Annotated in this window: 59 protein-coding genes, 1 tRNA gene and 1 riboswitch; of the genes, 27 read left to right on the top strand and 33 right to left on the bottom strand. The window is 43.8% G+C overall.

Annotated features, from left to right (window positions below):
• Nucleotides 1-138 precede the first annotated feature (138 nt).
• Nucleotides 139-837, bottom strand: a complete 699-nt coding sequence (locus ORJ00_RS18260; protein ID WP_027671114.1) for a DUF3581 family protein — start codon at nt 835-837, stop codon at nt 139-141.
• A 165-nt stretch (nt 838-1002) separates the two neighbouring features.
• On the opposite strand from ORJ00_RS18260, the gene ORJ00_RS18255 reads away from it, so the two are divergent.
• Nucleotides 1003-1449: a hypothetical protein gene (locus ORJ00_RS18255; protein ID WP_305975687.1), complete on the top strand. Its 447-nt coding sequence runs from the start codon at nt 1003-1005 to the stop codon at nt 1447-1449.
• A 71-nt stretch (nt 1450-1520) separates the two neighbouring features.
• Nucleotides 1521-2003: a YchJ family protein gene (locus ORJ00_RS18250; RefSeq protein WP_370304659.1), complete on the top strand. Its 483-nt coding sequence runs from the start codon at nt 1521-1523 to the stop codon at nt 2001-2003.
• Nucleotides 2004-2017: 14 nt separating this feature from the next.
• On the opposite strand, the gene ORJ00_RS18245 is transcribed toward ORJ00_RS18250, so the two are convergent.
• Nucleotides 2018-2485: a VC2046/SO_2500 family protein gene (locus ORJ00_RS18245; RefSeq protein WP_306140517.1), complete on the bottom strand. Its 468-nt coding sequence runs from the start codon at nt 2483-2485 to the stop codon at nt 2018-2020.
• Between the two features lie 124 nt (nt 2486-2609).
• On the opposite strand from ORJ00_RS18245, the gene ORJ00_RS18240 reads away from it, so the two are divergent.
• Both ORJ00_RS18240 and ORJ00_RS18235 read left to right on the top strand, forming a co-directional pair.
• Nucleotides 2610-2694, top strand: a tRNA-Tyr gene (locus ORJ00_RS18240).
• Nucleotides 2695-2810: 116 nt separating this feature from the next.
• A complete protein-coding gene (locus ORJ00_RS18235; protein ID WP_306140516.1) occupies nt 2811-4442 on the top strand; it encodes a tetratricopeptide repeat-containing response regulator in 1632 nt (543 codons plus the stop codon).
• Here the strand turns inward: ORJ00_RS18235 and deoC are convergent, their stop codons facing one another.
• Both deoC and ORJ00_RS18225 read right to left on the bottom strand, forming a co-directional pair.
• Nucleotides 4443-5168, bottom strand: a complete 726-nt coding sequence (gene deoC, locus ORJ00_RS18230; RefSeq protein ID WP_306140515.1) for a deoxyribose-phosphate aldolase — start codon at nt 5166-5168, stop codon at nt 4443-4445.
• A 242-nt stretch (nt 5169-5410) separates the two neighbouring features.
• Nucleotides 5411-6109, bottom strand: coding sequence for a M48 family metallopeptidase (locus ORJ00_RS18225; protein ID WP_306140514.1), 699 nt, complete (start codon nt 6107-6109; stop codon nt 5411-5413).
• A gap of 131 nt (nt 6110-6240) precedes the next feature.
• Between ORJ00_RS18225 and xthA the strand changes: the two genes are divergently transcribed.
• Entirely contained in the window at nt 6241-7047 is an 807-nt protein-coding gene (gene xthA, locus ORJ00_RS18220; RefSeq protein WP_027671120.1) for an exodeoxyribonuclease III, read from the top strand.
• 26 nt (nt 7048-7073) lie between these two features.
• On the opposite strand, the gene yfbV is transcribed toward xthA, so the two are convergent.
• Nucleotides 7074-7520 (bottom strand): terminus macrodomain insulation protein YfbV, encoded by a 447-nt coding sequence (yfbV, locus tag ORJ00_RS18215; protein WP_027671121.1) that lies wholly within the window; start codon nt 7518-7520, stop codon nt 7074-7076.
• A 581-nt stretch (nt 7521-8101) separates the two neighbouring features.
• Here yfbV and ORJ00_RS18210 point away from each other — a divergent pair.
• From ORJ00_RS18210 to ORJ00_RS18195, 4 genes are read left to right on the top strand one after another with little or no spacing between them, the layout of a single operon-like run.
• Nucleotides 8102-8602 (top strand): PTS glucose transporter subunit IIA, encoded by a 501-nt coding sequence (locus tag ORJ00_RS18210; protein ID WP_306140513.1) that lies wholly within the window; start codon nt 8102-8104, stop codon nt 8600-8602.
• Nucleotides 8599-8946, top strand: coding sequence for an ArsC family reductase (locus tag ORJ00_RS18205; protein WP_027671123.1), 348 nt, complete (start codon nt 8599-8601; stop codon nt 8944-8946). Before ORJ00_RS18210 ends, ORJ00_RS18205 begins: the two co-directional genes overlap by 4 nt.
• Nucleotides 8947-8948: 2 nt before the next feature.
• Entirely contained in the window at nt 8949-10091 is a 1143-nt protein-coding gene (gene dapE, locus ORJ00_RS18200; RefSeq protein ID WP_305975671.1) for a succinyl-diaminopimelate desuccinylase, read from the top strand.
• Nucleotides 10088-10765: a M15 family metallopeptidase gene (locus ORJ00_RS18195; protein ID WP_027671125.1), complete on the top strand. Its 678-nt coding sequence runs from the start codon at nt 10088-10090 to the stop codon at nt 10763-10765. Before dapE ends, ORJ00_RS18195 begins: the two co-directional genes overlap by 4 nt.
• A 3-nt stretch (nt 10766-10768) precedes the next feature.
• Here the strand turns inward: ORJ00_RS18195 and yejK are convergent, their stop codons facing one another.
• A complete protein-coding gene (gene yejK / locus ORJ00_RS18190) occupies nt 10769-11815 on the bottom strand; it encodes a nucleoid-associated protein YejK (RefSeq protein ID WP_027671126.1) in 1047 nt (348 codons plus the stop codon).
• Between the two features lie 70 nt (nt 11816-11885).
• On the opposite strand from yejK, the gene ORJ00_RS18185 reads away from it, so the two are divergent.
• Nucleotides 11886-12110: a YejL family protein gene (locus ORJ00_RS18185; RefSeq protein ID WP_027671127.1), complete on the top strand. Its 225-nt coding sequence runs from the start codon at nt 11886-11888 to the stop codon at nt 12108-12110.
• 6 nt (nt 12111-12116) lie between these two features.
• Nucleotides 12117-13634: a DUF3413 domain-containing protein gene (locus ORJ00_RS18180; protein WP_305975669.1), complete on the top strand. Its 1518-nt coding sequence runs from the start codon at nt 12117-12119 to the stop codon at nt 13632-13634.
• A 35-nt stretch (nt 13635-13669) separates the two neighbouring features.
• On the opposite strand, the gene ORJ00_RS18175 is transcribed toward ORJ00_RS18180, so the two are convergent.
• Together ORJ00_RS18175 and rlmF are read right to left on the bottom strand one after the other, a co-directional pair.
• Nucleotides 13670-13957 (bottom strand): hypothetical protein, encoded by a 288-nt coding sequence (locus tag ORJ00_RS18175; RefSeq protein ID WP_027671129.1) that lies wholly within the window; start codon nt 13955-13957, stop codon nt 13670-13672.
• A 191-nt stretch (nt 13958-14148) separates the two neighbouring features.
• Nucleotides 14149-15090 carry a 23S rRNA (adenine(1618)-N(6))-methyltransferase RlmF gene (gene rlmF, locus ORJ00_RS18170; RefSeq protein ID WP_306140512.1) on the bottom strand — a complete coding sequence of 314 codons (942 nt, stop codon included), beginning with the start codon at nt 15088-15090 and terminating at the stop codon, nt 14149-14151.
• A gap of 135 nt (nt 15091-15225) precedes the next feature.
• On the opposite strand from rlmF, the gene ORJ00_RS18165 reads away from it, so the two are divergent.
• A complete protein-coding gene (locus ORJ00_RS18165) occupies nt 15226-16062 on the top strand; it encodes a CvfB family protein (protein ID WP_306140510.1) in 837 nt (278 codons plus the stop codon).
• A 146-nt stretch (nt 16063-16208) separates the two neighbouring features.
• Here the strand turns inward: ORJ00_RS18165 and ORJ00_RS18160 are convergent, their stop codons facing one another.
• From ORJ00_RS18160 to dapA, 14 genes are all read right to left on the bottom strand, one after another.
• The gene (locus tag ORJ00_RS18160) at nt 16209-17453 is read right to left on the bottom strand and encodes an SAM-dependent methyltransferase (RefSeq protein ID WP_306140509.1); all 1245 of its coding nucleotides are present in this window, start codon (nt 17451-17453) and stop codon (nt 16209-16211) included.
• The gene (locus tag ORJ00_RS18155; protein ID WP_306140508.1) at nt 17450-18199 is read right to left on the bottom strand and encodes a DUF1365 domain-containing protein; all 750 of its coding nucleotides are present in this window, start codon (nt 18197-18199) and stop codon (nt 17450-17452) included. Before ORJ00_RS18155 ends, ORJ00_RS18160 begins: the two co-directional genes overlap by 4 nt.
• The gene (locus tag ORJ00_RS18150) at nt 18199-19455 is read right to left on the bottom strand and encodes an NAD(P)/FAD-dependent oxidoreductase (RefSeq protein WP_306140506.1); all 1257 of its coding nucleotides are present in this window, start codon (nt 19453-19455) and stop codon (nt 18199-18201) included. Before ORJ00_RS18150 ends, ORJ00_RS18155 begins: the two co-directional genes overlap by 1 nt.
• A gap of 28 nt (nt 19456-19483) precedes the next feature.
• On the bottom strand, nt 19484-19924 hold the full coding sequence (locus ORJ00_RS18145; protein WP_027671135.1) for a nuclear transport factor 2 family protein: 441 nt from the start codon (nt 19922-19924) through the stop codon (nt 19484-19486).
• A complete protein-coding gene (phrB, locus tag ORJ00_RS18140; protein ID WP_306140505.1) occupies nt 19921-21342 on the bottom strand; it encodes a deoxyribodipyrimidine photo-lyase in 1422 nt (473 codons plus the stop codon). The genes ORJ00_RS18145 and phrB overlap by 4 nt, the downstream gene beginning before the upstream one ends.
• Nucleotide 21343: 1 nt before the next feature.
• The gene (locus tag ORJ00_RS18135) at nt 21344-22285 is read right to left on the bottom strand and encodes a YbgA family protein (RefSeq protein WP_306140504.1); all 942 of its coding nucleotides are present in this window, start codon (nt 22283-22285) and stop codon (nt 21344-21346) included.
• A gap of 145 nt (nt 22286-22430) precedes the next feature.
• Nucleotides 22431-22727: an integration host factor subunit alpha gene (locus ORJ00_RS18130; RefSeq protein WP_305975657.1), complete on the bottom strand. Its 297-nt coding sequence runs from the start codon at nt 22725-22727 to the stop codon at nt 22431-22433.
• A gap of 2 nt (nt 22728-22729) precedes the next feature.
• The gene (gene pheT, locus ORJ00_RS18125; RefSeq protein WP_306140503.1) at nt 22730-25117 is read right to left on the bottom strand and encodes a phenylalanine--tRNA ligase subunit beta; all 2388 of its coding nucleotides are present in this window, start codon (nt 25115-25117) and stop codon (nt 22730-22732) included.
• A 15-nt stretch (nt 25118-25132) separates the two neighbouring features.
• Nucleotides 25133-26113 carry a phenylalanine--tRNA ligase subunit alpha gene (gene pheS / locus ORJ00_RS18120; RefSeq protein WP_037054404.1) on the bottom strand — a complete coding sequence of 327 codons (981 nt, stop codon included), beginning with the start codon at nt 26111-26113 and terminating at the stop codon, nt 25133-25135.
• A gap of 110 nt (nt 26114-26223) precedes the next feature.
• On the bottom strand, nt 26224-26919 hold the full coding sequence (gene hda / locus ORJ00_RS18115) for a DnaA regulatory inactivator Hda (RefSeq protein WP_027671141.1): 696 nt from the start codon (nt 26917-26919) through the stop codon (nt 26224-26226).
• Complete coding sequence (locus ORJ00_RS18110) at nt 26919-27989, bottom strand: DUF2066 domain-containing protein (RefSeq protein WP_306140502.1); 1071 nt, start codon at nt 27987-27989, stop codon at nt 26919-26921. Before ORJ00_RS18110 ends, hda begins: the two co-directional genes overlap by 1 nt.
• Before the next feature lie 8 nt (nt 27990-27997).
• The gene (locus ORJ00_RS18105; RefSeq protein WP_027671142.1) at nt 27998-28630 is read right to left on the bottom strand and encodes a YchE family NAAT transporter; all 633 of its coding nucleotides are present in this window, start codon (nt 28628-28630) and stop codon (nt 27998-28000) included.
• Between the two features lie 221 nt (nt 28631-28851).
• Nucleotides 28852-29907 (bottom strand): NlpB/DapX family lipoprotein, encoded by a 1056-nt coding sequence (gene bamC / locus ORJ00_RS18100; protein ID WP_027671143.1) that lies wholly within the window; start codon nt 29905-29907, stop codon nt 28852-28854.
• Between the two features lie 41 nt (nt 29908-29948).
• Nucleotides 29949-30830, bottom strand: a complete 882-nt coding sequence (gene dapA / locus ORJ00_RS18095; protein ID WP_306140501.1) for a 4-hydroxy-tetrahydrodipicolinate synthase — start codon at nt 30828-30830, stop codon at nt 29949-29951.
• 183 nt (nt 30831-31013) lie between these two features.
• Between dapA and ORJ00_RS18090 the strand changes: the two genes are divergently transcribed.
• The 3 genes from ORJ00_RS18090 (at nt 31014) to ORJ00_RS18080 (ending at nt 33233) form a co-directional block, all read left to right on the top strand.
• Complete coding sequence (locus tag ORJ00_RS18090; protein WP_306140500.1) at nt 31014-31538, top strand: glycine cleavage system transcriptional repressor; 525 nt, start codon at nt 31014-31016, stop codon at nt 31536-31538.
• 12 nt (nt 31539-31550) lie between these two features.
• Nucleotides 31551-32015, top strand: coding sequence for a thioredoxin-dependent thiol peroxidase (bcp, locus tag ORJ00_RS18085; protein ID WP_027671146.1), 465 nt, complete (start codon nt 31551-31553; stop codon nt 32013-32015).
• Nucleotides 32016-32123: 108 nt separating this feature from the next.
• Nucleotides 32124-33233 (top strand): PQQ-dependent sugar dehydrogenase, encoded by a 1110-nt coding sequence (locus ORJ00_RS18080; protein ID WP_306140499.1) that lies wholly within the window; start codon nt 32124-32126, stop codon nt 33231-33233.
• Between the two features lie 71 nt (nt 33234-33304).
• Here the strand turns inward: ORJ00_RS18080 and ORJ00_RS18075 are convergent, their stop codons facing one another.
• Nucleotides 33305-34378: an AI-2E family transporter gene (locus tag ORJ00_RS18075; RefSeq protein ID WP_305975647.1), complete on the bottom strand. Its 1074-nt coding sequence runs from the start codon at nt 34376-34378 to the stop codon at nt 33305-33307.
• A gap of 212 nt (nt 34379-34590) precedes the next feature.
• Here ORJ00_RS18075 and bepA point away from each other — a divergent pair, with 212 nt between their 5' ends.
• Genes bepA through ORJ00_RS18055 form a run of 4 tightly spaced genes read left to right on the top strand, consistent with a single transcriptional unit; the run spans nt 34591 to nt 37418 of the window.
• Nucleotides 34591-36039 (top strand): beta-barrel assembly-enhancing protease, encoded by a 1449-nt coding sequence (gene bepA / locus ORJ00_RS18070; protein ID WP_027671149.1) that lies wholly within the window; start codon nt 34591-34593, stop codon nt 36037-36039.
• Nucleotides 36040-36073: 34 nt separating this feature from the next.
• The gene (gene arsC / locus ORJ00_RS18065; protein WP_306140498.1) at nt 36074-36421 is read left to right on the top strand and encodes an arsenate reductase (glutaredoxin); all 348 of its coding nucleotides are present in this window, start codon (nt 36074-36076) and stop codon (nt 36419-36421) included.
• A complete protein-coding gene (gene wrbA / locus ORJ00_RS18060) occupies nt 36418-36996 on the top strand; it encodes an NAD(P)H:quinone oxidoreductase (protein ID WP_027671151.1) in 579 nt (192 codons plus the stop codon). The genes arsC and wrbA overlap by 4 nt, the downstream gene beginning before the upstream one ends.
• Nucleotides 36997-36998: 2 nt before the next feature.
• Nucleotides 36999-37418 carry a DUF2069 domain-containing protein gene (locus ORJ00_RS18055; RefSeq protein ID WP_027671152.1) on the top strand — a complete coding sequence of 140 codons (420 nt, stop codon included), beginning with the start codon at nt 36999-37001 and terminating at the stop codon, nt 37416-37418.
• Nucleotides 37419-37422: 4 nt separating this feature from the next.
• On the opposite strand, the gene ORJ00_RS18050 is transcribed toward ORJ00_RS18055, so the two are convergent.
• Together ORJ00_RS18050 and ORJ00_RS18045 are read right to left on the bottom strand one after the other, a co-directional pair.
• Nucleotides 37423-38187, bottom strand: a complete 765-nt coding sequence (locus ORJ00_RS18050) for a substrate-binding periplasmic protein (RefSeq protein WP_306140497.1) — start codon at nt 38185-38187, stop codon at nt 37423-37425.
• A gap of 44 nt (nt 38188-38231) precedes the next feature.
• Nucleotides 38232-39431 (bottom strand): DNA recombination protein RmuC, encoded by a 1200-nt coding sequence (locus ORJ00_RS18045; protein WP_306140496.1) that lies wholly within the window; start codon nt 39429-39431, stop codon nt 38232-38234.
• Between the two features lie 76 nt (nt 39432-39507).
• On the opposite strand from ORJ00_RS18045, the gene ORJ00_RS18040 reads away from it, so the two are divergent.
• Nucleotides 39508-40086 carry an LON peptidase substrate-binding domain-containing protein gene (locus ORJ00_RS18040; protein WP_027671155.1) on the top strand — a complete coding sequence of 193 codons (579 nt, stop codon included), beginning with the start codon at nt 39508-39510 and terminating at the stop codon, nt 40084-40086.
• On the opposite strand, the gene ORJ00_RS18035 is transcribed toward ORJ00_RS18040, so the two are convergent.
• Together ORJ00_RS18035 and queE are read right to left on the bottom strand one after the other, a co-directional pair.
• On the bottom strand, nt 40083-40490 hold the full coding sequence (locus ORJ00_RS18035) for a DUF6841 family protein (RefSeq protein ID WP_027671156.1): 408 nt from the start codon (nt 40488-40490) through the stop codon (nt 40083-40085). The genes ORJ00_RS18040 and ORJ00_RS18035 overlap by 4 nt on opposite strands.
• Nucleotides 40491-41156, bottom strand: a complete 666-nt coding sequence (gene queE / locus ORJ00_RS18030) for a 7-carboxy-7-deazaguanine synthase QueE (RefSeq protein WP_027671157.1) — start codon at nt 41154-41156, stop codon at nt 40491-40493. It abuts the gene before it with no gap.
• A gap of 115 nt (nt 41157-41271) precedes the next feature.
• On the opposite strand from queE, the gene queC reads away from it, so the two are divergent.
• A complete protein-coding gene (gene queC, locus ORJ00_RS18025) occupies nt 41272-41928 on the top strand; it encodes a 7-cyano-7-deazaguanine synthase QueC (protein WP_306126775.1) in 657 nt (218 codons plus the stop codon).
• A 173-nt stretch (nt 41929-42101) separates the two neighbouring features.
• Here the strand turns inward: queC and lysC are convergent, their stop codons facing one another.
• Nucleotides 42102-43454: a lysine-sensitive aspartokinase 3 gene (lysC, locus tag ORJ00_RS18020; RefSeq protein ID WP_306140495.1), complete on the bottom strand. Its 1353-nt coding sequence runs from the start codon at nt 43452-43454 to the stop codon at nt 42102-42104.
• Nucleotides 43455-43560: 106 nt separating this feature from the next.
• Nucleotides 43561-43733, bottom strand: a riboswitch (Lysine riboswitch).
• Nucleotides 43734-43910: 177 nt separating this feature from the next.
• Entirely contained in the window at nt 43911-44180 is a 270-nt protein-coding gene (locus ORJ00_RS18015; RefSeq protein ID WP_305975641.1) for a DUF3081 family protein, read from the bottom strand.
• 97 nt (nt 44181-44277) lie between these two features.
• Between ORJ00_RS18015 and ORJ00_RS18010 the strand changes: the two genes are divergently transcribed.
• From ORJ00_RS18010 to ORJ00_RS17985, 6 genes are all read left to right on the top strand, one after another.
• Nucleotides 44278-44880, top strand: a complete 603-nt coding sequence (locus tag ORJ00_RS18010) for a hypothetical protein (protein ID WP_305975639.1) — start codon at nt 44278-44280, stop codon at nt 44878-44880.
• 121 nt (nt 44881-45001) lie between these two features.
• Nucleotides 45002-46720, top strand: coding sequence for a M28 family metallopeptidase (locus ORJ00_RS18005; RefSeq protein ID WP_306140494.1), 1719 nt, complete (start codon nt 45002-45004; stop codon nt 46718-46720).
• 159 nt (nt 46721-46879) lie between these two features.
• A complete protein-coding gene (locus tag ORJ00_RS18000) occupies nt 46880-49438 on the top strand; it encodes an intermembrane phospholipid transport YdbH family protein (RefSeq protein ID WP_306140493.1) in 2559 nt (852 codons plus the stop codon).
• Nucleotides 49435-49623, top strand: coding sequence for a YnbE family lipoprotein (locus ORJ00_RS17995; RefSeq protein WP_305975633.1), 189 nt, complete (start codon nt 49435-49437; stop codon nt 49621-49623). The genes ORJ00_RS18000 and ORJ00_RS17995 overlap by 4 nt, the downstream gene beginning before the upstream one ends.
• A gap of 10 nt (nt 49624-49633) precedes the next feature.
• Nucleotides 49634-49987, top strand: coding sequence for a YdbL family probable chaperone protein (locus ORJ00_RS17990; protein WP_305975631.1), 354 nt, complete (start codon nt 49634-49636; stop codon nt 49985-49987).
• Nucleotides 49988-50068: 81 nt separating this feature from the next.
• A complete protein-coding gene (locus ORJ00_RS17985) occupies nt 50069-51946 on the top strand; it encodes a tetratricopeptide repeat-containing diguanylate cyclase (RefSeq protein WP_306140492.1) in 1878 nt (625 codons plus the stop codon).
• Nucleotides 51947-52015: 69 nt separating this feature from the next.
• Here ORJ00_RS17985 and ORJ00_RS17980 read toward each other — a convergent pair whose 3' ends face one another.
• The 4 genes from ORJ00_RS17980 to ORJ00_RS17965 all read right to left on the bottom strand — a co-directional run bounded on the left by ORJ00_RS17980 (nt 52016) and on the right by ORJ00_RS17965 (nt 56132).
• Nucleotides 52016-53476, bottom strand: coding sequence for a carbon starvation CstA family protein (locus tag ORJ00_RS17980; protein WP_306126769.1), 1461 nt, complete (start codon nt 53474-53476; stop codon nt 52016-52018).
• 392 nt (nt 53477-53868) lie between these two features.
• Nucleotides 53869-54099: an RNA polymerase sigma factor gene (locus ORJ00_RS17975; protein WP_306140491.1), complete on the bottom strand. Its 231-nt coding sequence runs from the start codon at nt 54097-54099 to the stop codon at nt 53869-53871.
• A 162-nt stretch (nt 54100-54261) separates the two neighbouring features.
• Complete coding sequence (locus tag ORJ00_RS17970) at nt 54262-55632, bottom strand: serine hydrolase domain-containing protein (protein WP_306140490.1); 1371 nt, start codon at nt 55630-55632, stop codon at nt 54262-54264.
• Nucleotides 55633-55739: 107 nt separating this feature from the next.
• Entirely contained in the window at nt 55740-56132 is a 393-nt protein-coding gene (locus ORJ00_RS17965) for a glyoxalase superfamily protein (protein WP_306140489.1), read from the bottom strand.
• Between the last annotated feature and the right edge of the window lie 67 nt (nt 56133-56199).

The following is a 56199-nucleotide window of genomic DNA, read 5'->3' as shown; positions in this document are numbered from 1 at the left end:
TCACCCGAAGCACCCTTACTGCAGCACCCCGTGGCATGGCGCGCATTATAGGGCGTTTTGAAACTCGTGCAAGGGGTAAAATGAATAAAAGCGCCTAACTGCTGATAGTTTGAACAATTAAGCATTTATGTATGCCGCTTAAGCAAATTCTTTGCGTCTATTATATTCCGCAATCATCTGCTGCATACCTTCTTCTTCATATGTCATTAAATTGCTCAGGATCATACGCTTCTCTCCTGTGCCAATAGCTTTGCCATTTTGAGTTAATGAGAACGCTAAAATTACATTGCCTCTTTTGCCTTCTACTTGCAAGGAGGACTTCGTCAACACTAGCTCCACTTTATCTGTTGGTAAGCATTCAAAACTTAGGGCCATGCTTTGATATATCACTAAAGGCCGCTGAGGATTAATCATCACTTGATGTTGTTGCATTAATGGTTGCAAAATATGAGGGAAATTTTGACCTGAAAAACTTACATAGTCCCGAATCAGCGGTTCTATTACTGTTAAGTCATGTTGACATTTACCATTATGCTTTAACGACAAATACACTTTGCCCTGACTATCACTAATAGTTATGACATTGTCTTGCTCATTACACTGCAGAACAACATCAGCTCCAACCATACCTGCAAATTCACAGCTTAGCTGTTCAAAAATGCCATACCGGGTAAGTAAGTGAGAAAACAGCAAATCACCCGGTACACAAAAACGCTTAGCATCTTCGTCATGAATTGGATTAAAATCCGTTGCCACTTGTTTAGCGAACTCACTAGCTTGTTTGCGACTAAACGAGAAACCTTCACTACTTTGTTGAACATACTTTTCTAACAACATTGACTACTAACTCTTATCTATAATTACGCACTATTCTACCGGACTATAACACACTGAATGGTCTAGCCAGTCTCGGGACATAAATTTACAAAACACGCTTGCTTTTTGACCTATCCAACTATACTGTATATCCATACACTGTATATATAAACATATAGGGCTGCTATGTATAATCGCTCAATGAATCTTCTTACGTCAAAACGTTCAAATACCGTTCTAAACGATACTAGGTTATTTAGGCCCCATCCGATTAACAATGACGGAAATAACGTACAAGATGCCACAAAACAAAGTTTGCTTCAGTTAATACATCAGCATCAAGATAAACTGGGGTGGATTCTATTAATTGCTCCTACTTGCATACCAAATAAGTTATGGGCTGAGCAGTATCAATTATCGATGCAACACGTGTTAATCATTCACGAAAAACAAATAAAGAGTTTGACTCAAACTGTTCAGCGAGCTCTTGAATCTACTAGTTGCAAAGTTGTCATTAACTTTGCCCCACATTTAGACAAGCAGCAGCTAGAAAATTTCAGTTTGCTGGCAATTAAAAATAATACCTGTTTTTATCAGTATGAGCATATTGAAGCTAATCAACTTACGCATTGACCACTAACTTCTTTAAGACAACTAAGTTAAGGTACGTTAAAATCGTGGCTCTATTAAACAGGCATCTGACTATGCGATGTTATTGCGGTTCTGAAAAAGAGTTTAGTGTGTGCTGCCAACCATATTTATCTGGCAACTTACTAGCGCGAAATTGTGAGCAATTAATGCGATCTCGTTATAGCGCTTATTGCCATAAAGACATTAACTACGTCTATCAAACATACCATTCATCAGTACTCCCTAATAATACTATCCAGGAAATAGAAGCTTTTGCTAATAGTGTGCATTTTGTCCGACTTGATGTGATATTAACAGAGCAAAGCGTTGATGAAGGTTATGTCACTTTTGAGCTCATTTACATTCAGGATAATTTTTTGTGCGGATTTATGGAGCGATCTCGATTTGTATTTGATAAAGGTTGGTATTATGTCGATGGTGTTTTAAAAGATAGTACGCCAAATAAGATAAGTCGTAACGACCTTTGTCCATGTAATAGTGGTAAAAAGTTTAAACAATGCATTATACACGTACCATCTGGTAGTGGCATAAGCTAGATGCAAACCCGCAATTAGGCAGCTACGTTGTTTAACTGTTGCAAAACTTCATAAAGTGCGGCGGGATTAGTCTCTTGTCTTGTCATGTTTTGTTGCTGCAGACGTCTGCGGCTATGTAAACTAAGATTCAGCCAAATATCTGAGTTAAGTCTATTTTTGTCGTCAAACTGAGATAACGGAGGAGGATTTAAGTAAATAGCAAGTTTAAGCTGCACCAAGCCATCTGTTTGTATTGCCTGGCAATGCCTGTTTAACAAGCCTATATCCGCCTCATTAAGCGCATAGTGTCGCTCTTTTTCAACACTAAACTGTTTATATATGTCTGTAACAGTTTTGTTTGTATCAGCTGATGGAGTATTAAACTCTGCAGACTCTTCAATTGCAGTTGAAAGCAGAGATAAATAGAGAGAAAAATCTGCTCTGTGTGAATGCTGTAATGCTGTATTCAGTTCTGAGTTTAGTTGCCATTCATTAATAATCATGTTGTGCTACCGTTAAATTTTGAGCAATTTTGCCCTTATTGTTTCATTTATCGGCAGTCAGCAAAAAAAATTGAGTAAATGACTTTACATAAAAAGTGTTTTTGATACTATGCGGTCCACTCGTGGAGGGGTTCCCGAGTGGCCAAAGGGATCAGACTGTAAATCTGCCGGCACTGCCTTCGAAGGTTCGAATCCTTCCCCCTCCACCATTTTCCTATATTTTGTAATTCTACAGCCTAATTACCTCATTTTTATAAATCTTCTTGCTTAATCTTATGTAATTTCCGACACTTAAAACTTATTTATTTTCTCTATAGTGGTGTCGATGAATAATAAAACGCTTGAGAATCAACGAGTATTAATTGTTGATGATCAACGAGCCTTTCAGCTTATGTTTAAGGGTATATTGTATTCTATGGGCGCAACAAATGTGGCTTTTGCCCCCACCGGAGAACAAGCGTTAGCTAAGTGTGCGAATGGAAGTTATGACATCCTATTCGTCGATTACCATTTAGGCGTAGGCAAAAATGGCAAACAACTATTGGAAGATTTACGAGAGAAAAAATTACTCGCACCGCATAGTATTTTTATGCTCGTTACTGGCGAAAATACAGTCCCCATGGTAATGAGCGCAGTTGAGCTTGAACCTGACGACTACGTTGTTAAACCATTTTCACAAAGTGTTCTACGCAGCCGTATTCAACGAATACAAAGAAAAAAAACGCAATTAGCTACACTTTATCAAGCATTGTTTGATGAGCAACCTGAATTAGTTATAGACTTGTGCCAGCAAGAAATATTGAAAGAAGGACGATACCAACAGTTTTGTAAGCGCGTTCTGGTAGAAAACCTACTAGCAACTGAACGCTATGATGAAGCAGCGCTAATACTTGAAAACACCCTTTCGCAACGACGGAACGGTTGGGCCGTGTTACTTATGGCTAAACTGAGCTTCTTGAAACAGAACTACGCTGAAAGTTTGGTATTATGCAAAGAAGCGATTGAAGATAATCGTTATTTTGCAGAAGCTTACGACATTCAAGCTAAATCTTTCCTCGCAATTGGAGAAATAGATGAGGCTTTTAGTAGCATTCAGGCTGCGGCCGAAATTGCCCCTTTTAATATGCCAAGACAATATTTACTGATCGAAATCGCACGTGAACTCGATAACATTCCACAACAAGTACAAGCCAGCAAGCAGCTATATGAGATAACCCGCCGTTCGATAAAACAAGATGTTGTCCATCTGCTTAATTATATTCGCACCATAATAGACGCAGCCGTAAGAGCAGATGATCCGCAACAACGTAATCGTTATCTACAAGAAGTTTCGCTAGCACTGCAACGGGTTAAGCGTGATGAAGGCATGATGCGCGACATAGATTTTGGTTTGTTTGAACTTTTATGCCAAGCCAGGCTTGAATCTCTAAGTGGCGCACAATATCAAGCAAAAAAAGTGTATGCATCGGTAGCTGAACAGCTAGTCGAGCAGCATCAAATATTGCCTGATGCCGTGTTTTTACTGAACCAAATCGGTGAATTTGAACAAGCAAGCAGTCTAACAAAGCTCGTACCGGAAGAGCTGATGAGCAACCCGTTATTGAAAACACTGTTTAGTGATCAACAACACCACGTTGATCATAAACAAATGCAGTTTGGTGAGTTGAATAAAGCCGGTATAAAAAGTTACAAGCAAGGTAATTTTACTCAGGCGGTTCAGCAATTTGAATCAGCATTAGACTTGGCGCCAATGAACACTGGCGCTGCACTTAACCTTATTCAAGCATCTATTCAATTACTTAACCGTCAGCAAAAAAGAAAATCTACCGAGTTGTTTGAACGTTGTAAAAAAACCTTTAGGGTTGTAGACAATATGCCACTCCCTGATCACCATCGTTCACGCTATACAGATCTTTTACAACAGTTTGAAAAGCTGCGAGAAGAATTTCGTCGGTAATCAGCTGGCTTTGAGTTGGTTGGCAACATCATAAGCTAATGCACTTGCACCAATTCGCATGTTTGAATTGAGTGCAGTTTTCCCAGTAATATCTTCAAAGAGTTGTACTAAACCGACGGCTTGCTCTACACTTCGAACCCCACCTGAGGCTTTAAAACCAACATTTTTTCCTGAAGCAGCAATTACTGTTAGCATAATACGGGCAGCTTCTTCGGTAACACCTACAGCTACTTTACCCGTAGAGGTTTTAACAAAATCTGCACCACCTTCGATGGCTAACTCACTGGCCTTAGCCACTTGTTGCGCAGTCACTAGCTCACCAGACTCAATAATAATTTTTAGTACGGTGTTTTTACTTGCCTGGCGAACATCATATAGAAAATGCTTAACCGCACCATATTCCCCCCTTAACAACGCTTTATATGGCAAGACACAATCAATTTCAGTCGCACCGCCTAAAATACTGCGTTGAATTTGTTCACAAACGATATCAGCATTCGCCTCACCTTTTGGAAAATTAACTACGGTAGCAATAGCCATGGTTAGCTGACGCTCTGACCAATTTATTAGTGACGCCATAAACTCTGGATAAACGCAGTAAGCAGCAGCGGGCATAGTTGGTAAATCTTTAAGCCATTGCAAAAACGTAGCCGGCGTTTCGTTATCTTGTAATCGGGTGATGTCCAATAATTTTGCGAGTTGCTGAAGGCGTAATCGATTTGTCATAGTGGTTTTTCCAATAACATTGCTGCCGTTGAGGCAATCTACTAATAAACACTCTATTGATGGCGTGGAGCTTAAACCAAGTGTTGGCGAAATTGCAAAAATAGTGACGTAAAAAAAAGCTAAAAATATTTTGAATTATTTCCAATAAGCGGCGTCTTAGTAATTAGTAGTTGTTAAGTAGTATCCGTTCTCTCCTGTTTTCATGTCCTAGTATTTTCGCCGGCCTAACCGCCGGCGTTTTTTTATAGGTCTAAGGTATGTTGATAACGTTTCAGCCAATTTTTAGCCTCTTCCATTTGTGGGTAATAATCGCTAACCAACGACCAAAAGTCACTAGAATGATTCAAATGTATAAGATGAGCGAGTTCATGAACGACCACGTAATCAGCTACCCAATCTGGCGCCATCATTAGACGCCAGTTAAAGCCAAGTTCACAGTTTTGCTTACAATATCCCCAGCGAGTCTTCCAATTACCTATAACAATCTGCCCAGGCTGCACCTTCATCTCTTTATGCCAATAATTAACCCGTTCACTAAACCAGATAAAAGCTTGCTGTTTATACCAATCTTGCAACAAAGCTATCACTTTGGCATTGAAACTATCAGGCTTGACCCTATTGGATACAGTAATATTCAACACGCCGTCAACGCTGATAATTGATGATTTTGTCATGCGTTTAAATGTTAGTGGCAACTTAACATTCTGCAGGGGAAGCAGCCCAAGCTCCAAGTAATCAGGCTTATTCACTAATACTTTAGATTGTTGGAGATGTTTAACAACCCAAAGTCTCTGCTCAGCAACAACGCGTTTTATGTCGGCTAAATTAGTCGTCAAAGGGGCTCTGACAACAAGGTGTCCTTGTCTAACTTGCAAAGCAATACTTCGTCTTTTTGCACTAAAAACCACATGATAACTAAAGCTTTCAGTATCAATTTTCAAATGCGACAACACAAACCCCAGTAATGTATTAATCATGACTTGTCATTACTGCATTGTGCCATAGCAGAATGTAAAGTGTTATCATAGGTCATGTTTATATGTTTTTAAGTAATGTAAGGCTAAGCAAATTAATGAAAATTATCTCTTTTAACATCAATGGGATCAGAGCTCGATTACATCAACTTAAAGCTCTACTAGATAAACATCAGCCTGACATTGTCGGCTTACAGGAAATTAAAGTTCATGATGATGAGTTTCCTTTAGCCGATGTCCAGGCAATGGGCTATCACGTCTATCACTACGGACAGAAAGGACACTATGGCGTAGCCATACTTAGTAAGTTGCCAGCCATCCATATGCAGTATGGTTTTCCTACCGATCAAGCTGACGCCCAACGCCGTATGCTAATTGGACAATTTCAAATGGATGATGGTAAACCACTCACAGTTCTAAATGGGTATTTTCCACAGGGAGAAAACCGTGAACATCCGACCAAGTTTCCGGCAAAAACTAAGTTTTATGCTGATCTACAACATTATTTGGTAACTCATCATTCACCGGAAGAAAATCTTGCCGTTATTGGTGATATCAATATTTCACCAACAGACTTAGATATTGGCATTGGAGAAAGTAATGCCAAGCGCTGGTTACGCGAAGGAAAAACATCTTTTCTTCCGGAAGAACGTCTTTGGCTTAAGCAGCTAAAGGATTGGGGCTTAATTGACACATTTAGAGCATTGCACCCAACAGCAGATGCGCAATACAGTTGGTTTGACTACCGTTCAAAGGGGTTTAATGACAACCGGGGTTTGCGAATAGATGTTATTTTGGCAACAGCAACACTTTCTGCGCGCTGCATAGAAAGCAGCATTGACTATGAATTGCGCGGCATTGAACGGCCATCAGATCATGCGCCAGTTTGGTCAGTTTTTAAATAACTAAATACAATGGCTGTAACACACTGTTACAGCCATTGTTTAACAAAGGTTCTGTCCAACTGCTGATACGCTTGTTGGAGCAATACGGCAAGATCTTTGTAACATCCTGGCTGTTTTGCCGGCGCCAACGAAATACCACACTGCTGCATTTTCTCTCTAATCTGCTGATACCAGCTCGCGATTGATGGGGGTAATGGTGTAGCGGCCCGCACCCCTAGCCAATACCAACCTTGCAAAGGCAAAGTAGCAAGAAACAAAGACATGGTAAGGATTTGAGGCAAAAACGTTGCGCCTAAAAAATGATATTGTACCCCCGCACACACGAGTGCAAGCAACGGTAAAAAGCGACCTGCAATTGACGTTAGCAAGATTACTTTATTTTCAACAAATAAACTATTTAGCTCTGCTTTTGCAGGCCACTGCTTACTGTACTCTCGACCAGCCAGCATTGTCGTATATAGCGGATACTGCATTGCGTGCTCCCACTGATAAAGTCACTATGCAACGATAGCATAAAAGACTTACCTTTACCTTAATAGCTAGCTCGTCTACAAACAGCCGGCACTTGCTTGTTCAGTATCTCCTGCAAAATAATAAAGAAGAGTGAATAATTTCACGTTAAAACTTACACAAAACTGAATTTAACATCGTCAAATTGCATAAAAACACTACAAAAGTGACTTTTTAACCAGCTTAACTGAAGATTATGTGCTAATTAAAACTAACAAAAAATATGCCAACATATAATACTGTTAATTTACAATAACATAATCCAGTTAAACACCGTTACACACAAAGTTATCCACAAAATCTGTGGACAACAATAAGCCATTAAACATAAGCGTAAGGTGCTTTAATCACGAAATTAAAGCTATAAATTAGCAGCTTTTGCGACGATTCCATGATTAAACTCAAAAAAGCCATAAATTTAAATTATCTTATATACGTTATCCTATCTTTAACGCAATAATGTAACGTCATCAGTAAGAACGTATTGAGTCGGGCTACTGGATTGCAGTAGCATATATACCCAAACTTATTCGGTACTAAGCATATGATCCAGTGGCTTCCATACCTTGATGCAACGTTAGGTTTAGCGATTAAAAGCCCTGCAACCGGCCAAATTAAGCCAGTTACAACACATTCGGATCTGTTATATAACGCAAATGTCTTACCACAAGCTTTGTGCATCGACCTTCAGCACGGTACACTTGTTTCACCATTTTCAGGTCATTTTACGAACAGCTTGCATGGCGGTAGAAGACTAACCTTTAAACATAAAAGCGGACTAACATTACAGATAGATTTAATGGTAAGTCAGAATATATCTCCAAGTATGGCAATTAAACAATTGGTGGGATCCGGACAAGCTGTGCAGCAAGGCCAAACCGTTTTGAGACTCGATCTTCAACTTTTACAAAATAGTGATGAATGTAAGGCAGTACTGTCCGTTTTGCCACATCCTGCCATAGCAGCGGTTTATAGCTCAGAATATTTCGTTGAAGCCTCCAACGACAACGCTTTCGTTATTCAATTAAAGAACACTAAAATATGACTACACTTTACGGCATAAAAAATTGCGATACGATAAAAAAAGCGCGCAACTGGCTAAGCCAGAATGATGTGCCATATCAGTTTGTCGATTATCGTACTGACGGCATTAGCCATGAACAACTTGCTACTTTTGCCAAAGCCTGCGGCTGGCAAAATTTACTCAATACCCGGGGAACCACATACCGCCAGCTCAATGAGGCTGATAAAGCAGATTTAACTGAAGAAAAAGCGTTAATACTGATGTTAGCCCAACCAGCAATGATTAAACGGCCATTGCTTGAACACGAAGGGCATTGCCATTTAGCGTTTACCCCAGATCAGTATCAACGTATTTTTGGATTATAGAAATGACTATAACAAGTGCTGTAGTTGAGTTAACAAAAGCGCTCATCTCTCTCCCCTCTGTTACACCTGAAGATGCTGGCTGCCAGGAGCTAATGGCAAAGCGTTTATTAGCATGTGGTTTTAATATTGAAGTATTGCACTATGACGATACGTTAAATATGTGGGCAAGACGAGGTAATGGTAAGCCTGTTTTTTGTTTTGCAGGTCATACAGATGTTGTACCAACTGGCCCGGTTGAGCAATGGCATACACCGCCATTTGAACCCACCGTAATTGGCGACACTTTATATGGCCGCGGCGCTGCCGATATGAAAGGCAGTTTGGCAGCAATGATTGTTGCTACCGAACGCTTTTTAAGCCGCTTCCCTGAGCCTAAGTTTGATCTTGCTTATTTAATTACCAGTGACGAGGAAGGGCCTTTCATCAATGGCACCAAAAGGGTCATTGAAACATTGGAAGCACGAAACGAAAAAATACAATGGTGTATTGTCGGCGAGCCATCCAGCAGCCAAAAAGCCGGTGATGTGGTCAAAAATGGCCGTCGGGGTTCGTTAACAGGGCATTTATTAGTCAAGGGAATTCAAGGCCATGTTGCCTATCCGCATTTAGCAGACAATCCAGTACACCGCGCTGCAGCAGCGTTAGCTGAGCTTGCAGCTGAGCAATGGGATGATGGCAATGCGTACTTTCCTGCTACCAGTTTTCAAATAGCTAACATCCATGCAGGTACAGGCGCTTCTAATGTGATCCCTGGTGAGCTAAATGTAATGTTTAACTTCCGTTACAGCACGCAAAGCACTGCAAATGAACTCCAGCAACGCGTTATTGCATTGCTAGATAAACATGGTCTGAATTATCAGCTAGATTGGATACTAAATGGCCTGCCTTTTTTAACAGAACAAGGTAACTTAGTCGAAGCCACAGTGAAAGCCATCAATCAGGTTCAGGGCTTTTCGCCACGTCTTGAAACAACTGGAGGAACTTCAGATGGGCGTTTTATAGCGCCAACTGGAGCGCAAGTTGTCGAGCTAGGTCCTTGTAACGCAACCATTCATAAAATCAATGAATGTGTTTCTGTTACCGATCTTGAACAACTGACAAAAATGTATGAAGCGATACTGGAGCAGCTTGAGCTAAGTCTATGACTGCCTTTAACAGCGAGATGCTCACCGGATTAACGGATAAACACCTGTTTAAACGTGACGACGGTTTTATGCTGCACCAACAAGCTCTGCAACCGTTTAACAGGTTGCAACAAGCAGCTGCTGGTGATGGAATAGACATTAAAATTGTCTCGGCATTTCGCTCATATCAACGACAGGCCTCTATCTGGCAGGCAAAACTCTCTGGCGCGCGACCAGTATACAATCCGCTTGGCCAACAAGTGAACATGGATTCATTAAGCCCAATGGCAAGACTAGATGCTATTTTGCTTTATTCTGCGTTACCAGGTGGCAGCCGTCATCATTGGGGAACCGAACTCGACGTGTATGATGCCGCGGCGGTAGGCGCTGACTATCAACCTCGGTTAGAACCAGCAGAGTATCTAACCGGAGGGCCGTTTTACAAGTTACAGCAATGGTTAATTCAACATGCTGCTGATTACAATTTCTTTTTACCTTACCAAACATATAACGGCGGCGTTGCTCATGAGCCTTGGCATATTAGCTACAAGCCAATATCTAGCTTATTTCTCGCCAAATTAACGCCCGACATTCTGCGTGAAACTTTGATAAAACACCCTATTGCGGAACAAGAGCTTGTTTTACAGCACTTGCCCCGCATTTTCAGTAAGTATGTCAGTAATATTTGTCAGTAAATGCTATTCGGTTGAGCTTTCGTTACGGTCAAACGCGGAATAGCCCTGAATAAAACGCTGTAGCTGATCACGTAAGTTAGGCGGTGTACCTTTAATCAAAATTGTATCGCTGTGTGGATCATACTGCACTCTATCGCCAAGTAATTTCTGTTCAAAACTGAGTGAAAGCCCTGCCCCCTGACCACTAAATTTAATGAGTTTTTTCAACTCTTTAACCTCAACAGGAAACTGCGAATCCACCCCCAGTTGCTGCTCCTGGCAGTAGCGTAAAAAGCCTTGCTGTTCTTGTTCGTCGATCACTGCAGACAATTCGGTCAACACTACATCTTGTCCGGCCTTGGCGCGTTCTTCGCAGTAACTGTACACTTGTTTTCGTGCGTCGTTTTTTTCCGTGCTGTCAAAGTCAGCTGCCGTAAAGTATTCCTCAACAGAAGACAACACCACTTTACTATTGGCTTTAGCATCAGTGCCTTCTTCACAACCTAAGAAATCTAAAAAGAAATCGGCAACTTTACGACCTGCACGCCCGCGAATAAAGCTAATATATTTACCATGCTCTGGCGAACTTTGATATTCAGTAAGGTCAAGCCTTGCAGCAAGTTGCATTCGCGCAATGTCAAGATGGCGTGAAGTGGACAATTCAAGATCTTCAGTTAATGAAAAATGATCTTTACTACCCAGTAAGCAAAACAATAAATAATCACTCGCTAAATAGCGGTAATGGCACACTAACAGATAGCCACTTTCCGGCATCTGATGCGCTAATAACTGCTGCTCAAGTACTGACGTTGCAGTATTAGCCAAAACAATGAAGTCACTATTTTGTTTTTGCCAATCCTGTAGCACTGTAACAACCTGCTGATCTTTTGCTGTATTGAAGGCTGCGTAGCCTTTAGCGGGCTTACCATTATACGCCAGATGTAACTGTTCAACTAAATGTGCTACCGACGCAGTAGGCGTAACCAATGCGGGACGATAATGCGCTTTGCTGCGGGCTTGCTCATCCAGTTCAAGATAATTTATTGCCAACTGCTGTACATCTACTGACATAACTTTTCCTGTTTAAAATGAATTCTGTTACTATTCTACCTGTTTAAACCACATGACTTGCGGATAATTCATGCCAATTGTATCAAAGTATTCCACTGCACAAATTGAAAAACTGGTAAATCAATTACTGGACGTATTACATACTGAAAGTGCTACGACTGAGTTAAGTCTAATGTGTCTTGGCAATGCCATTAGTCACGTTGTAAATAGCAGCGTGCCTGCCGCTCAACGTGAAGCTGTCGTCGCACATTTTAATCAGGCATTAGCTGATGCCGTAAATAGCAAAGTTAGCTAGGCAATTATGGTGCTTGAAAATAGCCTGTCGCTGGTAAAAAAAGTGAATCGCTTACTTAACTGGGGGCATTGGTTTAGCTTTTTTAATATTTTATTAGCACTGGCCGTAACGTCGGTGTATTGGCTATCAGAACCGGCTCCTATCACAGCAATTGGCTGGCTATATTTACTGGTCAACTGGGTTGGACATACTGCATTTTTATGTTTTATGTTTTTTATCCTGACGATATTTCCGATATCGTTAATTTTCCCTTATCAACGCCATGTGCGCGGTTTAGCTGCAATACTTGCCAGTACCGCATTTGTGGTGCTGATATTCGACGCCTATGTATACGCAAATTTAGGCTATCACATTGGCAGTGCATCTATTGATCAGGCCACAGAGCTGCTTAGACAACAAATTGTGACTAATTTACGCAATTTTGTGTTAATTGTCCTTACTGTTGGCGCATTGCTGTTTGCCCTGGAACTGACGGTGAGCAATTACTGCTGGAAGAAAATCGAACGTCTCAAAAAGTCTTCCATGACAACGCCACTTTTTATGGGGTTTATTGGTAGTTTTATGTTAAGCCATTTGCTACACATCTATGCTGATGCGAATTTGCAACTGGATATAACTAAACAAGATAATGTCTTACCACTGTCCTACCCTGCCACCGCAAAAACCTTTCTTGCCCGCTACCAATTAGTGGATTTGAATAGCCGGGCTCAACTACAGTTAGACAAACTAAGCTATCCCAGCAAGCTTTCCAGTGGCCAAACACTTGTGTGCAATGACGACGATGCAGGTAAGCCAACCTTACTGCTCGTTAGTGACACACTGCCGGCTGCGACATCAAATTTATTAGCCGCAAAAGGGTTACACCCCCTGGAGCAGCACTTTGCTCCACGCAATACAAATGAAGCGTTGTTACATCTTTTGTATGGTAAGTTCAGCGTTGATGATAATGCGCAACAGTGGCTGGAAAATGCACCAGGCTGGCTAAACCAACTCGGTAACGGACGGGTTAGCATCAGCCGGCATGAAGATACTAAAATTACGGGTGTACCTTGGTTAGAACATACTAATAATAGCGCTTTCGCTATAGTATTCGATAATAAACCGCTACAACACTGGGCGCTGTATCAACAATATAGCAATATTGTGTTACTGAGTTTAACCGGGCAGCATGACAATTTTAATCTGGCTCCTGCAGAGGTTTGGTCCAACTGGGCTGCGTTGCGTAAACTTCAGCCGCATCAAGTGACTCAGCAGCTAGACTGGCTACCGACACTGTTAGCACAGGCCGGTTGTAGCTCGCACATGAGCTGGTTAGGTGACAACTTGTTAAAGCCAAGAGCATTACCCAAATTGACAATCAGTGGGCAGGAAATTATTAGCTTCAAAAAAGACAAGATGGTGATCCTTCGTGCCGATGGTAGCTATGGCGTTTGGTCAGCAGGAACTTTGCTACCGTTGAATGATAAGCTTGATCTTGCCATGCTAACAGACGCATTAAAGCGAATTGAGCAGTCACAAAAATAGTGTGTCTGCTTTAGTGCATGATCTTATAACATGCTTCAATGCACACTCCGAACCGGTGCTTTATGCGGACGTCCAGATAATTCAAGCTCAGCTAAATGCAGCATATTTGTCAGTGCAATGGGTGCAACTGTTTGAGAGAAGCGTTCAATATAAGCGATTTCGGCCTCCTTCAACATTTGCTGGCAAAGTTGATCATAAAGACTAAAGCCATCATAAGCTAACGGTTCATTTAACTCCGCCAGTTTAAGCTCACGCTGACGCCGCATAAACCAGTGTAATAAAAACTCATATTGTTTTACGTCAAGCCACTGTCGCCAGTCCATCCTCGCCTCCTGAACAGCATCGTATCAAGATGATAATTAATAATCACGATGACGCTAAACATCATGTATTGCCCTTGGCAGTCTTATTACCATAATAGATCCGGCAGTAAAAACTTTCGGTTACATTGTGGATGAAAAGATTTGGGCAAAAATAATAGCAGCGAAATTAACTATCCAAAGTGATGGGTATGTTAGCTATCATTATCAGTGGCACCAAAACGTTGCCGTTGTTGTTCTACAGTTAAAAAACTCCAAGCGAGAATCCGACTAATTTTGTTGCCCTGCCGCATTTCAATCACTTCAGATTGTACCACGCCAACTGATCGCAACAATTTTTGCAATGGTGGCAAATGCTTTTGCTGTGAAACCAAGCTACTAAACCAACACACCTGTGGTTTAAATAGCTGACTTTCTGTAATCATTTGTCGAATAAAGGCTAGCTCGCCGCCATCACACCATAACTCGTGCTGTTTACCAGCAAAGTTACGCCCTTTGCCTTCCGCCGCCTTACCAAGGTTGGCCCATTTACGCTCATTTGCGGCGTCAGCTTCGGCTTGCGAAGCAAAAAATGGCGGATTACACATTGTTAAATGAAATTGCTGACCTTCGCCAATCACGCCACTGAAAATAGCATTAGTATCTGGCTGCTCAATAATTTGAATTGATGATTTAAGAGCCGTGTTAGCCGCAACAATAGTTGCTGCAGCTCTCACTGCCACAACATCAATATCTGATCCTGTTACGTGCCAGCCATAACTTTGGTTTGCAATAATAGGGTAAATACAATTTGCTCCGGTGCCTATATCCAGCAATTTAATCTGTTTTCCTTTAGGTAGCTGTGAAAAAATTCTACCTAGCAAGTCGGCTAAATAATGCACGTAGTCAGCCCGGCCTGGGATTGGCGGACAAAGATAGCCTGCGGGTAATAACCAAAATTTCACATGATAGTATTTAGCCAACAACGCTTGGTTTAGCAGTAATACAGCCTCTTTATCAGCAAAATCTATTGTTGCTTCGCCGTTTGGGTTCTTGGAAACAAAGGCTGCCAACTTGGGTACAGCTGCGCATAGTGCGTTAAAATCATATCGTCCCTGATGCACGTTGCGTGGGTGAAGTAACTGCGGTATAGACACCTAAGCATAAGCCTATATAAATTAAAATGACGCTTAGTTTATCATGCTCAGGCTAATATACAGCAGCGTGACAAAAAAACCGCTACAATAGCCGGCATTATACTTCGCCTTAACGGGCTAACTTTTGGAATCTGCATGCTGGCACTTGGAAAAATTAACCGTTTGACGGTAAAAAAACAGGTTAAATTTGGCTTTTATCTCGATGGATTAAGTTGGGGAGAAATTTTACTGCCTAATAACGTCAGTCCCGCTGGGCTGGAGATTGGCAGTGAGCTTGATGTATTTCTCTATCTGGATTCAGAAGACCAACTTATCGCGACGACTGAACGGCCTAAAATCAAAGTAGGCGAAGTGGCACAACTAGATGTTGTTGCTACAACAAAAGTAGGTGCTTTTGTAAATTGGGGCTTAAAGAAAGACTTACTTGTTCCTTTCAGTGAGCAACAAATCCCATTAAAAGAAGGCCAAAAGTACTTATTGTATTGCTATGTTGATAATAGTAATCGCATAGTCGCGTCAACTAAACTAGACCGTCACCTGCATAAAACGCCTCCCTCTTATAATGCCGGCGACAAGGTTAGCATTATGATCAGTGAACAAACTGACATTGGCTACAAAGCAGTAGTGAATCATCAACACTGGGGTGTCTTGTATAAAAACGAAGTGTTTAAACCGCTAAGACGTGGCGACAAAATGCAGGCTTACATTGTTAAAGTGCGTGATGATGGCAAAATTGATATAAGACTCAATGCATCAACGTTTAAACAAGCACAAGAGCTGAGCGACCGTATCTTATACAAGCTGCAACAAAATGACGGCAAACTGGCACTAACGGATAAAAGTTCACCAGAACTTATCTATGCAGCCTTCGGTGTGAGCAAAAAAGCCTACAAACAGGCGATTGGCAGTTTATACAAAGATAAGAAAATTGTTATTGCTGAACATGGTATTATTTTGGTTCCAACGACCTAACGCTTGGCTAGATATCTTCTTAAGCAAAAGTAACGTTAACTTCTTACCCTCCTAAACTAACAAAATTTGGAGGGTAAGTGTGAAAGTGAAAACGTGTTAAGGCAACGCATAACTCACAGCACTACCTTATCGTGCAAATAGTACGCTTAAATAACGTTACGATTCTGTGGTTTCGACAGGACAACATGTACCGCACTGGTCGCACGCTCCAGAAACCCGCCCTCGCAATAACACAAATAAAAATGCCATAAACGAACAAAGTTATCATCGTAACCCAGATGATGTACCTTATCGCGGGCATGCATAAAATTATCACACCAATCTTTTAGTGTTCTGGCATAATCAAACCCAATGTCCTGCAGGTGCCTTACTACGAGGTCTGTCTTTCTGCCAATGGCGTCAGTCATTCGGCTAACAGATGGCAAACATCCACCGGGAAAGACATAGCGTTTGATGAAGTCGACTTCGCGAACATATTGCTGATACCGTTGATCTACTATGGTTATGGCTTGCAATACCATTATGCCATCAGGTTTTAGCAAGTTTGCGCATTTCTCAAAATAGGTATCTAAGTAATCCTCTCCGACCGCTTCTATCATCTCAATCGACACTAATTTATCGAATTGGCCACTCAGGTCACGATAATCATTAAACAATATGGTAATACTATCTTGTAAGCCTAACTGTTCTACACGGGCTTTTGCATAATCAAACTGCTGTTGCGAAATAGTCGTAGTGGTTACCTTACAGCCAAAATGTTGTGCGGCGTAAATTGCCATGCTGCCCCAACCCGTGCCAATTTCCAATAAATGATCTGACGATTTCAGCTGTAGCTTTTCACAAATTAGTTGCAGCTTATGCTGCTGTGCTTTTGCCAGATCGGTATTAGCGTCAGGGTAGACAGCACTGGAATACATCATGCTGTCATCCAAAAACAACCGATACATGTCATTACCTAAATCGTAGTGCGCCGCAATATTTTTCTTTGCCTGAGCCTTAGAATTACGATTGCGCCAATCCATCATTTTAAGCAATGGTCGTCCCAACCGGGTAATCGCAGAATCAAGCTTGTCTAATGTCTCCAGGTTTAATGCAAAAATGCGTACCAACGCCGTAAGATTATCACATCGCCACCAGCCCATAATGTATGCTTCACCGCCCCCAACCGAACCTGCCATAACAAGCTTCTTATAAAAACCAGGATCTACAACAGTGATCACTGTTTTTAAGGTAGCGTGTTCATCACCAAATCTAAGCCGTTGATTACCTTCGATTACGGTGATATCACCAAACTTAAGTTTACTAAAAAAGTCCAACGCAAACTTACGACACAATCGATCAAACCAGGTAAGGTTCGTAAATTGAGGGGCTTCTGTCAGGCTTATTGTCATGCATTGGTATCCTTTGTCTTTGGGTGGGCATGCACTGGTATACGTTTTACCAATAGTCTAAGTGCGTGCCAATATATACGTAATAAAACCTGTACGTTTTGCCATGGTTGCCGGATCAACCAACGTTTACGCCATTGCTTAGTCAAACTGTGTCTTTTTAACGTGATCCAAGCACTAAAAATGTGCTTATCCGCTTGGGTATTACGAATACTGCAGAGCAAACTATCGTCAGGCGATGAAATTTGCCAATGATACTGCATGTCCATTGGATTAAATGGCGACACATGAAATGCTTTTTGATGCTGGTAATGCTGCTGTTCAGGTTGAATTTTTTGCAAATAGTAGTGACGCTCATTCCAAGGCGTATTTGTTACTTCAGCGAGTAAGTAACAAAAGTTATTTTGTGCGTCATAACAGTAGTACAGTGTTATAGGGCTAAAATAAAGCCCCCAGTTAGCCAATGGGGTCAGTAAATAAATCTGGCTTATAAGTTTCTCACCACCAAGCAGTTTTACTTTGTCCCTAACAGCGTCTGCAATATTGCTAGCGCCGGTAAGATAGTCTTTTCGCCGATAACTTAATGCACCAAATCGCTCCAACTGAATGCCATTGTGCGCTAAGGCAGTACGCGTTAATGCCGCACTATCCAACCAATAGTAGGCTAAAGGATAGGAAAAGCCGTGCTCGCGAGGTAACAATCGAAGATGACCTACCTCGCCTTGATACACTGCATGGCCAGACTGCATTAAAATTGAACTCCTAACTGCGCTGCTACATCAACAGCGCTTTTTGCACCATCCTCATGAAAACCGTTATACCAGTAAGCGCCGGCAAAAAAGGTATTATTTTGCCCACTGATGCTATTGCGCTTGGCCTGAGCTGCTAATGTCGTGTCGTTATATACAGGATGTGCGTAATGGTAAACACCTAAAATTTTATCTTTCGCAATAGCTTCACTGTGGTTTAACGTTATACAAAACGTAACGGGTGCGGTAATACCTTGCAATAAATTCATATTGTAAGTCAGGGTTGCCCGCTGCGTTTCACTGGCATCCAAGTTATAATTCCAAGCCGCCCAAGCGCGCTTACGTTTTGGTAACAGGCGAGTATCCGTATGCAAAACCACCTCATTTTGTTGGTAAGCAATATCGCCCAATACTGCACGTTCTTCGTTGGTTGCATTATCACCTAGTAACGCTAATGCTTCGTCACTATGGCATGCTAATACCACTTTGTCATACTGCTCTTCACGACCATCGTCAAAACGAATGGTAACACCGTTTTGGCTTCGCTCAATTGCAATGATATGTTGATTGAGTTTAACGCTGTCGCTGCCCAGTTTCGCTAACAACGCATCAACATAAGTTTTTGAACCGCCTTTAATTACTGCCCACTGCGGCCTGTCTGTTACATTAAGCAAACCATGGTTTTGGAAAAAACGTAGAAAAAACCGTACTGGAAATGCCGGCATATCAACCAAACCTGCCGACCAAATAGCAGCGCCCATGGGTAGAAGATAATTCTCTTTTATCGCTTTGCCAAAACGGTGCTTTTGCAGAAACTCCCCTAAAGAAAGTTCAAGATCAGCTGCATCTTCTTGCAACAATCGTTTACCTAGTGCATTAAAGCGCACAATGTCACGCAACATTAACCAAAACGAGGGACGAAGTAAATTACGGCGCTGAGCAAACAAACTTGTTAAAGTATTGCCATTGTATTCTAAGTTTTTAGCCGGATTCTTTACCGAGAAACTCATTGTGGTGTGCTTGAATTCTACACCCAACTCGGCAATAAAACGGTTAAAAATAGGGTATGTCCAATTGTTAAACACAATAAAGCCAGTATCCACAGCATAGCGTTTACCTTCTACTTCAACGTCCTTTGTTGCGGTATGGCCACCAAGATAATTATTCGCTTCGAGCAATGTTACATCATATTTTTGTTGCAACAAATACCATGACATCATGCCTGAAATGCCACCACCAACTACTGCTATTCGCATACTGCTTCCTTTTACTGACCTCTAATCATTAAGAACTGGCCATTCGTTGTTTAACTTTATTGGTAACCCAACCTAACCCCGGTAAATGTTGGTACACCATTTCATCTAAATCATAATAATCACGATGATAAATAATAACGCCGTCTTGCCAACGCAGCACTGAACAACCGTCTACTTCAATAATTTTGCCTTTACCAATAGCCGGATGTGAAAAGCGCATTTTCCAACTTAAAAAACCCTGCTCACCCTGCTCCATTTTATCCAGCCCAACAAACTCACTGTATTTTAATCTTGCATAAGCATGCTCAAAATAGTGACTTAATGAGTGCAAGCCATGTATTTCATGCACAGGGTCGATAAACACCACGTCAGGGTGATACACCTCAGTCAAACGCTGCATATTTTGACTGGATAACCCGTTATAAAAGGACAAAAAATTTTCAATGCGTGGTGCCGCTACTATATTCATGCGTTTTTCTTGACCTCTGCAAAAATCTCTAAAGTGTGCTTGCGTGCAGTTGCATGGTCGACAACAGGCGAGAAATAACTTTTTACCCCACCTAACGAATGCGGCCAGTGTATAGCCTTACCTTGCAGTTTGCTTAGCTCTGGCACATACAAACGAATAAACTCGCCTTGCGGATCAAACTTTTCACTTTGGCTTACTGGGTTAAAAATACGAAAATATGGCGCAGCATCAGTACCGGTAGAGGCCGCCCATTGCCAGCCACCGTTGTTTGCAGCAAAGTCGCCATCAATTAACTTTGACATAAAATATCGCTCGCCCCAGCGCCAATCTATATGCAGGTCTTTAACAAGGAAACTTGCGGTAATCATCCTTAAACGGTTATGCATCCAGCCGGTTTTATTAAGTTGTCTCATCGCGGCGTCAACAATAGGGAAGCCGGTTTGACCTTCACACCACGCTTTAAACAATGCTTCGTTATTGCTCCAGCGAATGCCGTCAGTTTCTGACTGAAAAGGTTTGTGCTTTATCAGGTTTGGGTAAGCCACTAATATGTGTTTATAAAATTCACGCCAAATAAGCTCTGAAAGCCATATTTCAGCACCCGATTTATCGCTTTTCCAGCTATCTTTGGCCTCTATTTGCAAACGGGCAACACATTGTGCTGGTGAAATAACGCCAATGGCGAGATAAGCTGATAATAGTGAAGTGCCATCTATAGCAGGAAAATCACGAGCGGTGTGATAAGCTCCGACCTTTTCCTGACAAAACTGCCGCATCTTACCCAACACCTCCACTTCATCTACAGACCATGCAGCTGAGCTGTTATCACCTGACTGCATTTCATCAAACTCAGGTAGCACAATGGTATTAATAGCTAATGGCTTAGGCTTTGGGTAACAACGCACGCCATGCTGTTTGAGGGCCGCCAGCCAATTTCGCTTAAAAGGGGTAAATACTTTGTATATGTCGCCTTGCTGAGTTCTTACGGAGCCTGGCGGCATGATGCACTGGGTGTCAAACTCAATATACTGACCGCCACTGTCGACCAGAATTGTCTCGACTTGCTTGTCACGAAGCTGCTCACGAAGTTCATATTCACGCTGAACAAATACAGACAGCTTATAATGCTTAACAAGCTGGACAAACACTTCGCCTACCTGTTTATAATCATTGCCTTCAACTGCAATTAACGGAATATTAAGAACCGCTAACTCTGTTTTTAGTTGCATAACACGCCGACGAATTAAATCCTGCTTAATTAATGCCATATCATGCTGCTGCCAGCTATCAGGAGTGGCAATAAAAAGTGCAACAAGCGGGGAGCCGTTTCGGGTTGAATGCTCTACTGCGCTATCTAACACTGCATTATCATAGGCACGCAAATCATTACGAAACCACACTACGTTAAGTTGCTGCATATCAGGCTCTCAATCCCAGGTTTTCAGGGTAAGGTGAAAAATAACGTTGCGCACTTACATACTCGTTGGGATGCTCAGACAAATGGTGTTGCAGTAACGTAATTGGCGCTAAAAGTGGCACAAACCCCTGCCGATATCGATGAATTAGCTCAGATAATTCTTGTTTTGCTTTTGCCGTTAGCAGATTTTTCATAAATCCCTGCAAATGCTGCAGTACATTACTGTGCAGTTTGCGACTGGCGATATTTTTTAGCGCCTGCATTAGCTCAAGCAAGTAGCGTTGTTGCAGTTCTTCCGGTGAAAACAATTTTGCTTGCGCTACCAAACGACCAAGTTGACGATATGCTACAGGGCTATGCGCCATTACTAAAAACTTATAGCGACTGTGAAAAGCAACGAGCTTGCCTACGCTAAAACCATCACACATAGCCTGTTGAAAATCATGGCAACTGAACACCCGACAAATAAAATTCTCTTTTAACGCCGGATCAAATAACCGGCCATCTTCTTCTACCGGTAACCATGGATACACTTGCATTAATTGTCGCGTAAATATACCCACACCAACTTTGCCAAGACTATCGCCATTAGCATTAAACATTTTTACCCTTTCCATACCGCAACTGGGCGACTTTGCGCAAACGACATATCCGGAGAGATGAGCCAACTGAGGTAATTTTTTCTGGCTAAAGGAAAGCATCTTGTCAGTATGATCGATAGAAGTATTATTGCTTTGTACCAAGTGAACGTTATGTTCATCATCTAGTTGTAAGCGTATTGCCGGGCGTGGCGCGGTCATACCAATCGCCATTTCCGGACATACCGGCACATACTCTACAAGCGGAGCGAGCTGCTGCAGACAAAAAGTTGATGCCTTGTGTCCACCATCATAACGAACTTTTTCACCTAAAACACAAGCACTGATACCTACTTTAACTGACATAACCAACTCATATCCTATTTATTGATATTGTATACTTATCTTAGCGCCTTTCAGATCGGAAAAATGTAGCGCTGCCAAATCAAATGCATAAAAAAACGGCAAGATGCCTTCGCAACTTGCCGTTTATATATTTGATAGCAACAACTTATTTTTTGCTAGTGCCTACTTCTACACGAGACTTTAACTTTTGTCCCGGTCGAAACGTCACAACACAGCGAGCTGATATTGGAATATCCTCTCCGGTTTTTGGATTACGGCCTGGACGTTCATTTTTCACCCGCAGGTCAAAATTGCCAAAGCCCGATAACTTTACCTGATCGCCCGCCTCCAGAGCTGTGCGGATCTCTTCAAAAAAAGCTTCCACTATGAGTTTGGCATCGCGTTTACTAACGCCAAACTTTGTAAACAGACGTTCTGCTAAATCGGCTTTGGTAAGCGCCATTCTTAATCCCTCAACGTTGCGTTGAACTCTTTCCCAAGCGCGCTAACTACTTGATTTACCAACTGTTGGATATCTTTATCTTCCAGGGTACGCGCTAAATCCTGCAGGGTCAAAGCAATGGCCAGTGATTTATAACCCTCTGCCACACCTGCCCCTGTGTATACGTCAAACAATTTTAGGTCAACTAATTGATTTCCGCCAACTTTTTTTATAGTAGCAGCAATATCAGCAAAACGCACCTCTGATTTTACAACTACAGCTAAATCGCGCCGGTTAGCCGGGTACTTTGATAGCTCGCTCGCTTGCACAATATCACGCAACCCAAGCGCGGTAACATCAAGTTCAAACAAGTACGCTTTGCCTTTAATACCCAACTTACGCTCAGCTTCCGGATGAAGTGCTCCCAGATGCCCCACTTGCACGTCATCACGATAAATGACTGCAGTTTGGCCAGGGTGCAGTGCGCTATGCTCACCTGTCTTAAAGTGAAATTGTTCCACCGCTGACGTTTGTGCCAACAACGCTTCAACATCACCTTTTATATCATAGAAGTCGGCGGCCCGGTTTTCCATATTCCAATGCTCATTATGCATGGAACCGACAATAACACCGCCAATTACTGGCACCTGACGTACACCACCTTCAGCAGTTGTATCAGGAACAAACTTTAGTCCATATTCAAACAAACGTATTCTACTTTGCTGCCTGTTTTGATTGTACTGCACCGTTTGTAGCAAACCAGGCCACAAATTTAACCGCATAGCAGACATGTCTGTTGAAATTGGGTTTGGTAGCACCAACGCCTGCTGCTCTGGAAACAATTGCTGTTGTACTTTTGGGTCAACAAAACTATAGGTAATCGCTTCTTGGTAGCCACGATCGACTAACACAGTACGCAAACGCTGTATGTTCAACTCAGCTTCACGGAAAGTACGCATTTTCAAACTGGCCTGTGGTGCAATATTCGGAATATTGTTGTAGCCGTGAACCCGTGCAACTTCTTCAATTAAATCTTCTGCGATACGGATATCAAAACGATATCCGGGTACCGAAACCTGCCAGCCATCATTAGTCTCTAACACGGTTAAACCTAACCGATTAAATATAGCGGTAACATCGGCTTTTATCAGGCTAACACCTAAAATTCGCGCTAATTTACCCTCGGTCAACGTAATATCGGGTACCGTCGGCAAATGCGTTTCTGATACCGCCTCAACCACAGGGCCAGCCTCGCCACCACAAATTTCAATAAGCAATGCTGTCGCACGTTCCATAGCGCTATGTTGCAGCTGAGGATCAACACCGCGCTCATAACGATGTGATGCATCGGTATGCAAACCATATTGGCGCGCCTTGCCCGCTATGGCCAGCGGTGAGAAAAATGCACTTTCTAAAAACACATCAGTTGTTTCTGCGGTAACACCGCTGTACAAACCACCAAAAATACCGGCCATAGCTAAGGGTTTGTTGTTGTCAGCAATAAGCAAAGTATTCGCTTTTAATTCCACTTCAGTTTCATCAAGCAACACCAACTTTTCGCCTTCATTGGCAAAACGCACATTGATATCGCCATCAAGTTTCGCTAAATCAAAGGCATGCATTGGGTGGCCCATTTCCAGCAATACATAATTGGTAATATCAACCACAGCATCAATACTGCGTACGCCGCAACGACGTAATTTTTCAGTAAGCCACAATGGACTAGCAGCTTTTACATTAATATTGCGTACTACCCTGCCTAAATAACGCGGGCAAGCATCAGGTGCACTTAACGTAATGCCTTTGGTATCGGCAATAACCGGACTAACTGGCGAAATAACGGGCTCACAAACTTGCAATTTATTAAGCACGCCGACTTCACGCGCCAGCCCTTTGATACCAAGGCAATCAGCCCGATTAGGCGTTAAATCGACTTCAATGATCCGATCATCAAGCTGCAAATAGTCACGCACATTTTGGCCAATAGGGGCGTCTTTTGGTAGCTCAAGAATGCCGTCAGAATCATCTGCCATACCCAACTCAGAAAAAGAGCACAACATGCCATGAGACGGTTGACCGCGAAGTTTAGCTTTCTTAATAACAAAATCACCAGGCAACACTGCGCCAACTGTCGCTACAGCGACTTTTAGTCCAACCCGGCAGTTTTTTGCACCACAGACAATATCTAACAGCGCCTCACCACCAACGTCAACTTTGGTTACCTGTAACTTGTCTGCATCAGGGTGTGGTCCACACTCAACAACTTCACCTACAACAACACCAGTAAACTCGCCTGCAACTGGCTCTATACCATCGACTTCAAGGCCAGCCATAGACAATTGTTCAGATAAGGTGTTGGTGTCAATGGCTGGGTTTACCCACTCGCGTAACCAGGCTTCACTGAATTTCATTTAAATTAACTCCGCTTATCTGAACTGTTTTAAGAAACGTAAATCATTTTCGAAGAAGGCACGTAAATCGGTTACACCATATCGCAGCATGGTAAGACGCTCGACGCCCATACCAAAAGCAAAACCACTGTAGACTTCAGGATCGATACCAACGGAACGCAACACATTAGGATGCACCATACCGCAACCTAACACTTCCAACCATTTGCCGTTTTTACCCATTACATCAACTTCGGCTGAAGGCTCAGTGAACGGGAAAAACGATGGCCGAAAGCGAATTTGCAAGTCTTCTTCAAAAAAGTTATGCAGAAAATCGTGCAGTATGCCTTTCAGTTCGGTAAAACTTACATCAGTATCAACCATCAACCCTTCCACCTGATGAAACATCGGTGTATGTGTTTGGTCGTAGTCATTACGATAAACCCGCCCAGGCGAAATAATACGCAAAGGGGGTTGTTGCTGCTCCATCGTGCGAATTTGCACACCAGACGTCTGAGTACGCAGCATTAACTTAGGATTAAAATAGAAGGTGTCGTGATCTGCCCGTGCCGGGTGATGTTCAGGTATGTTCAATGCATCGAAGTTATGGAAGTCATCTTCAATTTCAGGGCCGTGTTTTACCTCAAAACCCAGTTCAGCAAAAAATGCTGAAATACGTTCAATGGTGCGGGTTACCGGATGCAAACCACCCTGCTCTAAAGACCGACCTGGCAAGGTAACATCAATTTGTTCCTGCGCCAGTTTTGCCGCTAATTGAGCATGTTGCAACAAGTCACGACGGGTATTTAGCGCGTCTTGTACCTTTTGCTTTAATTCATTAATTTCAGCACCGGCCTGCTTACGCTGCTCAGGATCCATCGCGCCCAAAGATTTCAGTAGTTCAGTAATACTGCCTTTTTTGCCAAGAAACTCGACCCGGATAGTCTCCAGAGCCGGAATATCTGCGGCGGCGGCAACGGCCTGCAAGGCGTTTTCCAATATTGCTGTTAGGTTCATGCGTGTCCTCAAAGCAGCTAGGGTTTAGTCGTGTCAAAGCCGCCAATGATACACCAGAATTGCAACTAAACGCAGGCTGTTAAGGCAATTTTTCTACTAAGTTAGTGGTATTAATTAAGAATATCTTTAACAAATGGAATGGTAAGCTTTCGTTGATGCACCAAAGTAGCTTTATCGAGTTTGTCTAGCATAGCTACTAATGCTCGGATATCACGGTCTTGGTGATTCAATAAATAACGCGCAACCTCATCAGGCAAATCGATACCACGCAAGCGGGCTTTTTGTTGCAGTAGTTTTTGTTTATCATCGTCAGTTAGCAAACGCAGCTGAAATGCCGTACACGCCTGTAGCCGGGACACCAAGTCTGCCAACTGAAACCCCAGTTTATGAGGTGCTTCGTTGCCAACAATAATCAATGCTTTGCCTTGTTCCAACATCCGGTTGTACAAATCAAATACCGCAGTCTGCCAGCTAAGTTCACCCGCTATAGCCTGAATGTTATCCAGACACACTAAATCGAGTTGTTCTAAATCATCCAGCAAGCGCGGGCTTAACAGGCGACATTCATCCATCGTCAGCAATTGACTGACTAAACCTTGCTCTTGAGCTTGCACACAAGCGGCATAGAGTAAATGTGATTTACCACTACCACTGGCGCCAAACAAATACACCGGATTTTGCTGCACAGGCTGGTGTAAATAAGTCTTTAAAAACGACACAGCTGCCGTTTGACCCGCAGCGTAGAAACTATCAAGTGTTTCATCTTCTGGTAGTGTAACTGCCAGGGTATATTGCAGCGGCTGCATCAGGGTTTTATATACTCAAATGAAGCCAGCACAGGTTGCAAGGCCGTATTAAGCGCTGCATTATCCAGCATCGTTGTCATATCTTTGAGCTTAAATTGCGGATTAAACTTTAGTGCGTTCATCAGCCCTTCTGCACCAATATTGGTTTGCAGACGATAATAAGCTTGATCCGTTTCAAAACGGGAAATGGTGACATTTGTTACTCCAACCATTTGCTGCAAAAGCTGTTGCACTCTAACTAAATCAGTTAAATTTGTTACGTTTTGTATGACTAACTCAATATCTGCACTGTGTTGCTCAGACATAAGCGTTGCATAACGCTCTGCTAACTGAGACGCCAATACCGATGCAAAGTTATGCATTAAACTCTGTTCATCAGCTGCGGTAACTGTATCTCGGAAGGTTCTGCCGCTATCCTGACGTTGCCAACTTAGGCGCAATAACGTTTTATCATTTTCGCTAACTTCATCAACTGTAACGGCTAATATAACATCGGCACCATAGCGAACACTTGCTTGATTAATTTGCTGCCAAAAACCAGCCCATACGTCCGTTTCAGATAAATTAAGCAAATCATCCATGTCATATAATGGCTGCAGCAACGGCAAGCCAGCAAACAAAAAAGCTCGATGCAAAGCGACATTCAGCGGCTGATCCGCCCGGCGAACAAAGGTACGCTCACCATCTTTTTGCTTTATCTGCCAGACAAGTATATCTGGACGTAATGCCCCCCAAACGGCAATGTTATGTTGTTGTAGTAGCTGATTAACCTTTGAAGCATCAAGTAACACACGCATTCTATTGCCATCAGCTGTCCGTACTGACTTAAACTGTTTTATGTATACGGATGCACGCTTTGATTCTTCTTTTATTTCAGGGACTAAATCTATATCAGCTTTACCACTTACCCGAATAAGTACTTGAATTAATGCTTGCTGTTGCCAAACATCATTGCCGCCCTCTGCAGCTACATCAGCTTGATACAAATCATTTATTTGTCCAGCACTTACCGACTGCAATAAACAAAGGCTAACGAGCACACTACAAAAAAAGACTATCTTCATCATCATCTAATACCTCAGGCCAATACCGGAAAGATCCCTTTTAACCCCGCACTGATAAACTCTACCGCAATAGCAGCCAGAATCAGCCCCATTACACGAGTAATAATGTTCATACCTGTCTGGCCCAAACGGGCAGATATTTTATCAGCCAGACGCATCAACCCCCAAAGCACCAAACCAATAACGATTAATTCGGCAGACATAATAGCGTAATGTTGCCACCCGTCGCTGCGATTGGCATAAAGAATTATCGAGCTAATTGCGCCCGGCCCTGCCAACATCGGCATTGCAAGAGGAACAACCGCAATAGATTTTCGATGCTCCGCTTCTTCGCGTTCTGCATCTGTATTTTTTGCATTACTCGTTTGGGCATATAGCATTGATATCGCCATTAGCAGGATCAGAATGCCACCACCGACACGAAATGAATTAACTGAAATACCGAAAAAGCTCAGAATAAACTCACCAAAAAACAGAGTAATAAGTAATATGATTGTTGCAGCTTTAGCTGCGCTAGCGGCTGTTTGCCTACGTTCAGATTTGCTATGGCCTTGAGTTAGAGACAAGTAAAGCGGTAAAGCCCCAAGTGGATTCAGAATGGCAAAAATACCAATCAAAATTTTCAAATAGTCCTGAATTTCAAGCATAGATTATCTCCGTAATTGCCAGCGCAGTGTAATGACAAAAGCGGCTTTGTTTCAATGCACAACGATAAAATAAAGCCACCTATGGGTGGCTCTGTAAAAAAGACAGTGTTAAACGCGCAGCAATCGACGTCAAATTAATGCTAATTTAGCGCGAAATAGTTAACTGTAGTCTTCGACGACGCTTCATTAACGTCGTCAGGTTTGTTAGAGCTGAAAAACGTTTACAGCTCAACTCTGGCCAAACGTGCAGCTTGCGCAAATGGTTCATACAAAGACAACACAGTTTCAGCATCCAGCTGAGCCCCATCTTTGTCTCTCAAGCTAATAGCAGTCTGTTTATCTACACGGCTTAGAACCAATTGGTAGGCACCATTAGATACTGGCAGCACAGGTTTACTTTCACTTCCCCATAATTTTGACCATAGACCTTGTTGCGGTTTCTCATAGTCAACGTAATAGGTATATATCGAACGATTTTTATCTGTAACAGTAAAGTTAAGCGCGGTGAACAATGTTTCAAGCTGTGACCAGGTGACCTCTATTGGCTGCGGTGTTAGCAATGCTGGATTTCCAGCTGCATCCATACCGGGCTCCATAGCCACATCAGGAATTTTAGATTTATTTGCCGTTGCAATGGTCACTTCCTCTTTACCAATACGGTCAATTATTTGGTTAAGTAGTGCAATTTCCTGACGTTGCTTATCATTACTAGCAAGCTCGCCAGACGGGGTAAAATACTGATGTTCAAGCATCTGAACAGTGACACTGGCAGAGCGGCCATGTGAGCGAGGCTCGATGACAAGACTAAAGCGGGATTGTTCCTGTTTTTGTTCCGACGCCCAAAACCAAAAACCGTCTTCTTCTGACCGTGCGATCCAACCAGTTGTGTAGGTTAACCCACTGCTATCCTGTTGTAACTCAATGCCTTGCTCTGAAAATTGCGTTTGCAGCATTTTATGTAAAAATGGCACAAGATCGCCGGTATAATCGGTGCGATCAAACCAAACCCGAGATAATTTATCACCTTCTTCTACCCGGCTACTCACTGCCGTTGCTAACACTAACGCCGGCGAGCGAATATCAGTTAGCGTGCTAGTTGTTGCAATTTCCGGAACATCAAACTGACCAGGTGCAGCGGGTTTGCGTAAATTATCAGGAACCTTGATAGACGTAAGACTTGCTGACTGACTCGACGTTTCTGTTTGATCAGTTTGTAATAAAGAACAGCCTGTCAGCAACACGCTGGCAACTACACTACCTTTAATCCAATCTTGCACTTTACTACTCCTAAATGTGGTACCGCGAGGTAAATATGCGGTTAAAGCTGAATACCAGCCTGCGTTAATGCTTGTTTGATTACAGTGCCATGAATTGGTTCAAGTTGGGTTAATGGCAATCGCATAAAATCTGATGTTATCAATCCCATTCTACGCAGCGCCCACTTAGTCGGTATCGGATTAGCTTCAATGAATAAGTCATGATGTAACGCCTGCAGTGTGCCATCAATCTGCTCTGCCTGCCTGCGCTCATTAATCAACGCCGAGTGACATAATTGTGCCATGGCTTTAGGCGCGACATTGCTCGTCACCGAAATTACGCCATGGCCACCTTGCAGCATAAACTCGCAAGCCGACGCATCGTCGCCACTTAGTAGCATAAAATCGTCAGGACAAAACTGTTTAAGTTCAACAAGCCTTGGCATGGAGCCTGTCGCTTCTTTAATGCCAACAATATTTACCGTGTTGGCCAGCTCTGCTACAGTTTCAGGCAGCAAATCCACTCCGGTGCGGCCGGGCACATTGTAAAGCAATACAGGTTTATCTGTCGCAGAAGCAACAGCATTAAAGTGCAATATCATGCCTTTTTGCATCGGTTTGTTGTAAAACGGTGTTACCGTAAGAAAACCATCAATTGGCAGCTGACTTAACATCTGTGTACGTTCAACGGCTTCAGCTGTTGAATTAGCTCCGTTCCCAGCAATAACGGGGATACGTCCATTTACTTGAGTGCAAACTCTAGCAATAACATCCAGTTGCTCTTTAAAGCTGATCGTTGCGGCTTCACCTGTAGTGCCCATTATGACCAAACCCTGAGTACCATTTTGTAGATGAAATTCGACCAGACGTGCCAAGCTAACATAATCAATGTCACCCGCGTCCGTCATAGGGGTAATCAACGCAACCCAACTTCCTCTGAACATGTCGTTTATTGCCTCAATAATTGCTAAGGGCGCCTATGTTAAAGAGACAATGCGCTAAACACAAGAATCCTTCTGACCTTAACGCTATTCAAGACAAACGGATGACATAATCTGGCGGTATGGTAAACTTATAGCCAGCTTTTTTACTCACAATTTTTCGGTTTGCCATCAGGGTTTTATTCTATGCCACAACAACTTGTAGTAACCGCCATCGGCACGGATCGTACCGGCATTGTCAGCAAACTGGCGCGTTTGGTTACCGACTGTAATTGCAACATCATCGACAGTCGAATGGCTATTTTTGGTGGCGAGTTTACATTTATTATGCTTCTTTCAGGCGACTTAGCGGCAATTAGCCGTATTGAACATTTGTTACCTGGCTTAGGGCTGGAACTTGATCTGACCACAATGACCAAACGTACCAGTGCCCATCAACGCAAAGCCGTTGCTGCGCATTATGTTCTTGAATACAAAGGCGCCGACCGAGTGGGCACATTAGGTACTATTACCGGTTTATTAGCAAGCAGGCAGGTTTACATTGGTTCTTTACAATCTGAAAACAAACTAGATGAGTATGGTCAGAGTGTCATGCATACCATGATGACACTTGAGTTGCCAGAAGGTGAACCGGCACAACAAATTGAATCTGATGTTATGGCTTTAGTTCACAGCATGAATTTAACGGGCAGTTTCCATGCCCAAACTTAACAGGAGTTCGCAATGTCTTACTTAGCAGCTGGTGAAATAGTACCAGACTTTACCTTACAAGATCAGCACAATAGCCCGGTTAAATTAAGTAACTTACTGCAACAAGGCCAAGTTCTAGTTTATTTTTATCCCAAAGCCATGACGCCTGGTTGTACCGTCCAGGCATGTGCCCTACGTGATGTTAAAGCGGATTTAACCGCGAAAGGGATTACCATTATTGGCATTAGTACTGATGCACCGGCTAAACTCGCTAAATTTACACAACGGGATGAACTTAACTTTACCTTACTCTCTGATGAAGATCATAAAGTTGCAGACACTTTTGGTGTCTGGGGTGAAAAAAAGTTTATGGGCAAAGTATATGATGGTTTGCACCGCATTAGTTTTCTCATTAACCAAGATAGTACTGTTGCAAAAGTATTTGATAACTTCAAAACTAAAGATCACCATCAGGTCGTGCTTGATTATCTTAGTTAAGTGTTCACCAAAATAGAAAAAACCCTCCTTTGGCAGCAGTTTGTAAACTAAGCTGCATAATTACTGAGATAGCACATCAGGTCTAATTGTTAAGTTATGGAGTTTTACATGTTAAAGCCTCTCCTTTTAACCAGCTTAGTAGCGTCATTGACGCTATCAGCACACGCCGACCCACTGTTGACAGAAAAAACATCAGTGCAAATTGAAACCATGGCCACGGGTTTAAACCACCCTTGGGGCATGACATTTTTACCCAATGGCTCAATACTCGTTACAGAGCGTAATGGTACACTGCAGCATATCAGCGCTGACGGTAAAACCCGACAAGCCATTAATGGCTTACCGCAAATTGATGCCAGAGGTCAAGGCGGCTTGTTAGATGTCATTATTGCTGCCGACTTTTCCACAAGCAAAACACTGTATTTCAGCTTTAGTGAACCCGGTACTGGTGGTAATAGCACAGCCGTAGCGCGAGCTAAATTAATTGACGATACCCTAACGGACGTCAGTATTATTTTCAGTCAACAGCCTAAGTATGATAGCCGCCATCATTTCGGCAGCCGATTAGTAATGGACAATAACGGTAAATTGTTTATTACAACAGGCGATCGAGGCAGTGAAAGAACACAAGCGCAAAAGCTTGATAACCACATTGGCAAAGTCATTCACATTAATACCGACGGAACACCAAGCACTGATAACCCTTATGTCAGTCAGGCGAACGCAAAAAAAGAAATCTGGTCTTATGGTCATCGCAATATACAAGGGGCAGCATTGCACCCTCAAACCGGGCAATTGTGGACACATGAACATGGCCCGCAAGGTGGTGATGAGATTAACATTGTGCTACCCGGTAAAAATTATGGCTGGCCATTGATTACTTATGGTGAGGAATACGGTGGTGGTGCTATCGGTAAAACCGCTCAGGAGGGTTTAGAGCAACCGCTGCATTATTGGGTGCCATCAATTGCTCCCAGCGGTATGATTTTTTATAACGCTGAACTATTTCCAGAATGGCAGAACAATCTCTTCGTTGGTTCACTTAAGTTTGGACAACTTGTACGGCTAGAGCTCACTGGCGATAAGGTAAGCCATGAAGAACGTATTATGATTGGTCAACGTGTTCGTGACGTAGAACAAGGACCCGATGGCGCAGTGTATCTTCTTACAGACAGCTCCGACGGCCAACTACTGCGCATAATGCCAGCAACGGAGTAAACACTATTCAGCTAGTGTAAATTATGTGATGCACAGCACCTCGCTTTGCATCACATTAATATTATTTTAGATTAGTCTACAGCCCCGCTCTGCGGATGTGTTCTTGCTGACCAGGCTTTTACCGTTGCTTTTACCAACGATGCCAATGGAATGGCAAAAAATATCCCCCAAAATCCAAATAACCCACCAAAAAACAATACAGCAATAATAATAAAAACCGGATTTAAATCAACCGCTTCCGAAAATAACAATGGGACAAGCAAATTACCGTCCAAGGCCTGTATCACGCCATAAGCTAACATCAGATAACCAAAGTCTGCGGTAGGCCCCCATTGAAAAAACGCGACCAGTGCCACAGGCAGTGTTACTACCGCCGCCCCAATGTAAGGTATCAATACAGATAAACCCACCAAAACCCCTAATAACAGCGGATAATTCAAGCCGAAAATGGCAAAAACGGCATAACTTAAGGCACCAACAATTAAAATTTCAAGAATTTTGCCACGAATATAATTCATGATCTGCGCATTCATTTCATGCCAAACCTGGCTAATAAGCCGCCGTTCTGCAGGCAATATTTGTACAAAGCTGGATGTTAGCTGAGCTTTGTCTTTCAACATAAAAAACACCATCAGTGGCACCAGTACCAAATAAATCAGCAGCGCGACTAAATCAACAATAGAAGCCAGTGACATCTGTAACATATCACGGCCAAATGCCATCAGTCTTTCATCTACCGAGTGCATCAAAATGGTAATTTGCTCAACACTCACGACGCCGGGAAATGACTCAGGAAGGGCCAGTAAGTAGTTTTTTCCCTGGTCGATCATCTGCGGCAAATCACGTAATAAATTTCGCCCCTGGTACCACACTATAGGAATAATCCACATTAATGTTAGCGTGGCCAGGCCAACAAAACCGGCAACCACCATCACCGTACTCGCACTTCGGGATAAACCCAGTCGACTAAGATGAATTACCGGCCACTCCAGCAAGTAAGCAAAAACAATCGCCACCATCACTGGCGCTAAAATGCCACTCAGCCAATAAATGGCCATAAAGCCAAATAATAACAACAAGAATAATGTCACAACCTGAGGATCTGAGAACTTATTGGCATACCATTTTTTCAACCAATCCAGCATATTAAGACTCCAACATCTGACATACGGGCAAAAGTGCCGAAACTCGTAGCAGTATACCGAAGATAATGTAAAATTTGGCGCTTAACTGCCAGATGAATACAAATATATGGTAAATTAACAACCTGTCTGATTTGAACTTAACGCTATTTCACCAGACAAAGCCAACATCATCCTTAGAACAACATGACCTAACAGGGGCAGGTGTTTTTCCAATGAATTTCTCCGTCGTAACCAAACCTGTTTTTATCTGTGTGCTGGTAGCATTAGCGCAAGTTGTGACAATTGATGCTCAAGCAAACTTACCTGATTTAGGCGGTAATGCCTTTAGTACTATAACGCCCGATAAAGAAAAACAATTGGGCGATGTTATGATGCGGCAAACACGTGGTAGCTTGCCTATGGTGTATGATCCGCTGCTGGACGAGTATATTAATTCGCTTGGCAATCGCCTCGTGGCCCGTGCGAACGATGTAAATTTTCCGTTTAAGTTTTATTGGGTAGACAACAAAAACATCAATGCTTTTGCCACACTTGGCGGTAATATCACGTCTCACACCGCCACCTTAGCGGTTGCAGAAAGCGAAAGTGAGTTTGCATCGGTGCTAGCACATGAAATTGCTCACGTTACACAGCGCCACATCGCCCGTTTCTTTGAAGCACAAAGCCAAAAAGCGCCGTTGACGCTAGCGGGGATACTTGGTGCTATTGTTCTGGCTACTGTTAACCCAGAAGCAGGTATGGCCGCAATGATGGCCACACAGGGGGCATCACAACAAGCGGCGATAAATTTTACGCGTAAAAATGAGCAAGAGTCAGACCGCATTGGCATGCAAATATTGGCGGATGCAGGTTTTGATCCGTACGCGGTTCCTAATTTTTTTCGTAAATTAACCGAGCAAAGCCGCTTTTTAAACCAGCAGTTGTCTTTTTTACAAACTCACCCTTTATCACAAAGCAGAGTCAGCGACACCCGACTGCGAGCTGAGCAATATCCCATGCGTTTCGTCGCAGATAGCCAGGACTTTACGCTAAGTCAGGCACGCGTTTTAGCTAGATATCAGTATGGCAAAGACGATGCAGAAACCGTTTTCAGAAAAAAACTAAGTGATCCAGGCGGCAATACCAAAGCCAATCAGTACGGTCTTGCCATCGCATTATTAGATAATGCAAAACTGGATGCCGCACGAAAGGTCATTGAGAACTTACTGGAAAATGACGAACACAACCTGTATTACATTGACGTTTACACCGATATACTTTTGGCACAAAAAGAATACCAGCTTTGCCTAAACATGCTTGAGCAACAATATTTGCTACGCCCAAATAATCAGGTTGTTACACTCAATTATGCCAATGTGGCACTTTCATCTGGCGCTCATCGGCTGGCTATTCACCTTTTAAAAAGTCTGTTGTTTTATAAAAATGACAATATTTTAGCCTATGGCATGTTGGCAGATGCTTACAAAGCTAGTGGTGATTTTGCTAAATACTATGAAGCGCGAGCAGATCTAAGATATCAGCAAGCGGACTATCCGCGTGCTATAGATGATTTAAATGAGGCGTTAAACTATCTGAAATCGGAAGAGAAACTTGAAAACCGACGCCTTGAAGCTAAGAAAAACCAATTACAAACCGAGTTTGACCGGGTACGTCGCATGTAACTTGCGGTCAAATTTACCGTTAACAGGACCTTTAATGTTAAAAATTTACCATAATCCACGCTGTTCCAAGAGCCGTGAAACCCTGAGTTTATTAGAACAACACACTGACAAAATAGACATTATTGAATACCTTAAAACACCGCCAACAGCTGAGGAACTGGCACATTTATTAAAACTGTTGGGACTTAGTGCACGTCAATTATTGCGCAATAAAGAAGATGAGTACAAACAACTTGGCTTGGCAGACAGTTCGATAACCGACCAACAGTTAATAGAAGCGATGGCTATACACCCCAAACTCATCGAACGCCCTATCGTTGTTCATGGTGATAAAGCGGCAATTGGCCGGCCACCTAGCAACGTGCTGAATTTGCTATCATGACGACTCGTATTTTGGTGCTGTATTATTCACGCCATGGCGCTGTTGCCGCATTAGCTGACAAAATTGCTATTGGTGTAGCACAAGGTGGCTCTGAAGCCATAGTGCGCTGCATACCACCACTGGATCCAGATACTGCAAGCCGTCACGCCATTGTCAGCCAAGATGAACTACGCCAGTGTGACGGGCTGGCATTTGGTAGTCCCGTACGCTTTGGTAATATGGTGGCCGATGCAAAGGCGTTTTGGGATACAACAACCAGTATTTGGCTTAAAGGCGAACTCATCGATAAACCTGCAGGAGTATTTACGTCCTCCGGCAGTATGCATGGCGGAAACGAAGCAACCCTGTTAAGTATGAGCCTGCCGTTATTACATCATGGTATGCTGCTCACCGGCATTCCTTACAGTGAACCAGAGCTGCATCAAACTCAAACTGGTGGGACACCCTATGGCCCATCTCACGTCAGTGGTCACCATGGTGGATCCAAGCTTAGTGTCGATGAGCAACGGCTTGCCCAAGCATTTGGTAAACGTCTGGCTAAGTTGAGCCAGAAACTTAAATCAAACAGGTGTTAACTATGCAACAAACCAGTTTTGTGCCGATGTCTGACAAAACATCGCGTTATTTATTATTGGGAAGATTGGGTTTTGCCGGGCTTTGGTTACTGCAACCGCTTTGGATTTTATTATTAGCACCGCCGCAACTTGGTAATCGCTATGTCTTACTGGCACTGCTTTGGTTACCTTTGTGGTTACCGTTTTACGGCATAGTTAAGGGGCATGCGTACACGTTGGCATGGGCTAATTTTATTGTCATGATATATTTTCTTCACAGCCTGACGAATATGTGGGTAAGCACAGGCTTACATCAATTTTTGTCATTTGTAGAGTTTGCTCTTGCTACGATGATGTTTATAGGTTGCACTTACTATGCACGTTACCGGGGACAGGAACTAGGGTTAAAGATACCGAAACTAAAAGACGACCCACGCAGATAAGGGATTAGTGCTGTAGTTTGGTATAAAACTTCAGTCTCTGTTGAATAAATCCACTGTTCACTATCTCGTTTAGCGCCGTTTTAATCTGTTGCGCCCGGCGTGGCGAGAAACGGCTCAAACCGCAATATACGCCTGGTGGTTCTGACCAAAGCGGATCAGCTGAAAAACTCTGATCTGCTGACGTCTGAACATAGAAGTGATAGGACAAATCTACAGTCATCACCACATCTAATCGGCCTTGCTTTAACCGCAGCAAATTACTCTCCAGCGAATGAGCATCGTCACGAATAACATCGCCTGAACGAAAAACTTGCTCTAGCTCTGGATAAGTAAAGCCACGGCTAGTGCCTACCCGCTTGCCTGCTAAATGTTGGATGCCGGTAACCGGCTTCGCCTCGCGTCGGCGCACTAACAACTGCTGAGTTGTAAATAACACATCCGTCCACAACAAGTCATCTGGTTGTTCAACCCAATCGGGGTTTAAAAAGCACGCTAGATCAGCCTCACCTTGCAACAACCAAGGCTCTACACGTGCCCTGGGCAGGTTAATATAAACCACGGGCAGCTCAAGATATCTTGCCAACTCATCAATGATGTCTTTGCTCAAGCCCGATTGTAATTGATTATCAGCATTGAAAATGGCATAGGGCGCGGTGTTTGAATCACTAACAATTGCCCTGAGTACCTGAGAAACCTGAGAGGCATGAGCAACCAAAGGCAACGCTAAACACAGCAATAACAGATATACCCTTCGTGCTAACGTTTTCATTGACCACCTGTTCAAACAATACATCAATTAGTACTAATATTAGACTAATCACTTTCTTCCAGCCATTCAACCTTCTCTATCTGGCTAAAACGACTGCTTATTTTATGTGCGGATGTATGAATTTGTTTTACATCTACTGCAGCTTGATCAATATGTTTTGCCAGGTTATCAAAACGCCCACGGAAACGCGAAAAATCATCCGCCAGCTTAATGAGATGCTCTTGTATCAAATGAATTTGGCGGCGAGTGGCATCATCTTTCAATACACTTCTGGCAGTTGTTAACACGGCCATAAGCGTGGTTGGTGAGGTTAACCACACACGCCGCCGATAGGCTTCCTCTACAATATCCGGATGATATGCATGCAATTCAGCGAATATCGCCTCAGCGGGTAAAAACATAATGGCGCCATCAGCGGTTTCATTAGCGATGATATACTTGTCAGCAATATCACTGATGTGTTTTTTGATGTCTACTTTAAACTGGCGTTGAGCTAATTTGCGCTCTTCCGGCGTCATCTGAGGATCGGTCATTTTTTTGTAGCTTTCCAACGGAAACTTCGCATCTATTGCGATATCACCACTGGGTTTGGGTAAAAATAACATACAGTCGACAATACGGCCGTTGCTTAGCGTGTGCTGCAAAGAGAAATGCTGCTCGGGTACAACATTTCTAATCAGTGCAGTTAATTGCACCTCACCAAAGGCACCACGTGAGCGCTTGTCAGCCAACACCTCTTGCAAACTCACGACATTGCTGGACAACTCAGTTATTTTTTTCTGCGCGTCATCAATCAATGCGAGGCGCTTCACTATGTCGGTAAACGTTTGGTTGGTTTTTTCAAACCCGTCACTTAAACGCTTTTCAACCTGACCGGCAATGTCTTTTAAACGTTGATCAATACTTTGTGTTAGTTGCTTCACTTGATCTGCCAGCGTCGAAGCTTGATGTTGTAAATTTTTACTTAGCTCAAACCGGGCCGCTTGCTGCGTTTCTGTAATTTTATGTAGTACCTGCAACAGGTTATCTTGCTGCTGTTGCTGCAACTGCTGGCGCTGTAGATGTAATTGCTCTAACAGCTGCTGTTGAAATTGGGCCTGTTGCTGCACTAACTCCAGCCTATTATTCGCTAACTGTTCAGCAATACCGTGATGCGGCCCACGCCTTAAAAACAGTGCCACTAGCACTAGCAAGTTCAGACAGCCTACGCCAACCAGTATATACATCCAATGCGTCGTACTCATAAATCCTCAATTTGGGCAAACCACTATCGTTAGTGCTGCGTATAAGTTGAAACTATACAACTTTATCAGCGGCATTATGAACGAACTGGCATTATTTGCGCTAAACAGTTTTATTTTACCAGAAGGTCGTATGCGCTTACGCGTATTCGAGCGCCGTTATGTGCGGCTGATAAGCGAAGCCAGCGCAGGCAAGCGCGACTTTGCCGTGGCACAAGTGAATCCCTATGTCAGCCAACATCACCCGGACCGAATTCTACCGCTGGCAACCAAAGTACGCATTGAGGATTTTGAGCAATTAGAAGATGGACTTTTGGGCGTAACAATAGCCGGCATTGAGAAGGTGAAAATTATTTCACGTTGGCAGGAGGCTGATACACTTAACATCGCACAGGTACAAACACTTGATAGTTGGACAGGCATTGAAATTGAAAATGAATATCAACCACTTAGCCAACAACTAGAAAAATTGCTTCAACAGTACCCTACACTTAAAGCACTCTACCCCCAGCCCAGATATACCGATGCTGCCTGGCTTGCATCACGCTATTTGGAGTTGTTACCGATGCAGCCGGCGCTAAAACAACAACTGGCATTAGAAACCAGCCCAACACCTTGCCTTAATAGCTTGCAGTCATGGTTGGCACCGCAAGCCTAAGCGCGATTAGCCGCCCTATTATACGCCGCCTGCTCATCATCCAGAATAATGGCAACAACCTGCCAAACGTCTTGCTGATATTGCAACGTATAAGAAGTATGGCAAGTAAAAATTATCTTTGCGGACGCGTCATAAAAACGCCAATAAAGGCTGGCGAACTGCAATTGATCAGATAAACGCAATTGGTGCTGCAACACAAAATCGGCCGTTACCACCCCTAGCTGGCGATACTTAGTCACCTGTGCAAGTAAATGTTCACGCAGGCTGTCTCTATCAACTAATAGCACTTTACGGTCACCTGATAACAACATACTCGGCAGTGATATCAGCTGCTCAAAAGCATCAAGCTCGTTGTTAACATAGGCAGTGCTGTAGTGCTGGAAAAAATCATTTACCGTTTGCATCTAGCTAATCCCTAAGTATTTATGTACCTGTACACTCAGTCGCCAATTGTATTTTTTGCACATAGCAATCGCCAGCTCAGTGGCACGGCGTTGCTGGCTGATTGGCTGCAAATAGACGAGCTTAGCGGTTATATCGGTTTGTTGCAATAACCGCAACAACTCATCAATATGCTTCTCCATCGCTACCGGATGCTTAATTTCGTTAGCACGATCTAGTGCACTTTGCAGTACTTTATAACCACCGGCCATATTCACTTTCGGTGAAACCGTTACCCAGGTTTTTGCCGGGGCCTTAATCTCAAAGGTACCACTGGTTTCAATTTGTGTGCTGTAACCTTTACTGTGCAGCGCTTCACACAACGGATTTAGATCGTACATACAGGGTTCACCACCGGTGATCACCACATGTTTGGCCTGATAGCCCTCCTTGACAAACAACGCCAGGATTTCTTCGACACTAACACCGGCCCAATGCTCTGTCTCTGCAGTTTTAATCACGATGTCACCAAGCGGTAGGCGCTGCTCGTCGTTCACTTCCCAGGTGTGCTTAGTATCACACCAGCTACAGCCAACCGGACAACCCTGCAAGCGGATAAAAATGGCTGCTGCGCCGGTAAAACTGCCTTCGCCCTGTATGGTTTCAAAAACCTCATTAACTTTATACACTCTGTGCTTAGCCCTTTAGCCGTCAGCTGAATTACTGTACAATGCGCGCCCCCGACGATACTGTCGGCGACGTTCGCGAAAAAATTACGATGTATTATACAAGAGAGAGCCTGTTATGCCGAACAAAGTTGTAGTGATTTACTCCGGAGGAATGGATTCATTTACCGTGTTACATAAAGCGGTACTGGCAGGCCACGAAGTATACGCATTGTCATTTAACTATGGCCAGCGCCATGTCAAAGAGTTGGAATGTGCAGCACAGGTATGCCAGGAGCTAGGGATTAACCATAAAATTGTTGATATATCAGCAATTAATCAACTACTTGCAGGCTCTTCATTAACCGACAATATTGATATTCCGGAAGGTCACTACGCTGCCGAAAATATGAAATCTACCGTGGTACCTAATCGTAATATGATTCTGTTGTCACTGGCAGTAGGGTATGCCGTCTCACTGGGCGCCTCACAGGTTTATTACGGCGCACATTCTGGCGATCACTTTATTTATCCTGACTGCCGGCCGGAATTTGTGCAAAAAATGCATGACGTTTGTCAGATAGCCAACTACGAGCCGGTGGATATTATCAGCCCTTATCTGGCGCAAACTAAAATTGAAATTCTGGCCGACGGCCTTGCTATGGGGCTAGACTACGGCAAAACCTGGACCTGCTATAACGGCCGCGAGAAAGCCTGTGGTAAATGTGGCTCTTGTCAGGAGCGATTAGAGGCTTTTACGCTGAATAACACCATTGACCCGCTACCTTACGAATAGACTCACTAACAAATAATCAGACCGGTCGTTTAAAACGAACCGGTTTGCTCACACCAACACGCCGTAAATCCATCCGTGGGGGCTAGTCTCAGCCCGTCCGGGGCCTCAACGGTTGGCTTAGAGCAAATCGATTCTCACTTAAGTTATCTGTGCAATTAATCAGCTATTTGTTTTCAGGCAGCACTAAACAGATTCTGGTGCAGCTGTTTAACGACAGCGGGAGCATCGGCATCCTGCACTAGAAAGCACAGGTTATGTTTAGACGCGCCATGACAAATTAGCCGCATATTAATGCGCTCTAAGGTATTGAACAGATCACCAGTAATACCTTTGCTGCTATGCAGATGGTTGCCAATAACGGCCACTAAACTTAAGCCCTGCTCCACTGACACTTCGCAAAAACTTCTCAGCTCCGCCAGTGCGGGTTCGACAGATACATTAAATGCGCTAGTCATGCCGCCTTCGTCCAGCGTAAGTGCTACGCTGATTTCAGACGTGGTCACTAAATCTACCGAGATTTGATGCCGGCTTAAAATATCAAACACCCGGGTTAAAAAACCGGCGGCGTGTAACATGGCCGGGCTTTTTACCGTGATCAGCGTTTGAGATTTTCTAAGTGCAATAGCTCGGTACGGCGGGCGTTCTTTTACGTCTTTGGCTATCCAGGTGCCGCCGGCTTGTGGTTCGCGACTGGAGCCAACAAACACCCCTATATTGCAGCGCATCGCAGGTATCAAGGTAGCAGGATGCAGTACTTTGGCGCCAAAAGTAGCCATCTCAGCCGCTTCGTCAAAGCTGATTTCTTTAATGCAGCGCGCCTGTTCGGTTAAACGTGGGTCAGTGGTAAAAATACCCACTACATCGGTCCATATTTGCACCACAGATGCACTTAACGCTTCGCCAAGCAGTGCAGCGCTATAATCTGAACCGCCGCGACCAAGCGTGGTGGTTTGCCCAAGGTCATCCGCACCAATAAAGCCCTGGGTTACCACCACGTTATCCGCCAATAAAGGCTGCAAGTGTATGGCACATAACTCACTAATTTGAGTAATCTGTGGCTCACCTTTACCAAAACGACTGTCAGTGCGCATAACACGACGGGCGTCAAAACATAAACCGGCCGCACCACGTTCACGTAGTACCTGCGCAAACAATACTGAGCTTAAACGCTCACCGAAGGATTGGATCTCATCCTTGTGAGCAGCGCTATACACCGCACCACTTTGTTCTATCAGTATTTTTAGTGCCGATAGCAACTGCGCAATATCAGCCGCAACGACATCAGGCTGCTGCAACCGGTTTAATACCGCCAGCGTAATGCGTTCAATGCCCTGATAGCAAGCATAGCGCTCGCTAACATCAGTGTGTTTGGTAATATCGACCAGCAGGTTAGTGACACCGGAGCTGGCGCTAACCACCACTAAACGAATAGCCGGTTCCGCCAGAATGATATCAGCACAGCGCGACATCGCATCGAAGTCTGCGACACTAGAGCCGCCGAATTTTGCAACAATAAGATTGGACAAGGTTGCCTCTCCTTATAAAACATAATAAGCAGAGCATGGCATTTGCTAACAGCAAAACGAGAATGAAACAGAGAGCTTCTGTAAATTCTGAAAACTGTACTTAACAAAGGCCAGAAGCTCTCCACCGAAATTCAGGTGACAGTCGTAAGGATTCAGCCTTAACGACCGGGAAATACAGCTCTATAACCGCATTTCCCTCGGCGTTAGTCCCCCTTATTCAGGCTACGATGTATAGACATCTGTCCTGAACTACCTGGCTAACGCACCTCTTCTGGTCTATCAGATATGATTGACGGGCGACACCTTATCCTGTTTTGGCCTTTCAAGCAATAGCCTTTTAGCCGTCCAAACAGCTATTTATTCAGATAAAGCCCGCTGTAGTCTCTGCCAGCACTGATATTTGTGCGCTATGGTAGCGGTTTAAACTGAACAAATCCTTAGCAATAATGAAATAAATCAATAGTTATGGTTAATTTTTTTAAGCTGTGACACAAAGGCGTCCATATCAGCCTCATTGGCAGCATCGCTGTGCCATTTGTTATGGAAGCCCAGTGTTAACTGCACCTTGCCATCGCTTAAATACACTTCGTAGCCATCAAAGCCGGAATTCACCGTTATACCATCCAACTCAAAACCAGCGCCCAATTCGTTGTTAACAGCGCTGCCGTGTTTTTCCACCTTGCCAAACACGCTAAGTAGAAATTTGCCATCTAATTCATTTTGCATTTTCAATACTCCTGTCGTCATTCACTTAAGAGTAACACCGGTTTGCAGCCATTACGCGCAAAGGTTATAGTCCGGCCGTGTTATTTAGGAGAGATATATGCACAGAACTCTGTTTACAACCACTATCGCCCTGAGCTTTTCGGCCATCGCCACCGCTGATATTGTGCAACCGGCACCACTGGTGTCCATTGCCAGCCACGATGCTTACTTTGATAATCTGCGCGCGCACTGCGGTAAAGCCTTTGCGGGCAAAGTGGTAATGGACACCCCAAAAAGTGATGGCTTTGACGGCAGCTTAATTATGCATGTGCGTAAATGTTCAGACAGCCAATTACAGATCCCGTTCCATGTTGGCGATAATCATTCCCGCACCTGGATCATCACAAAAACCGGATCTGGCCTGAGTTTAAAGCATGATCACCGTAACAAAGACGGTAGCCATGACGTCTCTACTATGTATGGCGGCCATACCACGGATGCGGGTTGGTCAAACGTGCAAAGCTTTCCGGCCGATCAGTACTCTAAAGAACTATTCTCTCGATTGGGTAATCCACAGTCAAATACCAACATCTGGCAAATGTATATCTACCCGCAAACCTTTACTTATCGCCTGATCCGGGAAGGCCGGGAGTTTCGCGTTGACTTTGACCTTACCAAACCGGTGGCTTTACCGCCCACTCCATGGGGCTACAAAGACTAAGCGCGTTATAACTGCGACCACTATACTGGTCGCTGATTTTTAGATACGTTAAGATAAATAGCTTTTAACACAGAACGCTGAGACTACAGCGACATATAACGATAAAAACCACGGAGTGACTATGATTACCCTTTCCAGGTTTACGCTACTAGCCGGAGCTTTTGCGGCAGGCACCTTGCTAAGCGCTTGCTCAGAGCAAAATGCTGATATAAAAACTGCTGAAGTAAAACCAGCAGAGCTGGCTGATACGGCCACCAAGACCCCTGAATTGAAATTCGCCGACGTTAACCCACGATTAGGTGAATATATAAAAACGCTGTCCTCAGATGAGTTTCAGGGCCGCGCCCCTGCCACCAAAGGTGAAGAGTTAACCGTGGCGTTTTTAGAAGATAACTTCCGTCGAATCGGTTTAAAACCAATAGACGGTGACAGTTACAAGCAACCGGTATCGCTGGTGCAAATTGACCCGAAACAAGTGTCTGCCATGACGTTAAAAGGCGACAACCTGCCAGCCCAATTTAATTACCGTGACGACATGACAGCATGGACCAAGCAGGTTACGGAACAAGTTGACGTGACTGACAGTGAAATGGTGTTTGTTGGCTACGGTATTGTTGCACCAGAATATAACTGGAACGACTATGAAGGCCTGGATGTAAAAGGCAAAACCGTGGTGATGTTTGTTAATGACCCAGGGTTTGCTACGCAAGATCCATCACTATTTAATGGCAATGCCATGACCTACTACGGCCGCTGGACCTACAAATATGAAGAAGCTGCCCGCCAGGGCGCCGCTATGGCACTAATCATTCATGAAACTGATGCTGCTAGCTACGGCTGGGGCGTGGTGGCACATGGCTCACCGATAAAATTTGATTTAATCAATGAAAATAAAAATGCCGATCTGGCAAAAGTAGAAGGTTGGGTTACTACTGAGTCAGCTGAAAAGCTGTTTGCCAATATTGGTACCGACTTAGCCACTATGCATAAAAAAGCGCTGGAAAAAGACTTTAAAGTAGTACCTCTAAATGCTACTGCATCGGTTAGCGTAAAAAACAACTTGCGTGAGCTTACCTCAAGCAATGTCGTTGGCTATATCGAAGGCAGCAAATACCCGGATGAGTTTGTATTGTATATGGCACACTGGGACCATCTGGGTATGGATTTTTCTAACCCCAATAATAAGGTGTTTAATGGCGCGCAGGACAATGCGTCCGGCACCGGTGGCTTACTGGCTCTGGCCGAGTATTTTACTCAGCAACAGCAACCAGAACGCTCTATCGCATTTGTTGCAGTTACCGCCGAAGAGCGTGGTTTATTAGGTTCAGCCTGGTATGCTGCCAACCCGGTATTCCCGCTGGAAAAAACCGTTGTCGGTATTAACATGGACGTGATGAACGTCTACGGCCCAATGAAAGACATGGTGATTGTCGGATTAGGCAACAACAATGCAGAAGATATTTTAATCAAATACACCGAACAACAAGGCCGCTACGCCGTGCGCGAGCATAACCCTGAAGCCGGTATTGCTTATCGTTCAGACCACTTTAATCTATCAAAAAAAGGCGTACCCATACTGTATGCAAAAGGTGGTAACGACCATTTTGAAAATGGCGAAGCATGGGGCAAGGCACAGCGTGCCGAGTACAACAAATGTTGCTATCACAAGGTAGGCGACGAATATAACGACAACTGGGACTTACGCGGTGCGCAGCAGGATTTATTCTTGTTTTATCAGGTAGGTAACGAGCTGGCAAACAGTCGCAACTGGCCAAACTGGCATGAAGGCAACGAATTCCGCGCCCTGCGTGATGCCTCAGCCGCGGCTCGTAAAGAATAACCGGTGAAAGGTTTGCGTTAACAGTATTGCTTAATATCAGGGCAGCTCTAGCTGCCCTTTTTTATGTCACTGCAACACCTTGTTAAACAACGTGATATATTCATTATCTATTCAGTAGATTCGCTTTAGTCTCAGCTTAACAACTTAAAGGATCCCGTTATGCGCAGGTGGCAAAAAACGCTGCTTATAGCTTTAGCACTGTTACTGCTGTTAACAGCAAGCGCATATTGGTATCTGCAAAAAACGCTCGCTGCCCTGCCGTTGCAAAACCTGCAATACCAGATCAGCAGCCTTAGCTTGCGTCAGTTACACCTTAGCGGCGTTAGTTTCAGCCTTGATAACCCGGAATTAGAGATACAACTCAACGATATAAACCTAAGTTGGCAGCTGTTCGACCCCAGGTTAACCAAAGTACAACTTGGCAGCGGTGATATCCGTTTATTACAGTGGCCGCAAACAGCTGATAACAACACGCCTACAACCGCAGACTCTTTGCCTGCAGATTGGCAACTGCCAGCAAACCTTCCTGAACAGATAAACATTAACCAGTTGGTACTGCATCTGCCTTGTTCCGAAGGAGACTGCAGCTACCAGCTGTCTGCAGCTTTAGATAACGTAGCACAACAACTGCAATATCAGCTTAGTGCAGCAGACACCAACACCCCGAATACACCCCGCTTAACCCTTAGCGGCGATTACACTACCGTGCAGCAGCTACCACTGTTAAATTTGCGTCTGGATTTAGATAACAACACGCAATTGCAACTTCACCAGAAATTAAGTGGCCATAACAGCATTGATGTCACTGGCAAGCTAACCATAGATATTGCCCCCCCATCACCCTGGATAATCCAACAACTGCAATTATGGCAAGCCGCTGTTCCGCCAGAAGCCCTCGAGCGCTTTACTGCCCCCGTGTCAGTTCGAAGCGACTGGCAGTTCCAATTGCCTGGCACCTCCTCGCTGGCAAACATAGCCGCTGAAGCGAGCGGACATTGGCAATTAGATGCTGAACTGCCCTCGCCTTTAGTACTTCCAGGCATTGGTCAGTTACAAGGCCGTGTTACAGCCAAACTGGGCCTACAACACGGCGAACTCAGCCAATATCAACTTAATAGCCATTTAACCTTATTACAACCAGAATTATCCGAAGATTTACTGCAGCAGGGCATTAAAGCCGACAGCGTCGATATCACACTCACCGCCGACGGACACACTCTGCCACAGCTTACTGCGCTGCCATTAAAACTGGCACTAAGTTCCAAAGGCGCCACCGAGGTTGATATTACGGGTGATGCAACGTTCAACCTCACCCCCCCTTTTAGCGCACAAATACATAATGGCAAGCTTGGCCTATTGCAGCAGCAATTAAAGCCGGCCCCAGACGTTCTTTTGCAGAAGCTTGCGCTGCAAACTCAGTTTAATGCGTATTGGCTGGCCGACCAGTGGCAACTGGATCTGCAAAATACCACTGCCGATTTTGCTTCACTTAATACAACAGACATTCAGCTACTCAAGGGTAATATCACCACAAAAAACAGCCGTTTTAGTGGCGATACGTTGTTTAACAACACCACGTTGCAAGCCGCAGTTGGCGTTAACATTGGCCAGCTAAAACAAGCACAATTAAAACCTCTTAGCTGGCAATGGCAGGCGGAACTTAGCGGCAATTTACGCGAGCTAAGCGTGGCCGGACAACTGACAAACAGCGCCAGCCTGGGTGTTGCACATCAACTGCGCTATGTTAACGACGCCTTTACCGTTAGCTGGCAACTGGACGACATATTTTTACTTGCGGGTAATCCGCTGGCGGCAACATTGACCAGTTGGCCAGCGCTGTTAGAACTTAACCGAGGACGGCTTGATGCAAGCGGCGAAGCAAGCTTGTTGCCAGCAATAAACACCAAAGCCGAGCTCAGCTTGTCTGGCGTCAGTGGTATTTATGATCGCAGCCTGTTTAAAGACTTAGCCAGCACCATACAACTGGAATACGAAAACGGGCAAATTCTAATCCATGCACCAGAAACACGCCTGGCAGAAATTAACCATGGCCTGATTGCCGGCCCTTTGCTACTTAATGCTGACTACCGGACCAACATGGATGCTATCAGTGCAGGAAAACTGGATATCAAACAGCTACAAATTAATGCCATGGGAGGGCAAATCCAATTGCAACCCACCCAACTGGATTTAGCATTGGCTCAGCAAGATGTGGTACTAAAACTACAACAAATTGCACTAACAAATCTGTTGCAACAACATCCCACGACTGATTTAACCGGCAGTGGCCTTATCTCCGGCACCGTACCGCTTCGAATTAATCGCACTGGCGTTACCGTGAATAACGGCGCAATTGCCGCAGAAAGCCCGGGTGGAGAACTACAATACCGGCCTGCCGGAGCCCAAAATATGGCTGCAGGAAACGCAGGGATGAAAGTGGTGCTCGAAGCATTGGATGATTTTCACTACTCCGTACTTTCCAGCGACGTTAACTATGACACGCAAGGCAAGCTGAGCCTCGCATTGAAACTACAAGGTAGCAACCCGGCACTGGAAAATGGCAGAGCCATCAACCTTAATATTAATCTGGAAGAAGATTTACCCGCGCTAATTACCAGTTTGCAACTTAGCAGCAAAATCAGTGACAAAATAAAACAGCGGGTACAACAACGGATCCAACAGCAAAGCATAAAAAACACTAATGGAGTTAAACCATGATACAACAACTAAGCGCAGCGGCAGTGCTGGCGCTGGTTCTGGCCGCTTGCACCCCAAAGGTGCAGGTCGCTTTGCCAGCCGAGCCAATCAACATTAACCTGAACGTTAAAATTCAGCATGAAATTTATATCAAGGTCGATAAACAGTTGGACGAACTGTTCAGCGACGACAGCGGTTTATTCTAAGGAGCCCAACATGAAACTGATTAAACATATCAAAATGCTACTGTTGCCTGCCCTGTTCGCGCTAAGCTTGCCGGTACTGGCAATGAACTTGCAACAAGCCATGGCGGCACTGGGCCAGGCTAAAGCCCAAGGACTCGTTGGCGAGCAAGCTAATGGTTATTTGGGTGCGGTACAAAATGATGCTAATACAGCCGACATTGTAAAGTTAATTAACGATGCACGCCGGGCAGAATATAGCCGCTTAGCGCAGCAAAATAATATTGCAGTTGCCGATGTAGAAGCCATGGCCGGCAAAAAAGCACTGGAACGTACCAGTGCCGGGCATTATATTTTGTTAGATGGTAATTGGGTTAAAAAACCTTAAGCTGAAACACGGTTGCTGAGACGCCATTTATTGGCGTTTCAGCTATGCTATATCAGCACATTCTTTATTGGGATCAACTGTTTGAAAGCATTTACGTTTGTCACACTGTTGTTTTTCAGTTTTGTCACTGTTGCCGAGATAGCGAAGCAACAGCAATTCGATCGTTTAATTGAGGAAATTAGCAGTGGTGAGCGGTATTTTTTTAAGCCCGAGGATTTTCGTCAAACACTTGCTGAACTTGAAAATGCATTACCGCAAAACGATGCCGAACGCGCCAATATACTAGACAGACAGCGCTGCCTGTTGGCTTATTTTGATAATCCAGCAGCAGGAATCGCCTTTAGTAAAACAAAATTAAACCAGGCGCAATCTGCTAACGATTTTCCAGCACAATATGACTATCATACCTGTCGGTATTACCTGTACAACATGCTGGGTGAAAACGAACTCGCCCTGAAAAGTGCCAATCTCGCTCATAGCGCCGCCGAGTATAGTGAAGACCCGCTGTCTATAGCCCTAAGCGAGACCGAACTTGGCAACATATCATCTTATCAAGGCAATTACGCTGATGCGTTAAACCATTATCTCAGTGCCTATCCGCGTTTACAGCAGCTTGGTTACAAACCTTATATTAGCGATCTGGTGTTATCTATAGCGTCGGCATATCGACGCATGGGGCTATACGACAAAGCCATTACCTATATTGACGAAGCGGAAAAAGAATTTAATGCGCCAGAGGAACGTTTTCGGCTCGCCATGATCATGCATGAAAAAGCGTTTTCTTATGCAGAACGTGGCGAACCTGAACAGGCATTAGCACTTTTTAACCAGTCTATCGACGTCTATAACGAACTCGCTGTACCTGAGTGGATAGCGTACACCAACGTAAACCTGGTGTGGATATATAATTTACTGGGACAATTCGATAACGCGCTTGCTGTTGCCGCAGAAGCCGAAAGTGTATTAAACCATGGTAACCCGTCTAATATGGCGAATTTGCAAACCTACCAAGCCTTACTAGCATTATATAAGGGCGAAGCTTTATTGGCAGATAAGCAAGTAAACGCCGCCTTAGAAAGCTTAGCGTTAGCAGACAAGTTACTGTCAGAGCAAGCGGTACCGCGTTATATGCTGCAGCTGCACTTACACTACGCCGATGCGCTGGCGCAAGCCGGACAATATTCGCTGGCCTATACAAAGTTAGGACAATATGTTGAGCTGAATAATCGCCAACAAGCTAACGCCCGAGAGCAACAAGCTAACTTATTACGATTTCAATTCGATTTTACCCGCCAACAAGAAAAGAACGATCAATTAGCCGCTGAAAAACTCGCCGCTGAACAATACATTAGCACATTACAGCTGGCACAACGCTGGCAGTATGTTGCGATCATCGCAATAGTGCTAATGCTGTTCATTCTGGTGTCTTTTGCCGTTTCACTGAAAAAACGAAATCGAAAACTGCACCGTCTGGCCATGACAGATGAATTAACCGGTATCGCCAACAGGCGCCGTATTATGATGCTTGCAGAGCAAGAACGTGTCAAAGCAACGGAAACATCCTCGCCCATCTGCCTGCTTATTATTGACTTAGATCATTTCAAAAAAATTAACGATAATCATGGCCATGATGCCGGTGATATCGTGTTACAGCAGGTCTGTTTAACTATTAGTAGTGTACTGCGTCAGCAAGATCACTTTGGCCGCACCGGCGGTGAAGAATTTTTAATCATACTGCCCAATACTGATATAAACCAGGCCCAGCCTATTGCCGAGCGGGTTCGCCGTTCTGTTGCGGCAATAAACCTAAGCCTAATACAATTAAACTTACAGGTAAGCTGCAGCATAGGGTTAACCCAAGCCAAGCCAAAAGAATTACTTAATGCCAGCATTAGCCGGGCAGACAAAGCGTTATACCAAGCTAAAGCAAACGGCAGAAATCAGGTTGTAGAAGGTTAACCCAACCATAAAAAAACAGCCCGGACTTACGTCAACGGGCTGCGTTTTATAGATATAGCCTTACCAATACTACGCCGCTACAGTGCGTTTTTGATGCGCAAGTACTACGCCAATAAGCCCGACAACCGCGATAACAACACCAATAGGCTTGCTGTAGTCCATGGGCAAATTCAGCCCAATGCCTGCAGTGGCAATATAAGATAAGGTAATTGCAGTCCCGATCACCGCAGGAATACTAACAATCCAGTGGAAGGTGCCACGGTCAAACAGATACTTAGTCGCTAACCACAACACGCTGGTTGATAACAACATATTTGAGAACGCGAAATAACGCCAAATCACTGAGAAATCAAGGAAGGTCATAAGGTAGGCAACGCCCAGTAAAGGCGCGGCCAACGCCAGGCGATGCTTGGTGGTTTGAGAAATACTAAACGCATCCATAATGGTTAAGCGCAAAGAACGAAAGGCAGTATCACCAGAGGTTATAGGGAAAATAGCAACCGCAAGAATTGCCATTACGCCACCAAAAATACCCAGATAGCTGGTTGCAATGTGATTAACGACCAACCCCGGGCCACCTTGTGCCAGCATCATTTTTAGCTCTACATAGCCGCCAGGAAAAGCAGCAATACCCGCCAGCGCCCAGACACAAGCCACAATACCTTCGCACATCATGGCACCATAAAATACTGGCCGGGCATATTTTTCATTGGTAAGGCAGCGGGCAATCATCGGTGATTGGGTCGAGTGAAAGCCACTGATGGCGCCGCAAGTAATCGTTAAAAACAGCAAGGGCCACACCGGAGCGCCGTCTGGGTTTGGTACTAAAAAGTCGTCATGATGATGGCCATCAAAGTAAGCAAATATGTCGTTTATCTGCGGCAAATGCGGTGCTTCAATTAACAAGGCAATGGCAATTAATGACGTCATAACGATCATCAACAAGCCAAAAAACGGGTATAACTTGGTAATGATTTTATCTATCGGCAGCAGGGTTGCTAAAAAATAATAGGCCAGTATAACCAGCACCCAAAACGTGTTGCCGGCTAAAAATGTACCTTCAAAAAAAGACAAATTACTTAACAGCCCCGCCGGGCTCATAATAAATACCACACCAACAAAAAACAGCAGCATGGCGGTAAACACTAACATAACACCTTTAAATACAATGTTGTAATAATGCCCCGCTATCTCTGGTAAACTTTTACCGTCTTCTTTTAAGCTCATAACGCCAGAAAAATAGTCATGCACCGCGCCGCCAACCACATTGCCAATAACTATCCAAACCAGGGCAACCGGGCCATATACCGCACCCAGGATAGGACCAAATATAGGGCCTACACCTGCCACATTTAAAAACTGAATGAGAAACGCCTTTACCGGGCTTATTGCCACGTAATCAACGCCATCATTTAAGCGCGCTTGCGGCGTTTTTGCCTTAGCATCTATCCCGGCTTGTTTTTCAACAAAGGGGCTGTAAAACTTATAACCGAGTATGAGTATGGCAATACAGATAAAGAAAATTAGCATAACGCAAATTCCTGATGTTTAGTGCAGTAATCGCAATACCTGCGCAGTATTGCAATAAAGAGAATTCTAACCTGCAAGATTAGCACGCTTATTTCAAAGTCACATACTAGCCAATAGTCGAAGAACGGTTTAACAGGCCCACCAGCCGGTTTACAAGTGGCCTAACAAAATTATGCTTCCGCTTCAATATGTTACTCAGCTTAATGAAGAATAATGCCACCTTTGTGGCAGTTACCTGAAACTATTTGTTGCGCATTCTTTGGCGCACTTTGTTCGAATGCCACGCCGCAGGCACGACAACAAGGATGACAATCGCGGCTAAAATCCACAGATAACTTTGGCCCATCAGGCTGAGGTTAGCGATGTCAGCCGTCTGGTCATTGTTTATCTGTTTAGCGAAAGAAAAGGGTGTCGAGCTTTTTCCAAGCTTCGACAAACGCTTCTTGCGCTATGTCCTCACTGTTTTTTAAGTCACCTACTGACGAATAGGCTAACGAACACAGCAAGTTTTGATAGCGTGTAACAATTTCACTAAAGGCCGCACGATTGCCTCCCAATGACGCCATTACCAAAGCGGCATCGTTGTAATCTACTATTTCCATACGTTTTTTAAAAATGTTCATGGTTCTTACTCTCTGCTTCTGAACCAATAAGTGCCAAAGCTGGCACAAAAGGTGACAGGAATATCTAAAAAAAACCGCTGAAAGCTAAATATTTATTAAATAACGCTAAACTTTAATTCTTTAGGGGAAGTAACGCTGCCTTTGTTGGTTAAATTGCGCAACTTACTGGTTTGTGGCGTCATAATTCAACGCATTAAACTGGCTGTTGTAACCGGCATTTAATGCTTTTGCTTTGGCAAACGCTGCTTTGGCTTCTTCAGCGCGTCCGGCACTGAAATAGCCATATGCTAAGCCATCATATACTTCAGCATGTTGTGGATATTTATCAGTCAGATATTTAAAAAAGTAGATGGCATTCTCTGCTTTACCCGCCGCAACGAGTTCTCGGGCAAGATCGGTCAGCGTTTTGCCTATAAATGTTTGATAGCCAGCTTGTTGGTAGACCGCTTCAAATTGCGCATTAAATACGTTTTCCCCAAGCTGCAGATACTGTTGATAAGCAAATAATGTGGCAGGCAACTTAACAGCTGAGTATTGGCCAGAAACCGCCAGGCTTCTTAGGATTGTGGACAGCTCTTCCGCTACCAGCCTATCTGTATTTGCCAAAACAATCACCCAGGTATCATTAGCAAAATCCAGCTCAACAGCGGTGCTTACCCCAACCCCACCACCGAAAGCCAGCCACTGTTGCTGATCTTTCTGTAGCCTTTTGAATATGTTTAAACTGCGACCAGAGAGTAATTTTTTCTGTTCAAATAATTGATGATAAACAGCGTATAGCTCAAATACGGTCATTTCCCCACCGCCTCCTGGAGATTTGAACTCGAGCCTCGTTGGATCGATTGGCGACCGTTTTCCTTCGTAATTAAAATGATAAGGCAATGCCACAGTATCATGACCTAATTGCTCTGCTATAAGCACAGCTCGAGAGGGCTTCAATACATTTTTTTCTAATAACTCCCAGTAGTTCTGTTTGGTGATTTTCTCGAGAATGGCGCCCAAAACTACGTAGCCATAGTTTGAGTATTTTCGATCGCTACCTGGCGTAAATAACAGCGGCTGATTCTGCAAAATAGCCAGTTTTTCAGCGATATTTGTATATTGGGCCGGATTATTGCGGTATTCCGCAGTAAATATGTCAGCGAAACCAGAGCGATGTTCTAATAATTGTTGGATGGTAATGTCTTTTGTCTGTGGGTCTGTAAACCCCAATGCAAATTTATCAAGCGTGTCATTGAGTTGTATAAGATCATTGTCATAAGCCTGCAGCACTAAAACCGCAGTGAGATTTTTTTGGATAGACCCAATGTCAAAACGTGTTAACAGTGATACAGGCTTTAACGTTGACTCATCAGCATACCCTACCGCCTTTGCCAAAATGGGTTTGCCATTTTTTAGCACTAGCACAGAACCGGAAAAATCACTCTTTTGCTGATACTGCGCCACAAGCTCATCAAAGGCTGTATTAGATTCAGCCTTTACGAACGACAAATATGAGCTTAAGAGCAGCATAAATACGAGAGCTTTTTTCATAACGATCCTTGTATTAGGTCACTTGGCCTTGTGCTTAGTGCTTAGTCACTTGGTAAAGCGATTTGACATCCTAGCCAGCGCTTGTTGCTGACGGTAAAGTTTGATTGTTATGAGTCTGCTGAGTCATTAAACAATATCCTGTTTGAAAACGGATCTGTTACTGTGAAACATCTTGCTCCCCAAGGTGCATTCTCAATGCTTGGCTTATTGTATTTATATGGCTTAGTAGTAATTTGAACAAAGAGTTTATCAAGATCGCTTACATTGACGAAAACTTTACTGCCTGGCGTGCAGTCTCCAGAATGCTCACTTAGGTGTAGAACGAAATCGCCAAGCGATACTTGCATGTAAATTGGGTAGCCATCCTCAAAGCGATGCTCCCAATCTAACTCCATACCGAGAAAGCCAAGGTAAAACTCTTTGGCTTTATCTTCGTCGAAAATCCGCATAATCGGGATCGTCTGAAACTCCATGCCATCTACTCCATTACACATAGACATAATGACTCCCCACGAGGTGCTGACCTCCGAGTTCGTGGGTTAGTTTCGCAACCAGAGCCATACTGTA

The sequence above is a fragment of the Rheinheimera baltica genome (assembly GCF_030731985.1).
GTDB lineage: Bacteria > Pseudomonadota > Gammaproteobacteria > Enterobacterales > Alteromonadaceae > Alishewanella > Alishewanella baltica.
This window is presented reverse-complemented; position numbering and strand designations above follow the sequence as displayed.

Excerpts from the sequence above, each read along its gene's own strand:
- ORJ00_RS18260 (WP_027671114.1), bottom strand. The coding sequence starts at position 837 with ATGTTGTTAGAAAAGTATGTTCAACAAAGTAGTGAAGGTTTCTCGTTT.
- ORJ00_RS18255 (WP_305975687.1), top strand. The coding sequence starts at position 1,003 with ATGTATAATCGCTCAATGAATCTTCTTACGTCAAAACGTTCAAATACC.
- ORJ00_RS18250 (WP_370304659.1), top strand. The coding sequence starts at position 1,521 with ATGCGATGTTATTGCGGTTCTGAAAAAGAGTTTAGTGTGTGCTGCCAA.
- ORJ00_RS18245 (WP_306140517.1), bottom strand. The coding sequence starts at position 2,485 with ATGATTATTAATGAATGGCAACTAAACTCAGAACTGAATACAGCATTA.
- ORJ00_RS18235 (WP_306140516.1), top strand. The coding sequence starts at position 2,811 with ATGAATAATAAAACGCTTGAGAATCAACGAGTATTAATTGTTGATGAT.
- deoC (WP_306140515.1), bottom strand. The coding sequence starts at position 5,168 with ATGACAAATCGATTACGCCTTCAGCAACTCGCAAAATTATTGGACATC.
- xthA (WP_027671120.1), top strand. The coding sequence starts at position 6,241 with ATGAAAATTATCTCTTTTAACATCAATGGGATCAGAGCTCGATTACAT.
- yfbV (WP_027671121.1), bottom strand. The coding sequence starts at position 7,520 with ATGCAGTATCCGCTATATACGACAATGCTGGCTGGTCGAGAGTACAGT.
- ORJ00_RS18210 (WP_306140513.1), top strand. The coding sequence starts at position 8,102 with ATGATCCAGTGGCTTCCATACCTTGATGCAACGTTAGGTTTAGCGATT.
- ORJ00_RS18205 (WP_027671123.1), top strand. The coding sequence starts at position 8,599 with ATGACTACACTTTACGGCATAAAAAATTGCGATACGATAAAAAAAGCG.
- dapE (WP_305975671.1), top strand. The coding sequence starts at position 8,949 with ATGACTATAACAAGTGCTGTAGTTGAGTTAACAAAAGCGCTCATCTCT.
- ORJ00_RS18195 (WP_027671125.1), top strand. The coding sequence starts at position 10,088 with ATGACTGCCTTTAACAGCGAGATGCTCACCGGATTAACGGATAAACAC.
- yejK (WP_027671126.1), bottom strand. The coding sequence starts at position 11,815 with ATGTCAGTAGATGTACAGCAGTTGGCAATAAATTATCTTGAACTGGAT.
- ORJ00_RS18185 (WP_027671127.1), top strand. The coding sequence starts at position 11,886 with ATGCCAATTGTATCAAAGTATTCCACTGCACAAATTGAAAAACTGGTA.
- ORJ00_RS18180 (WP_305975669.1), top strand. The coding sequence starts at position 12,117 with ATGGTGCTTGAAAATAGCCTGTCGCTGGTAAAAAAAGTGAATCGCTTA.
- ORJ00_RS18175 (WP_027671129.1), bottom strand. The coding sequence starts at position 13,957 with ATGGACTGGCGACAGTGGCTTGACGTAAAACAATATGAGTTTTTATTA.
- ORJ00_RS18165 (WP_306140510.1), top strand. The coding sequence starts at position 15,226 with ATGCTGGCACTTGGAAAAATTAACCGTTTGACGGTAAAAAAACAGGTT.
- ORJ00_RS18160 (WP_306140509.1), bottom strand. The coding sequence starts at position 17,453 with ATGACAATAAGCCTGACAGAAGCCCCTCAATTTACGAACCTTACCTGG.
- ORJ00_RS18155 (WP_306140508.1), bottom strand. The coding sequence starts at position 18,199 with ATGCAGTCTGGCCATGCAGTGTATCAAGGCGAGGTAGGTCATCTTCGA.
- ORJ00_RS18150 (WP_306140506.1), bottom strand. The coding sequence starts at position 19,455 with ATGCGAATAGCAGTAGTTGGTGGTGGCATTTCAGGCATGATGTCATGG.
- ORJ00_RS18145 (WP_027671135.1), bottom strand. The coding sequence starts at position 19,924 with ATGAATATAGTAGCGGCACCACGCATTGAAAATTTTTTGTCCTTTTAT.
- phrB (WP_306140505.1), bottom strand. The coding sequence starts at position 21,342 with ATGCAGCAACTTAACGTAGTGTGGTTTCGTAATGATTTGCGTGCCTAT.
- ORJ00_RS18135 (WP_306140504.1), bottom strand. The coding sequence starts at position 22,285 with ATGTCAGTTAAAGTAGGTATCAGTGCTTGTGTTTTAGGTGAAAAAGTT.
- ORJ00_RS18130 (WP_305975657.1), bottom strand. The coding sequence starts at position 22,727 with ATGGCGCTTACCAAAGCCGATTTAGCAGAACGTCTGTTTACAAAGTTT.
- pheT (WP_306140503.1), bottom strand. The coding sequence starts at position 25,117 with ATGAAATTCAGTGAAGCCTGGTTACGCGAGTGGGTAAACCCAGCCATT.
- pheS (WP_037054404.1), bottom strand. The coding sequence starts at position 26,113 with ATGAACCTAACAGCAATATTGGAAAACGCCTTGCAGGCCGTTGCCGCC.
- hda (WP_027671141.1), bottom strand. The coding sequence starts at position 26,919 with ATGCAGCCGCTGCAATATACCCTGGCAGTTACACTACCAGAAGATGAA.
- ORJ00_RS18110 (WP_306140502.1), bottom strand. The coding sequence starts at position 27,989 with ATGATGATGAAGATAGTCTTTTTTTGTAGTGTGCTCGTTAGCCTTTGT.
- ORJ00_RS18105 (WP_027671142.1), bottom strand. The coding sequence starts at position 28,630 with ATGCTTGAAATTCAGGACTATTTGAAAATTTTGATTGGTATTTTTGCC.
- dapA (WP_306140501.1), bottom strand. The coding sequence starts at position 30,830 with ATGTTCAGAGGAAGTTGGGTTGCGTTGATTACCCCTATGACGGACGCG.
- ORJ00_RS18090 (WP_306140500.1), top strand. The coding sequence starts at position 31,014 with ATGCCACAACAACTTGTAGTAACCGCCATCGGCACGGATCGTACCGGC.
- bcp (WP_027671146.1), top strand. The coding sequence starts at position 31,551 with ATGTCTTACTTAGCAGCTGGTGAAATAGTACCAGACTTTACCTTACAA.
- ORJ00_RS18080 (WP_306140499.1), top strand. The coding sequence starts at position 32,124 with ATGTTAAAGCCTCTCCTTTTAACCAGCTTAGTAGCGTCATTGACGCTA.
- ORJ00_RS18075 (WP_305975647.1), bottom strand. The coding sequence starts at position 34,378 with ATGCTGGATTGGTTGAAAAAATGGTATGCCAATAAGTTCTCAGATCCT.
- bepA (WP_027671149.1), top strand. The coding sequence starts at position 34,591 with ATGAATTTCTCCGTCGTAACCAAACCTGTTTTTATCTGTGTGCTGGTA.
- arsC (WP_306140498.1), top strand. The coding sequence starts at position 36,074 with ATGTTAAAAATTTACCATAATCCACGCTGTTCCAAGAGCCGTGAAACC.
- wrbA (WP_027671151.1), top strand. The coding sequence starts at position 36,418 with ATGACGACTCGTATTTTGGTGCTGTATTATTCACGCCATGGCGCTGTT.
- ORJ00_RS18055 (WP_027671152.1), top strand. The coding sequence starts at position 36,999 with ATGCAACAAACCAGTTTTGTGCCGATGTCTGACAAAACATCGCGTTAT.
- ORJ00_RS18050 (WP_306140497.1), bottom strand. The coding sequence starts at position 38,187 with ATGAAAACGTTAGCACGAAGGGTATATCTGTTATTGCTGTGTTTAGCG.
- ORJ00_RS18045 (WP_306140496.1), bottom strand. The coding sequence starts at position 39,431 with ATGAGTACGACGCATTGGATGTATATACTGGTTGGCGTAGGCTGTCTG.
- ORJ00_RS18040 (WP_027671155.1), top strand. The coding sequence starts at position 39,508 with ATGAACGAACTGGCATTATTTGCGCTAAACAGTTTTATTTTACCAGAA.
- ORJ00_RS18035 (WP_027671156.1), bottom strand. The coding sequence starts at position 40,490 with ATGCAAACGGTAAATGATTTTTTCCAGCACTACAGCACTGCCTATGTT.
- queC (WP_306126775.1), top strand. The coding sequence starts at position 41,272 with ATGCCGAACAAAGTTGTAGTGATTTACTCCGGAGGAATGGATTCATTT.
- ORJ00_RS18015 (WP_305975641.1), bottom strand. The coding sequence starts at position 44,180 with ATGCAAAATGAATTAGATGGCAAATTTCTACTTAGCGTGTTTGGCAAG.
- ORJ00_RS18010 (WP_305975639.1), top strand. The coding sequence starts at position 44,278 with ATGCACAGAACTCTGTTTACAACCACTATCGCCCTGAGCTTTTCGGCC.
- ORJ00_RS18005 (WP_306140494.1), top strand. The coding sequence starts at position 45,002 with ATGATTACCCTTTCCAGGTTTACGCTACTAGCCGGAGCTTTTGCGGCA.
- ORJ00_RS18000 (WP_306140493.1), top strand. The coding sequence starts at position 46,880 with ATGCGCAGGTGGCAAAAAACGCTGCTTATAGCTTTAGCACTGTTACTG.
- ORJ00_RS17995 (WP_305975633.1), top strand. The coding sequence starts at position 49,435 with ATGATACAACAACTAAGCGCAGCGGCAGTGCTGGCGCTGGTTCTGGCC.
- ORJ00_RS17990 (WP_305975631.1), top strand. The coding sequence starts at position 49,634 with ATGAAACTGATTAAACATATCAAAATGCTACTGTTGCCTGCCCTGTTC.
- ORJ00_RS17980 (WP_306126769.1), bottom strand. The coding sequence starts at position 53,476 with ATGCTAATTTTCTTTATCTGTATTGCCATACTCATACTCGGTTATAAG.
- ORJ00_RS17975 (WP_306140491.1), bottom strand. The coding sequence starts at position 54,099 with ATGAACATTTTTAAAAAACGTATGGAAATAGTAGATTACAACGATGCC.
- ORJ00_RS17970 (WP_306140490.1), bottom strand. The coding sequence starts at position 55,632 with ATGAAAAAAGCTCTCGTATTTATGCTGCTCTTAAGCTCATATTTGTCG.
- ORJ00_RS17965 (WP_306140489.1), bottom strand. The coding sequence starts at position 56,132 with ATGTCTATGTGTAATGGAGTAGATGGCATGGAGTTTCAGACGATCCCG.